Here is a 53,020-nt window from a genome sequence, read left to right as displayed (position 1 = left end):
AATTGACAGATTGTATATGTGATAATAGATTAATCATATAATGAAAGAAAGATGATGAAATAATCATAATGAGAATGTTAATAAAATAACTAAATAATTTTGTTGAAACAACACAAAATTAATGCATATTAACGAAAGAAAATGAAAAAAGAATTGTATATAATAGATGAAAAGCTAAAAAATGACCAAATGTCATTGAAAAAAATTGTGCACTGTGATATAGTAAGCACAGTTGAACAAGGGAGCTGAGATAGGAGAGCGAATACAAGTAATCACACGATTACTTTTAGTCGCGCTCTTTTTTTTGAAAATTATTTCAGAATATAATAGAATAAATATATAGCATAGACGTTCAGCAAATAGGAATGAGGATGGAATAAGATGAATCAGATATTTTACGATGCGGTCGGCAATAATCCGATTATTGCAGCTGTGAAGAACATGAAGGATATAGAAGTAAGTTGCACGATAGAGGAGATACAGGTGATTTTTATATTGTTTGGAGATGTCTGTTCGATAGACCGGATCGTAAAGAGAGTCAAAGATGCAGGAAAGGTTGCGATGGTACATGTAGATCTGATCAGTGGCCTGAGTCCGAAAGAAGTTTCGGTAGAATATCTGAAAGAACATACGGAAGCAGATGGCATTATATCAACAAAGCCATCACTGATCAAGAAAGCAAAAGAACTTGGGATGTATACGATCCTCAGATATTTTCTGTTGGATTCCATGGCATTTGAGAATATCAGACAGCAACAGCATATAGTAAGACCGGATTTCATAGAAGTACTTCCGGGAGTGATGCCAAGAGTGATCAAAAGAATCTGCAGTTCGATAAAGACACCGATCATAGCAGGAGGACTGATCACAGACAAAGAAGATGTGATGGCTGCATTATCAGCCGGAGCAATTGCAGTATCATCGACCAATCATCAGGTATGGAAGATGTAATGGCTGCATATGATGAAACAGAATATTTAATTGCTTATGGGGAGCAATTCAAATAGAACGCATGCGAAAAAAAGTAACCAGTAAAAGTAAGAGAGAAATCAGGAGGAAATGAATATGGCAAAATATGTAATGGCGTTAGATGCAGGAACTACCAGTAACAGATGTATTCTGTTTAACGAAAAAGGTGAGATGTGCAGTGTGGCACAGAGAGAATTCACACAGTATTTCCCAAAACCGGGCTGGGTAGAACATGATGCAGATGAGATCTGGGCAAGTATGCTTGGTGTTGCGGTAGAAGCAATGAATATGATCAATGCAGAAGCAGAAGATATCGCAGCAATCGGTATCACAAACCAGCGTGAGACAACAATCGTCTGGGACAAAGAGACAGGAGAACCGGTACATCATGCGATCGTATGGCAGTGCCGCAGAACATCAGAATATTGTGATTCCTTAAAAGAAAAAGGATTAACAGACAAATTCCGTGAAAAAACAGGACTGGTCATTGATGCATACTTCTCAGGAACAAAGGTAAAATGGATTTTGGATAATGTGCCGGGAGCAAGAGAAAGGGCAGAAAGAGGAGAATTGTTATTCGGTACAGTTGAAACATGGCTGATCTGGAAACTGACCAAGGGTGCAGCACATGTGACAGATTATTCGAATGCTTCTCGTACAATGTTATTTAACATCAATACACTGGAGTGGGATGATGAGATCCTTAAAGAACTGGATATTCCGAAATGTATGTTACCGGAACCAAAACCATCCAGCTGCATCTACGGAGAGGCTGATCCGTCTTATCTTGGAGGACCGATCCCAATTTCAGGAGCAGCAGGAGACCAGCAGTCAGCATTATTCGGCCAGACATGTTTTAACGCAGGAGAAGCAAAGAATACATACGGAACAGGATGTTTCCTTCTGATGAATACAGGAGAAAAACCGGTATTTTCTAAAAATGGCCTGGTTACAACCATTGCATGGGGATTAGATGGCAAAGTTAATTATGCACTGGAAGGTTCCATCTTCGTAGCAGGAGCTGCAATCCAGTGGTTAAGAGATGAACTTCGCATTATTGATTCTGCACCGGATTCTGAATATATGGCAAAGAAAGTAAAAGATACCAATGGATGTTATGTAGTACCTGCATTTACAGGACTTGGAGCACCACACTGGGATCAGTACGCAAGAGGAACTATCGTAGGAATCACACGTGGAGTAAACAAATACCACATTATCCGAGCAACGCTGGAATCACTGGCATATCAGGTAAATGATGTTCTGGTAGCAATGAAAGCGGATTCCGGAATTGATCTTGCGGCACTTAAGGTTGACGGCGGCGCAAGTGCTAATGATTTCCTGATGCAGACACAGGCAAATATCATCAACGCTCCGGTAAACCGTCCGCAGTGCGTAGAGACAACTGCAATGGGAGCTGCTTACCTTGCAGGTCTTGCAGTCGGATACTGGGAAAGCAAAGAAGATGTCATTAAGAACTGGGCAATCGACAAGACATTCGAGCCTAAGATCGATGAAGAGCAGAGAAGTAAGATGATCAAAGGCTGGAATAAAGCTGTAAAATACGCTTACGGATGGGCAAAAGAAGATTAAAAACTGAATAAAGATAGATAGAAAAAAGGGGGAAATTTCTATGTTACCTTATATAGCTGAATTCTTGGGAACGATGATACTGATTATTCTTGGAGACGGAGTGGTTGCGAATGTGAACCTGAATAAATCCGGAATGAAGGGCGGAGGAACGGTTCAAATCACCATTGCCTGGGGTCTTGCGGTTATGCTGCCGGCATGTATATTTGGAGCTGCATCCGGAGCATCCTTTAACCCGGCGCTGACCTTGGCACTGGCGGTCGATGGAAGCTTTGCATGGTCTATGGTTCCTGGATATATTGTGGCACAATTCGCAGGTGCGTTCGTGGGTGCAGCAGTTGTATATCTTCTGTTCAAAGGACAGTTTGACGCAACAGAAGATCAGGCAACAAAACTTGGGGTATTCTGTACCGCACCATCCATTCCGAATCTTGGCCTGAATATTTTCAGTGAGGCAGTCGGAACATTTATACTTGTATTTGCAATCAAAGGAATGGCAAATGTGCCGGAACTTACAGACGGACTTGGCAAATTTATCGTATTCGGAATCATCGTTTCTATCGGTATGTCACTCGGTGGTCTGACAGGATATGCGATCAACCCGGCAAGAGATCTTGGACCACGTCTGGCTCATGCAGTACTTCCAATCAAAGGAAAAGGAAGTTCAAACTGGGGATACGGTGTCGTAACTTTAGTAGGACCGGTAATTGGAGCTGTCGCTGCGGTATTGCTTTATGGTGCCATTCCGTGGTAGAATAATAAAAAAATAGAATAAGAGGCGTGAGAGAAGAGAGCCTGGCAGGATAACCGCATATTCGTGATGCGTTTACTTGTCAGGCTCTTTTTTCAAAAGCCTACGGGTATCAGAAGTGATGCCTGGGATATGGAAGACATATAGAAGGAGAGATGGAACATGTATGATGTGATGATAATCGGAAGTGGAGTATCCGGTTCAGCGGCTGCAAGAGAATTGTCCCGCTATAAAGCAAAAATCTGTGTATTGGAAAAAGAAGAAGATGTCTGCTGTGGAACGTCAAAAGCCAATAGTGGAATTGTGCACGCAGGATATGATGCAAAAGAGGGTTCACTGATGGCTAAGTTAAACGTCCGCGGTAATGCAATGATGGAACAGTTATCTAAAGATCTTGACTTTCCATTCAAAAGAATCGGTTCACTTGTGATCTGTCTGCGTGAAGAGGATATGGACAAATTACAGGCATTATACGACAGAGGTGTGGCAAATGGTGTATCGGGACTTCAGATTCTTAATAGAGAAGAAGTACTTGAGATGGAGCCGAACATTGCAGACAATGTATATGCGGCACTCTATGCGCCGACAGCCGGAATTGTATGTCCATTCGGATTAAATATTGCGATGGCAGAAAATGCCTGTGAAAATGGTGTAGAATTTAAGTTTGATACAGAAGTAAAAGAACTGAAAAAGACGGAAGATATCTGGGAAGTCCACACGAATCAGGGCGTTTTCAAGACAAAATATGTGGTGAATGCAGCTGGTGTGTATGCAGATAAATTCCACAATATGGTCAGTGAAAAGAAAATCCACATAACACCGAGAAGAGGAGACTACTGTCTGCTGGATAAAACTGCAGGCGGACATGTAAAGAGAACAATCTTTGCACTTCCGAACGAATTCGGAAAGGGAATTCTTGTATCGCCGACAGCACATGGCAATCTGCTCCTTGGACCGACAGCAATCGATATTGAAGAAAAAGAAGGAACCAATACAACAAGAGAGGGACTTAATCAGGTACTTACAAAAGCAGGACAGAATGTAAAAAATATTCCGATGCGTCAGGTCATTACATCATTTGCCGGACTTCGCGCACATGAAGACGGACATGAATTTATCATAGAAGAATTAGAAGATGCGAAGGGATTCATTGACTGTGCAGGTATTGAATCTCCAGGACTTACCAGCAGTCCGGCAATCGGAGAGATGGTTGCGGGAATTTTGAAAGAAAAGCTTCATCTGGAAGAAAAAGAAAATTTCATTGCTACAAGAAAAGGAATCCTGGATCCAAACACTCTGAGTAAAGAAGAAAGAGTGAAATTAATCAAAGAGAAACCGGCATACGGTAATATTATCTGTCGTTGTGAGATGATCACGGAAGGTGAAATTATCGATGCGATCCATAGACCACTCGGAGCAAAGTCGTTAGACGGTGTAAAACGCAGAACAAGAGCAGGTATGGGACGGTGCCAGGCCGGTTTCTGTTCCCCTAGAACGATGGAAATCCTTGCAAGAGAACTGGAAATCCCAATGTCAGAGATCACAAAGTCTGGCGGGAAATCAAAGATCATTGTAGGAGTGAATAAGGAGGACATCTGATTATGAAAACATACGATATAGTAATCATTGGCGGCGGTCCGGCCGGACTTGCGGCAGCCGTATCAGCAAGAGAAAATGGAATCCAGGATATCCTGATCCTGGAAAGGGATAAAGAACTTGGGGGAATCCTGAATCAGTGTATTCATAATGGTTTCGGCCTTCATACATTTAAAGAAGAACTTACCGGACCGGAATATGCCGGAAGATTCATCAAACAGGTGAAGGATCTTGGCATCGAATATAAATTGCATACGATGGTAATGGACATCAGTTCGGATAAAATCGTAACCGCAATGAATCGTGAAGAAGGATTATTTGAAATACAGGCAGGGGCAGTGATCCTGGCCATGGGATGCCGTGAGCGTTCCAGAGGAGCACTGAATATTCCGGGTTACCGTCCGGCGGGAATCTATTCTGCAGGAACAGCACAGCGTCTGGTCAATATGGAAGGATATATGCCGGGAAGAGAAGTCGTGATCTTAGGCTCCGGTGACATTGGACTGATCATGGCAAGACGTATGACACTGGAAGGTGCGAAGGTTAAAGTTGTGGCAGAACTGATGCCGTATTCCGGTGGATTAAAACGTAATATCGTGCAGTGCCTGGACGATTATGATATTCCATTGAAATTGAGCCACACGGTTGTGGATATCAAAGGGAAAGAAAGAGTTGAAGGGATCACGCTGGCAGAAGTAGACAGCAAAGGAAAACCGATCCCGGGAACAGAGGAAGAATACACCTGTGATACATTATTACTTTCCTGTGGGCTGATCCCGGAAAATGAGATTTCCAGAGGTATGGGCGTAGATATGAATCCGGTAACTTCAGGACCGAAGGTCAATGAAAGTCTCGAGACGAATATCGAAGGCGTATTCGCCTGTGGAAATGTACTGCATGTACATGATCTGGTGGATTTTGTATCAGAGGAAGCAAAGACTGCGGGACGAAATGCAGCAGAATATGTGAAGAACTTACAGTCAGACACAGACGGTGGGGAAAAGAGCAGTAAGGGAGATGCAGCAGATATTACACTGAATCCGGTAGAAGGCGTACGCTATACAGTTCCAAGTACGATTAATCCGGCTCATATGGATGAAAACCTTACTGTGCGCTTCCGTGTAGGCGGTGTATATAAGAACTGCTATGTAAGCGCATATTTTGACGATGAACGGGTGATGCATAAAAAACGTCCGGTTGTTGCGCCAGGAGAGATGGAACAGATTAAGCTTACAAAAGAACAGCTTATGAAGTATCCGGATCTGAAGACGATTACAGTAAAGATAGAGGAGGCGTAGAGGATGGAAACAGTAACAACAAGAGAACTGACATGTATCGGCTGTCCGATGGGCTGCCCTCTGACCGTGACAATGGAAGCCGGTGAAGTGATCAGTGTAACAGGAAATACCTGTAAACGTGGAGACATCTATGCAAGAAAAGAAGTAACCAATCCGACCAGAATTGTGACTTCGACGGTAAGAGTAACCGGAGGAGATGCAGATATGGTATCGGTGAAGACAAAAGAAGATATTCCGAAAGGGAAAATCTTTGAGTGCGTAAAAGCATTGAAGACAGTAGAAGTACCGGCACCGGTGCATATCGGAGATGTATTACTGAAAGATGTCGCAGGTACGGGTGTGGATATTGTTGCAACGAAGAATGTTGGAACAAAGAGTTAGTTATTAGAAAGCTGGCGCAGAGACATTGCCAGTAGAAAGTTTTATGGTTATAATTCTATCTGTGAGAAAAATGAAATGGATCAGATATATAAAGGAACCGAGGAAGATAGAATGGAACCATACTACTATAGTAAAATGAACAAAGTACAGCAGGCAGCCTATCATGCCATCAGGCAGGGCTTGCTTGAAATCTCAGATTCAATACAGATACCGGGAATGGAGGCGGAGGAACTCTATAACGTGTTCTTCCGCCTGCGCCTGGATCATCCGGAAATCTTCTGGGCAACTGGATATAAGTACAAATATTATTCAGATTCGCCTAATTTCATATTCATCCCGGAATATTTATTTGATAAAAACAAAATAAAAGAACACCAGAAAGCACTGAAATCCAGAGTAGAAAAGCTCATAAGACCGGTGAAAGACAAATCCGAATGGGAAAAGGAAAAGTATGTACATGATTTTATCTGTGAAAATGTGCATTACGATAAATTAAAAAAGCCATATTCCCATGAGATCATCGGACCGCTTGGACAGGGTGTCGGAGTCTGTGAGGGAATTGCAAAATCTGTGAAAGTACTGTGCGATGCGCTCGGAATCTGGTGTATGATCGCAGTGTGCGGGAATAATCCGGAGAAAGGAATCAAATACCGTCATACCTGGAATATCGTAAAAATCGGCGGAAAATATTATCATCTGGATGCGACGTTTGACAATACTCTTGGGAACGGGGAGAAGATGAGTGACAGGCAGGCTTCAAAAGAGATCCGGTACGACTATTTCAACCTGAATGATAAAAGCATATTCAGAGACCATGAGCCGCTTATTGCTCCGGCACCAAAGTGTGAAGATGGCGAGCATTTTTATTATAAAGAAAAGAAACTGTCATTTACAAAGACAGAGGATGTATATAAAAGAGCACTGCAGACAGCGAAAAAGGGAAGAGTGTTTACATTCCACTGGCGCGGCGGTTATCTGACGAAAGCTGTTCTGGATGAACTTCTGGATCTGATCCAGAAAGCAGGAAAAGAGAAACAGAAGAATGCAAGAATCAGTCTGAACTGGCCGCAGGCGGTGATTCGTTTTGATTATGTAGAGGATCATGGTGAGGCAGAACCGGAAGTTGTGGTTGAAGAGGCGAATGAAGGAGAGAAAGAATAGTATTTGATATTAAAAATGGGCATCCACACCGGATGCCCGAAAGGAAAAAAGTTATGAAAAAGAAAAATGATATATATAAACTCGGTTGTTGTTTTTAGTGAATAACCGAAGGATTTTTTAGGCGAAGTCAGATCAGATAAAAGATGATTCATATTTCTGATACCTGAGTGACTTCTTTGTTGTTGATGATTATATCATACATGGTAAATGTTTCTAATTTGTGTTATAGGCCTAAAGAAAATATGAAAAATCTTAAGATAATCTGTAGGAAATCTAAAAATGGAGAAAGACGATGAAGAAAACCAGAAAATACATTTCTGTCTGCCTGTGTGTGGTAATGTTTGCCAGCATGTGTCTGTGTGTAGGCTGTCAGAAAAAGGCGGAAACAATAGAAAAAAAGAAAAAACAGATAGAACTGTGGCACTACTGGGATATTCCGGGTAACCAGCAGCATCTGGAAAAACTGGTAGATCAATTTAATCAGTCACAGGATGAAATAGAGGTTAAAGTGTCTTATATACCGGATGAAGACTTTAAGAAACAGCTGGCACTGTCCATGGCGGAAGAAAAGATGCCGGATATTGCACTGGTAGATTCCTCTGATTTTCAATTCCTTCATCAGATGAAACCATTTGCAGATCTGACGGATGAGATCCCGGAATTACGGGAGTATTCGGAAAAAGCGCTGGCACCATGTTCCGTGAATGGCAGAATCTATGGTCAGCCGTTTGGAGTGAACTGTACGGCAATGTTCTATAATAAGAAGATTCTGGAGAAAGCAGGATGCAAGGTTCCGGAGAATTGGGAAGAATTCAAAGAGGTTGCGGAGATGGTCAGTGATAAAACGATAAAAGGCTTCGCGATCACGGCACTGCAGACAGAGGAAAGTATGTATGAGTTTCTTCCGATTCTGTGGTCTATGGGTGGAGATATCCATAGCATCAATACAGCAACCGGGCAGCAGGCATTTTTATTCTTAAAAGAGATGGAGCAGGAAGGAAGCTTAAGTCTGCAGAGTATTTCCCTTACGATGGGAGATCTGACGAATCAGTTTATAAAGGGAAAGATCGCAATGATGTTCAATTCCTCTATGGCAATCGACAGTATCCGTGAAGGCAATCCGGATCTTGAATTTGGTGTTGCGGCGATTCCATGCGGGAATCCACAGGTTACGGTGGCCGGAGGAGAGATTCTGGCGGTGGCAGATAATGAAAATAAGGAATATGCGATTCAGTTTTTGAAATTTCTTGCGGACAAAAAGCGGATGAAAGAGTACATAGATGAGTTCGGATTTCTTGCACCAAGGCAGGAGATTATGCAGCAACAGTTTGAAAATGATAAGGAAAAAGGGACATTTATAGATCTGTATCAGAATGCCAGGACAAGAGAGATCAGCAGAAACTGGCCGCAGATCTCACTGACACTTTCGGATACCTTAAGAGAAATCCTGGTAAATGAAAACGATTCACAGACTATACTGGACAAAAGTGCAGAAAAGATAGAGAGTATTGGAGCAGAAAACAGATGAAAAAGAGAAAGAAAAATCTCCGGCAGATATTAATACCGGCATTTATCATTACGGCATGTATTCCGCTTGCTATTTTTGCACTGATATCGCAGGAGAGATTAAAGACAAGTACATTAGAGAATATGAACAATCAGGCAGAGGCTGACTTGCAGAAAGCAAATCAGAGCCTGAATATGACGCTGGATAAATACGAAACGTTACTTTATGCTATTACAACAGATGAAGAATTTCTGAGCCTTGTAGTAAATGCAAATGATTCGGAAGAAATTCCGGAAGCGGATGCATATAATATGAGAAGAGATTTTGCCCATATCTGTAATAGAAATGAAGGAGTTGACGGAATCCAGCTTGTGCTTTCAGACAAGAGGCGGATATTTTACGACCGACTGTCGTCATCTTCGGTGAATAGTACATGGATGGAAAAGGTAAAAATTCCGGATGAGACAAAGCTGCTGTCCTATGATGTTGATAAAGATACGGACAATCCTGAGCGTATGTTTCATATCGGGAGAAAGGTCGTTAATTACTTGGATATCAGTGAGGATCTAGGATATGTAATCCTGTCTGTCAATTTGGATGAACTGGAATCGGTATTAAGCGCAGGAAAAGGGTCCAGAGTATATCTTGTGAAAGACGGAGTGATCGTAGGGGCAGAAGATACAAAGATGCTTGGCCGGCAAGAGAAGGCTTTGGATAGTGCAAAGGTTAATCAGAAGGCAATCAAAAATGCCAGAAGCGGCTGGTCAATCCTCTTATGTCAGTCGATTCGTGAATATCAGAAAGCAATTGAAGAACAGGTGATATTCTGGATCATGGTAGCGCTTGCTGTTCTGCTGATCTTTGTCCTTCTGATCTATCGTGTTACCAAACCGGTCATGATATCGGTAAATGACATTGTGGATGCAATGAAAAATCTCGAAAAAGATAATTTCCGGGAAAAGCTTGAAGTCAAAGAAAAAGACAGTACAGAGATTCAGGAAATATCTGAAGGATTTAACGAAATGTCGGAACGTATCCACAATTTGATCGGACAGGTAAAAGAATCGGCAATGGAGCAGAAGAATGCAGAAATCTCTGCATTAGAGGCTCAGATCGATCCACATTTCCTTTATAATATTCTGGATACGATCAACTGGAAAGCAATTGAGAATGAACAATATGAGATCAGCGAGATGTTGGTGGCACTTGCGGACATCCTGCGCTATGCGATCAATGATGCCGGTGAATTTACCACAATTGATGCGGAAAAAGGATGGCTGGAAAAATACATCCTTCTCCAGCAGGAAAAACTGGGAGAAGAGATTGAACTGGAATTTAAAATTCAAGATTCGTACGGGAAATGCAAGATTCACAAGATGCTGCTGCAGCCATTTGTGGAAAATGCGATCAAATATAGTTTCCGTGGTTATGAAGGAGCACATCGTCTGACGATCGAGGTATCCAAAGCGGAAGAACAGATGCATATTATTATCGCAAACAACGGCCGGCATATAGAAGAAGATCAGTTGAAAGACCTGAATATGGGAAAAGAGATCAAGAATCATTTTGGAATCTCGAATGTAAGAAAACGTCTGAAACTTTATTACGGAGAAGATGCAGTGATTTATTTTGAAAATGTATCTCCAAGTGGAGTGAAAGTACATTTGTTTGTGCCATTGCAGGAGGAACAAAAAGATGAAGATAGCAGTTATTGAAGATGAAAAACCGATCAGAGAAGGACTTGTACATATTTTAAATAAGATAAGTCCGGAATATCAGGTCGTAGGCAGTGCGGAGAATGGAGTAGAAGGACTGATACTTCTGGAAGAGGAAATGCCGGATCTGATCATGCTGGATATCCAGATGCCGGATATGGATGGACTGCAGATGCTGAAAGAAGCACGGGCAAGAGGAATCTATACAAAAGTGATTATTCTTACAGCCTACTCGGATTTCAGCTATGCGAAAAAAGCAATCGAACTGGGAATTGAAAATTATCTGCTAAAACCGGTGAATCTGACAGAACTAAAGAAAACGCTGGAAAAAATTAAAGAAGAGTTATTTGTAGAACAGAGGGGAAAGAATTCTCTTTCATTGGAAAAGATTCTGAAGGATATCCTGGATGGTGAATATGAGAAGAATGAAAGGCTGGACGCTGTGCTGGCAGATAATTATGGAATCATTCAGGGACACAGCCTGTATTGTATGTACATTTTCCTTGGAAAATATTATGAAAGTGAGAAGAAAGAAGTCGGATTATTTCTGGAGGAATTGAAAGAACACAATCCGGAACGGAAACTGTGCTGGCTGCCTCGTGAAAAACAACAGGCCGCATTGGTCTGCTTTTATGGTGAGGAAGATGTCAGTAAATTATTGAAATACGTAAAACATTCGGTAGTACCGGCATGTTCCGTAAGACTGCATGACCGTGGCGTATTTACATGGAAGGAATGTAAGGGACTTAACAGACTGACTGAGACAGAGCTGGAATTAGAAAAGGCATGTGGCTGGCATCTGATACTTGGAGACAGAGTATTGATAGAATGCGAGAAAATTCTACAGATGAGAACGTATCAGTTTATTTATCCGGCAGAGCTTGAAAACAGGGCCAGAAGTGCAGTAATACATATGAATGCAGAAGAATTTACCGGTTGTTTTCAGAAATTCATGAAATATGGACGCATAGAAGTACACAGTCCACAGGAACTCAGAGAAGTGTGTATCCGTTTCGCATATGCGATAATCAATACAGCCAAGGAGTGTGGCACATTGCGGGATGAGGAATTGATGGTTCAGAGAGTGTTAAAGACAATCTTAGGTGCAGTTTCCTGGGAGGAGATAGAAGCAGTCATGATGGAATTATTCTCCAGCATCGAGATAAGTCAGATCAACCAGACATCTTCTGAATATCTGGTACAAAAAGCACTGACAATTATGAAAGAATGTTATAGTGACGGGATTACTTTGGAAGAAACAGCCAGAAGACTTCATGTTACAGAGCAATATCTGGGAACACAATTAAAGAAAGAAACGGGGACTTCCTTTACGGAGACGGTACGAAAATTTAAAATCATGCATGTGAAAGAATTACTTCTGGATACAGATCTGAAATTAAATCAGATAGCTGCAATGACTGGATTTTCCAATCCAAAGTATATGAGTAAAGTATTTAAACAGGAAGAAGGGATGCTTCCAAATGAATACAGGCGGATTAATGCATAACAGTTTATAAAATTACTCCTTTCCGAAAAAATTGCTCCTTTTTAAAATTTGGATTCTGATATAGTGGGTTCAGAACAAAAAGAGGAGGAATTAAGATGGAAGCGGTTGATAAAATATCCGTCGGAGTGAGTAAAGAAAAAGCCGGACAGAATACACAGGAAGCCATCACAGAGAATGCGGATGGAATGAAAGTATCTCTGGGAGAGAAAATCTGTTATGGAGTAGGTGATATCGGAGCAAATCTGGTATGGACAACGGTAGCCTCTTTCCTGACGATATATTGTACTGATGTGGCAGGTATTGCTGCAGGAGTAGTAGGAACACTGATGCTGATCGCCAGATTATTCGATGGCGTATCGGATCTTTTTATGGGAATCATTATAGATAAGACGAACACCAGATGGGGAAAAGCCCGTCCGTGGGTACTCTGGAGTGCGCCACCGCTGGTCATCAGCCTGATCATGATCTTTACAGTACCGGACCTTGGTGCAAATGGAAAAGCAATTTACCTGTTACTTGTATACATATTCCTTGCAGCGGTATGCTTTACAGCATCCAACCTTTCTTATAATACAATGCTTTCACTGGTAACCACAGAGCAGCATGACAGAAATGTCATGAACACGATCCGTTTTGAATTTACCATGATCGCACAGCTTGTGATTAACGTGATCACGATTCCACTGGTACATTTCCTTGGAAACGGACAGCGTGGCTGGACATGCATGAGTATCGTGTATGCAATCGTAGCACTTGGAATGTTCATCACAACATTTGCCGGAACAAAAGAAAGATACAAACCAATCAAAAAAGAAACAACAGCGAAGAAGAAGACACATCCGCTGAAAACAATTAAGACCCTTTGCAGAAATAAATACTTTATCCTGATCACACTTGCATTTGCAGTGATCTATACATCGCTTGGATTAACCGGAGGATCCAGAATCTACTATGCAAAATACGTATTAGGGGATGAGATGCTGAACAGTACAATGACCATGTTCAACTATATCCCGACCATCCTTACGATTATGTTGATCCCGGTATTTACAAAAAGATTCGGAAAGATCAAAGCACTGTTTGTAGGATTCTTATTCTACGCAGCAGGACTGGTGCTTGAAATCGCAGGACCTGTTAATCTTCCAATGATTTACACTGGTCTGGTGTTACAGGGAATCGGACATGCGGCATTGTATTCATGCCTGTTCGCAATTGTCGGAGATGTCGTAGATTACAGTGAATGGAAAGACGGAATCCGTGAAGAAGGAATTACTTATAGTGTGACAAGCTTCGGACAGAAGATCGGAACCGGACTTGGAACAGCAGCACTTGGATGGATCCTGGCAGCCGGACATTATGACGGAACAGCAGCCGTTCAGTCAGCAAGTGCAATCTTCGCAATCAAAGGACTGTTCCTGTATCTGCCACTGGTAATTACAGTAATTGTACTTATCATCTGGTACTTATTCATGGGAATTGATAAAATCTATCCGACAGTCAGAAAAGAACTGGATGAGCGTAGAGAAAAGGCTGAGTAAGAAAAAGCTGAGCAAGAGAAAGCCGAGTCAGAAAATATAGAATAGAAAATGTGAACTTGAATGGTAATTAGGAATAAGCCGGAAGATGTAATGTCTTCCGGCTTATTTTAATCGCCATGCGTTCGGAAGAAGCTGCCGGTGGCAGGTTCTGTAGATACAGAAAACTTTGCCACATAAAAAGGCAGGAAATGAAGTCCTGCCTTTAAAAAATAATATGTAAGATTTAAAATTAACCAACAATGCGGTATTTCTTATCTACAGCATTCAGAAGTTCATGTCCGTCTTCTGTTACGAGAACAAGGTCCTCAACACGAACACCGTATTTGCCTTCGATGTAGATACCAGGCTCGATAGAGAAGATCATACCAGGTTCAGCCACATTCTTGTTGATCGGGCTTACATCACCATATTCGTGGTCTTCCTGTCCGATGAAGTGTCCAAGACGGATTCTCCAGTACTCACTGTATCCAGCTTCGTCAATCAGATCTCTTGCCTGAGCGTCGATATCGCAGAAACGCATACCAGGTTTGATAACAGCTTCTGCTTTCTCAACTGCTGTACGAACCAGATCGTGGATAGCAGCCTGCTCATCATCTACGCTCTTGCAGTAGAATGTTCTTGTCATGTCTGAGCAGTAACCTTTCCATACACAACCCATATCGATCAGGACACATTCTCCGGCTTTCAGAGTTCTTGTCTCACTTGGTGTATGGTGCTGGTCAGCAGCGTTAGGTCCGAAGCATACGATTGTATCAAAGCTTACTCCGCTAGCTCCCTCTTTCAGGTACTCAGCGTCGATGAAGTCAGCAACTTCTTTCTCTGTCATACCTTCTTTGATGAAATTAGCAACTCTTTCCATAACTGTATCATTGATCACAGATGCATGTTTCATGATTTCGATCTCCTCAGCGTTTTTAACAGCACGAACACCGTCTACGCAGTCAGATCCCCATACAGTCTTCATCTCAGGGCAGCGCTCCTGAAGTGGAATGAGGAAACGTGCAGGCCATGTCTTGTCAATACCAAGAGTGCTCTTTGTATCGATGTGCTCCATCAGAACACCGATCTGGTCATCCATGTCACTGAACCATACTTCTTCGAATCCTGTATTTGATACATAATACAGATAGTTCAGGAATAATGTATGTTTTCCACTTGTTCTAAGTAACAGGGCATATAATCTTTCCCCAGGATTTACCATGATGCCTGTTAAAAAGCGGATGCTCAGTGGATCAGATACCAGTAACTGATCAATTCCTTTCTCTTTCATTTTTTCCAATACGCGGCTAATTCTTTCGTCCATTGTTAAAATGCTCCTTCCTGTGCGTTTTGTTAAAAATCCTATTTAAGATAATAACATGAATTGGCTAAAATGACTAGAATTTTAGTGAATTTAAAGGATTAATTTTTGAAATGTTCTGACAACAATTTCTAATGTTTATCATATTGACTTTAATAGAACAATGTGATAATATATTAAAGATAATGAATGGGCATTACACAGTATGGTAATGCCCATTTTTTTTATTGCTATGCATTCGTAAGGAGCATGTTGATAGCAAGGTTTATAAATACGAAAGTATACGTATAAGAGTAATTTTTTGAGAATGCTCTTGTAAAAAGAGAGGAAGAGGGTAGGAAATATGAAAGAAAAGAAAAAATTATCACTGGCTGCACAGATATTCATTGCACTGGTTTTGGCGGTCATTGCAGGATTACTGATGCAGAAATACGCAAATTTTGCGGAAACTTATATCAAGCCATTTGGTACGATCTTTCTGAATTTACTGAAATTCATTGTCGTTCCGATCGTACTGTTTTCCATTATGTGTGGAATTATTTCCATGAAGGACATTAAAAAGGTCGGATCGATTGGAGCAAAGACAGTCGTTTACTATATGTGTACGACAGCATTTGCCATTACATTCGGACTTATTGGGGCAAATATGTTCAAAGGAGCATTTCCGAAGATTGCGACAACAGATCTTTCTTATAAAACAGATCAGACGATCTCACTGATGGATACGATTGTAAATATCTTCCCATCAAATTTTGTATCACCGATGGTGGAGGCAAATATGCTCCAGGTGATCGTGACGGCACTGATTCTTGGATTTGGAATTATCCTTCTGGGGGAAGGTGAAAGAAATACAAGACTGGTAACAGCCTGTAATGATCTGAATGATGTATTTATGAAATGTATGGAGATGATCCTGAAGTTATCACCGATTGGTGTGTTCTGTCTGCTGAGTCCGGTCATTGCTTCAAACGGGCCGGCGCTCATCGGTTCACTCGCGATGGTACTTCTGACTGCTTATGTATGCTACATCATCCATGCAGTAGTTGTATATTCGTTTGCAGTAAAGACAATGGGAGGAATGAGCCCGTTAAAATTCTTCAAGGGAATGCTTCCGGCAATCATGTTCGCATTCTCAAGTTCTTCATCTGTCGGAACACTTCCGATTAATATGGAATGCGTAGAAAACATGGGAGCATCCAAAGAAGTATCTTCTTTCGTACTTCCGCTTGGAGCTACGATTAACATGGACGGAACTGCAATCTATCAGGGCGTGTGTGCGATCTTTATTGCATCATGCTATGGCATCCATCTGACGCTTCCGCAGATGCTGACGATGATCCTGACTGCAACGCTGGCTTCCATCGGTACTGCAGGAGTTCCGGGAGCAGGTATGGTTATGCTCGCAATGGTACTTGCCTCAGTCGGACTTCCGGTTGACGGAATCGCACTGGTTGCCGGCGTGGACCGTATCTTTGATATGGGACGTACGGTGGTTAATATTACAGGGGATGCGTCTTGTAGTATTATTGTTTCGAATATGGAACGGAAGAAAGATGCAAAGAGGGAAATTGCAAACGGACTGTAGACTAGTGGAACCAGTTGGAACGGCGTGTTGTGTCGTTTTTAGTGTCCCAGTGGCTCGTTATAAGAATGAAAATAATAGGTGCTTTCCAGTATGTGTGCTGGGAGCACCTATTATTTTGTGATTTTTAAAGATGTTTGGGTGTTGTCCGGTAATTGGGCAAAAAAATAGGACTGCATTATTTGGGAGGAGTGCAGCCCTGAGGAAAAAGTTATGAAAAAGATTTAAAGTGTTTGTTCTCTTGAACAATTCCTAGTATAGAATTGAATTGTGATAAAACTGTGATGGAATTAGGAAGAAATTGTTAACAAATTTAGAACATAAAATAAAATACGATCAGATGCACCATAAACCGGGACAGTGTTGAAATCAAAAAGTCCGGGTGTTAGAATTACAACAGATGCTATAGCAGAAGATATATAACAGAAAGATATCAAAGAACACAAGAAAGAACACGGAATATACGAACATACACCAAGGAGGAATACACCATGCGGATCCTAATCTACGGCGCCGGAGTCATCGGAAGCTTCTACGCATCCAGATTCGCCAAAGCGGGACTGGATGTAACAGTCTTAGCAAGAGGGCAGCGGTTAAAAGAATTACAGGGACACGGTCTATGGTACAGAGGCAAGACAAGAACGCATAAAGTTGAGGTTAAGACGATCAGTGAGTTAAAGCCGAATGACCGTTACCAGTTTATTTTCCTGACTGTACGTGAGAATCAGGTGGAAGAAGCACTGGAAGACATCAGTAGGAATGAAAGTCCGAATGTTGTCACTATGGTCAATACGATCAAACCATATGGCAGATGGGAGAAAATCTGCGGAAAAGGCAGGATTCTTCCGGCATTTCCGGGAGCGGGCGGCTGTATCGAAGGTGGGATTCTGGATGCACAGCTTCTGCCAAGAGCAATCCAGCCGACAACATTCGGTGAGATCGGAGGAAGAAAGAGCAGTAGGGAAGAAGCACTGGCATACATATTTAGAAAAAGCCACATTCCATATCAGATCGTTCCGGAAATGCATCACTGGCAGATCTCACATCTTGGCGTGATCATTCCGCTGGCAGATGCTTATTACCAGAGCAGGCATCCGGAAAAAATCTGTGCAAATGAAAAATTGATGACGCTGACAGCTTATCGGATGAAAAAGAACCTGAAGTGGATCGCCCAAAAGGGAATGTTGTGCCCGGCAAAGCTTTATATGATAAAGGATATGCCAACGGGAATGCTGGCAGGGGTTTTAAGCAGGGTATATCAGAGTGAATTTGGCAACAAATTCCTTTACAGACATGCGATGCATGCACCGGAAGAATTCCAGCGGCTGCATCAGGAATTCTATAATTATATGAAGACACATACGAAAGAGAGTAACAAAGCATGATAAGACCGATTATGAAAGATATATTTTCCCTAAACCAGAGATCCGAGCCGGCGACAGAGGCGGATAAGCAGGTTGCAGTGGATGTGTTAGATACATTGAAAGCGCACGAGGAAGGCTGTGTCGGCATGGCAGCGAATATGATTGGCGTGAAGAAATGTATCATAGCCGTCAATATGGGATTCATGAATGTGGCAATGTTCAATCCGAAGATTGTAAAACGTTCCGGAAAATATGAGACGGAGGAAGGCTGTCTTTCCCTTACTGGTGTGAGAAAATGCACCCGGTATCAGGAGATTGAAGTGGAATATCAGGATATGAATTTCAAAAAACAGAGACAGAAATATACCGGATGGACGGCGCAGATTATTCAACATGAGGTAGATCATTGTCACGGTATTGTGATATAGTCATGCGCTGGTGTTGTATCATTGACACAAAGATATGTATTAGGATTAGTCATAATATTTTGCCGTAATATTTCCCACTACCTTATTGACACAACTGTATCAAAAGCATACAATAAAACTAGATTGTTAATAAAATAACACATGAAACGTGAAGATTACAGGAGGGTAATATCATGGCAAAGATTTTATGTAGTCCAAGTAAATATGTACAGGGTGCAGGAGAGATGAAGAAGCTGGGTGAATATGCTCAGAAGTATGGCAAGAAGGCACTTGTACTGATCACGGAATCCGGATACAAACGTATCGGGGACGTTGTAAATACTGGATTTGAAGGATACGAGATCACACCTGTATATGAGTATTTCAACAGAGAATGCAGTAAGAATGAGATTAACCGTCTGGTAGACATTATGAATGAAAAAGGCTGTGATGTCGTGATCGGTATCGGTGGTGGTAAGATCCTGGATACAGCCAAAGCAGTTGCTTATTACAAAGAAGCTCCGGTTCTGATCTGCCCGACAATCGCATCGACAGACGCACCTTGCAGTGCACTGTCAGTTATTTATACAGATGATGGCGTATTCGAAGAGTACTTATTCCTTCCGGCTAACCCAAATATGGTTCTGATGGATACCGAGATTATTGCAAAATCACCGGTAAGACTTACGGTATCCGGAATGGGTGATGCACTGGCAACATATTTTGAAGCAAGAGCCTGTCAGGCAAGCGGGGCAACAACATGTGCCGGCGGACAGGTTACACAGGCAGCAATCGCACTTGCAAAACTTTGTTTTGACACTCTGATGGCAGAAGGTGTAAAGGCAAAACTTGCCCTGGAAGCAGGAGCATGTACACCAGCTGTGGAAAAAGTCATCGAAGCCAACACATTACTGAGCGGTATTGGATTTGAGAGTGGCGGACTTGCAGGAGCACATGCAATTCATAATGGATTTACCGTACTGGATGAGTGCCACCACATGTATCACGGTGAGAAGGTTGCATTCGGAACGATTACGCAGCTGGTACTGGAGAATATTCCGGCAGAAGAACTGGAAGATATCATTGACTGGTGTATCGAACTGGGACTGCCTGTGACATTAAAAGAACTGGGAATCACAGAAGTGACGGACGAGAAACTGATGGCAGTTGCAACAGCAGCCTGCGCAGAGAACGATACGCTTCATAATATGCCATTCGAGGTAACACCGGAGACTGTATGTGCAGCAATCAAGGCAGCAGATGCATACGGAAAATATTTCCTCGGAGAATAGTCAAGAATCTGTGAAAATAAAAAATACATAATAAATACAGAGAATCTGCCATTGACAGGTTCTCTGTATTATTTTGCAGAATCATTCTGTATATGAATCTGAAAATTTCAGTAGATTTCAAGAATAACTTAACATCTTTTTTACAAAAATATCGAGTAAATTCAATATTTTCATACTATACCTGAAAATGTACAAAAAACAAAATCAGAAAGTGTGAGAAATATCTATGATCAAATCCTATGTTATTGATACCAATATTTTAATCCAGGCACCTTATGCATGTCAGTGTTTTGAAGAAAACAGGGTGATATTGCCATTGGTTGTATTAGAAGAACTGGACGGCCTGAAGAAAGCAGAAGGAGAAAAGGGAGCAAATGCAAGGCGGGCGATCCGTTTTCTGGAAAAGCTCAGACTGAAAGGAGACCTTTTAAAAGGTGTCCAGATGGAAAATGGAGGAATCCTCCGTGTAGAGGCCAATTGTGTAAATGTAGAACTGCCGGAAAGCCTTCCGGAAGATAAGCCGGATAATCGGATCTTAAAAGTATGTAAGGGAATCCGGGAAGAAGAAAAGCCGGTCGTTCTGGTGACAAAAGATCTGGTCCTTAGGTTAAAAGCACAGATTCTCGGAATTGAAGCCCAGGATTTCAGCACAGAGCAGGTCATCGAAGAAGAGGGACAGTACAGCGGCAGACAGATTTGCTATGTGGCGGAAGACAAGTTCAAAGAATTCAAGAAAAAAGGCGTTCATCTGAAGGAACTTTATTTGTCCGATGAAGATGGTAATAAGATCCAGCCGGAACTTACGGAGAATGAATTTATCATATTGAAGGCAGATCAGTCTGTGAAAAAGACACATCTTGGAAGAGTTGAAGGGAAGAAAGTAGTATCGTTAGAATTCCGAAAGAGCCAGCCTTATGGCATCAAACCAAGGAATGCCGGACAGTATTTTTTACAGGAAGCATTGATGAAATCCGCAGAGAAAGCACCGCTTGTAATTGTAAAAGGAATGGCAGGAACGGCGAAGACATTTTACTCACTGGCAGTCGGACTGGAGAAGGTGCTGAACAATCCGACCGGAGAATATAGAAGAATTCTGATCTGCAGACCGAATGCGCAGTTTGACCAGGATATCGGTTTCCTTCCGGGAGACGAGCAGGAAAAGATATCACCTTTGATGCGTCCGATCGTAGATAATCTAGAGCAGCTGATTGATTCGGATGAAGAAGAGCGTTATCAGGATGAACAGGAATTACAGGGTAAGATCGAAGAGATATTTGCAAGAGGACTGATCCAGACAGAAGCAATGAATTTCATCAGAGGCCGTTCATTTGTGAAGACCTATCTGATCATAGACGAGGCGCAGAACATGACTCCGAATCAGGTGAAAGGAATCATAACAAGAGCCGGAAAAGGAACGAAGATCATTCTGCTTGGTGATCCGAATCAGATAGACCGGCCATTTCTGGATGAGAGAACGAATGGACTTAGTTATGCGTCGGAATACATGAAGGGTAGTCCTTTATGTTATCAGATTACAATGTCTGCAGAAGAATGTGAGCGTTCCGAACTTGCGATGGATGCGATTCACAGATTATAGACATAGATTATAGAATTAGAAGGGAACGAAATAAAATTGAGCAAAGTAACATATAAAGCAATCAAAAATATGCCGGAGGTGAATGCCTATATTGAGCAGGGAAATAGGGTACTTGGAGCACTTGGGTTTACCGAACATTCCAGAGGACATGCAGTAAAAGTGGCGGAAACTGCCGGAAATATTCTGGAAAAATTAGGGTATAACCAGCATACGATCGAGCTTTCCAGGATAGCGGGCTATATGCATGACATGGGAAATTGTGTAAACCGTGTGGATCATGCACATAGTTCCGCGATCATGGCATTTCAGATACTGCGGGATCTGAAAGCACCGGATGAAGACATCGCAGTGATCGTCAGTGCAATCGGTCAGCATGATGAGGCAACCGGCATGGCCGTGGATGCGGTATCGGCAGCACTGATACTGGCGGATAAGACGGATGTAAGAAGAAACCGTGTGCGGAACACGATCAAGGAAAGCTTTGACAAACATGACCGGGTGAATTATGCTGCAGTGGCATCCAGTCTGCATGTAAATGTCGAAAAGCAGGTGATTCTGCTGGAGATTGAACTGGATGAAGGAATCTGTTCTATATTAGATTATTTTGAGATTTTCTTACAGCGTATGCTGATGTGCAAGCGTGCGGCAGAGATGCTGGGAATGAAATTCAAGATGAAAGCGAACGGGAATAAGATCTGTTAATCGGATGTGACAAATGAGGAAAAATTGGAAGATGATTTCATAGAACTAGTGATTGACATTCCCTGAAAGACAGTGCTATAATACAACCCTAAAATGAATGTGGATTTTTCTGGAGCAATCTATTTTTCGCCACATGGTTACTGAGTAGAAGTAACCATGTGGTTTTTTGTTGTTACATATTCAGTTGAAACAATCTGTGACAAGATGGGAAAATAGAAAAAAGCATTGCAAAGATCCGCAATAGAATTAGAAGATTAATAGATAGTACATATGAGAGAAAGGGGATATATATGGATCAGACATATATGAAAGAACAACCGGTATTAAAATTGATCGTATCGATGGCACTGCCGATGGTCATTTCTATGATGGTGAGTTCACTTTATAATATTGTAGACAGCTTTTTCATCGCCAGGATCAGCGAAGATGCCATGACGGCGTTATCACTGGTGTATCCAGTACAGAATCTGATCAATGCGGTGATGATCGGATTTGGAATCGGAATCAATGCGGTCATCTCATTTTATCTTGGAGCGCAGGATAAAAAGATGGCAGACAGGGCGGCAACACAGGGAATGCTGCTAGGGACGATTCACGGAGTCGGATTTATGATTCTGGGAATTGCCGTAATGAGACCGTTTTTACAGATGTTTACGGGAAATGCACAGATTGTGGACTATGGTGTGCGTTATTCGAGAATTGCATTTTTATTTGCTACGGCATTATCTTGGCAGCTGGTATTTGAGAAGACGTTTCAGGCGGTCGGACGTATGGTGGAGTCAATGACTTGTATGATGTCAGGTGCGATTATCAACATTATCCTGGATCCAGTCCTGATCTTCGGACTTGGACCATTTCCGAAGATGGGAATCGAAGGAGCCGCACTTGCAACAGGAATCGGACAGGCAGCAGGAGCAGTATTGTACCTGATCTTTTATATCGTGAATCCGCTTCCGGTGAAATACAGAAAGAAATATCTGAAGGCTGATTTGAAGCTGTGGAAAAAATTATATGTAATCGGAATTCCGGCAAGCCTGAACCTGGCACTTCCGTCGCTTTTAATCTCTGTATTGAACGTAATACTTACAGGCTATGGGGAAGTCTACGTATTCGTTCTCGGAGTCTACTATAAGCTGCAGACCTTCCTCTACCTTCCGGCAAATGGAATCGTGCAGGGAATGCGTCCGCTTCTCGGATATAATTACGGAGCGGGAGAGCATAAGCGTGTACATAAGATCTTCCAGGATGGCCTGATCCTGGTACTCGTGATGATGGCAGCCGGAATGGCAATCTGTCTGGCAGTTCCGGGACAGCTGATGGGATTATTTACAGCGAATCCGATAACGATGAAGGCCGGAAGTGTGGCACTCAGAGTCATCAGTCTTGGATTCCTTGCTTCATCGGTATCGGTTATCTGCAGCGGGGCACTGGAAGGTCTTGGAAAAGGTGTGCATTCACTGATCATTTCGTTATGCAGATATGTGGTTGTGATTATTCCGGTGGCATTCATTGTCAGCCGTTTTATGGGAGCGGTCGGAGTATGGCATGCGTTCTGGATCACGGAAGTGGTGACTGCGGTGATTGCGTATGTGGTGTATCGGAAAGGCGTGAAGGGATAGTAGAAGAGATAGCGAAAGAGATCATATAAGAGTAGAGAATATAAAGTAAGAAGTGGGAAGTTAAAAGTCAGAAAGAAAGTTTTTTCAGATCTGAATAATCGGAATGTGATTACTTCTACATCTCAGGAATATGAGACCAGCTTTGGATTTACGAAAGAAGAAGTATTTTATGTCCGATCGCATGGACCATTGCCGAGTCACTGGGAGCGGATCCGAGAGCCGTCGTCATTGCAGTGTTCATTGTATTGCCGATCTTTTATCCATTTTATTAATTCCTCAATTTTTATAAATATGAACAGGGATGTCGTACGAAATGATGTGTGCGGCAGCCCTGTTCTTTTGCGCAAAAAGGGCAGGTAAAGACAGAGAAAATTGTAAAAGAAGAGACTACAGGTTTGCGTTGACTGACTAATTGAATAAAGAGTATAATAAACCTATTGATACAGACGGAGTGATCGATATCTATCCGAATGTAAAGAGAAGAAAATACAGGGAAGAAAATAAAAAAAGAATGACTCTGACTGCAAGGTAAGTCCCGAGCAGGAATAGTTATGAATTCGTTTCATTAAAAAGTAGTTAACAGCAGGTTATGTTACAGCACGGTATACAAAATCAGGCGATTTCTAACATGAAAGAGAGCCATTTGGGTATATCGTGCTTTATTATATCTAAGTATACAAGAAAAACTTTCAAAGGTAAGTTTTCAGCAATAAGAACATGCAGGAGGAACACACATGTTAAAAGTAGCAATCTACGGCAAAGGCGGCATCGGAAAATCTACCGTCACATCCAATCTGGCGGCAGCATTTGCCACGATGGGGAAGAAAGTAATTCAGATCGGCTGTGATCCGAAGGCAGATTCGACGATGAACCTGCTCGGTGGGGAACCGTTAAGACCGGTCATGAATTATATGAGAGAGGAAGATGAAGAACCGGAGAAACTGGAAGACATTGCAAGAGAAGGATTTGGAAATGTCTTATGTATCGAGACGGGCGGACCGACACCGGGACTGGGCTGTGCGGGAAGAGGAATCATTGCCACATTCCAGTTATTAGAAGATTTGAAATTATTCGAGACCTATAAGCCCGATGTGGTTCTGTACGATGTACTTGGCGACGTAGTCTGTGGCGGATTCGCAGCGCCGATCCGGGAAGACTATGCAGAGAAGGTCCTGATCGTGACATCCGGGGAGAAGATGGCACTTTATGCGGCGGACAACATTTCCAAAGCAGTGAAGAACTTCGAAGACAGAAGCTATGCAAGAGTATTCGGAATCGTACTGAACCACAGAAATGTGGAAAATGAGACTGAAAAAGTAGAGACATTTGCAAAAGAGCATGGATTTGACATTGTGGGAGAGATTCCAAGAAGTGATGAAATTAACCGTTGCGAAGACCAGGGGAAGACGGTGATCGAGGGCAATCCGGAGTCGGACATCAGTAAATGCTTCTATGATCTGGCGGAAATATTATGGAAAGATGAGGAACAGGTATGAGAGGGACTGCCTATTATTGTACGGTAGAAGAATTACAGAAGCGGGGAAGGGATGATATTCCGGAGCAGTTCCGGTCGAATACGCATCTGATCTACAGTTCTCCGGCGACGCTTGCGTTCAACTCGCCGGGAGCGGAAGGATTCGGTGTGAAAAGGGCCGGGCTTGCAATTCCGGATTCGATCATGCTGATCGTGGCACCGGGATGCTGTGGGCGGAATACATCCATGATTAGTTCCATGCCACAGTATGAGGACCGTTTCTTCTATTTGACGATGGACGAGACAGACATCGTAACGGGAAGACATTTGAAAAAAGTACCGAAGGCCGTGCAGGAGATCTGTGACAGTCTTGCGAAGAAGCCGTCGGTTGTGATGATCTGCATTACCTGTGTGGATGCACTTCTCGGAACAGATATGGAACGAATCTGCAGAAAGTCCGAAGAAAAGACAGGACTTCCAGTGAGACCATGCTATATGTATGCCCTGACAAGGGAAGGAAGAAAACCGCCGATGGTACATGTGCGTCAGTCGTTATATTCTTTACTGGAACCCAAGAAGAAAAAAGGAAATGTCGTGAATCTGCTGGGATTCTTCTCGCCACTTATGGATGACTGTGAGTTATACGGTATGTTGGAAAAAGCAGGTGTAAAGACGGTGCATGAGATATCCAGATGCAAGAACTATGAAGAATATCAGACGATGGCGGAGGCGAATTTCAATCTGGTATTACATCCAGAAACGAGATTCGCAGCAGAAGATTTTCATGAGAAATTGCAGATTCCGTTTATTGAATTACGAAGATTATACCAGATCGATAAGATAACGAAGCAGTATCAGGCACTGGGGAAGGTTCTGGGTATTCCATTCGAAGATAAAGAGGCAGAAAGAACTGCACTTGATGCGGTAGAACGTTTGAAAGCCGCTAAGCCGGATGCCATATTTGCCATTGGAGAATGTATGAACGGTGATCCGTTTGAACTGGCACTGGCACTTGTGAAATACGGATTTCAAGTGGCAGAGATCTATGGAACACTGACTGCAGAGAACTTTGTGTATCTGAAGCATTTATCCGAATTAAGTCCGCAGACAAAAGTATTTTCCAACATGGAACCGACTATGATCTATTATGATCACAAAGAGAGCGGAGTAACCACTACCATTGGAAAAGATGCCTGCTACTATCATCCGGATGCGGAAAATGTGATGTGGAATGAAGAAGTACAGCCGTATGGATATGCAGGTGTGAAGCATTTGTGCGAAAAACTGTTGGAGGTGTAGGCGATGAAAGGATTAAGAAAATATCTGACACCATTTGCACCGGACCAGTCTGGAGCGGTGTCGGTGTTATACGAACTTGGCGGAATGCTGGTCATCTGTGATGCGGGCGGCTGTACGGGAAATGTATGTGGATTCGATGAGCCAAGATGGTTTGAAACAAGAAGTGCGGTATTCAGTGCGGGGCTTCGTGATATGGATGCGATACTCGGAAGAGATGACAGACTGGTTGCAAAACTTGCAGATGCGGCAGAAAAGCTGGATGTGACATTTGCAGCAGTGATCGGGACTCCGGTACCGGCAGTGATCGGGACTGATTACCGGGCGCTGGAGCGGATGCTGGCGAAGAAGACGGAACTGCCGGTCCTGACGGTGAATACGGATGGCATGGAATTGTATGACAGGGGAGAAGAGAAGGCATATCTTGCATTGTTCGGCAGGTTCGCAGGAGAAAATGTTGATGTGGAGCCAGGAAATATAGAGAAGACACAAACTGCAGAATCCTGTGATGGAAAAAGGAATGGCAAGAACGAAGATGCGTCTGTGGATATTGAAGACAGACCACGTGTCGGTATTATCGGTATGACTCCGCAGGATGTCAGTGACCTGAAGGCAGCAGATAAGATCCGGAAATTATATGCAGATCAGGGACTGCGTGCTGTCTGCTATGGCATGGGCGACGGACTGGAAGAAGTGAAAAAGGCTTCTCTGACAGTGAAAAATGTAGTCGTATCTCCGGCGGCGTTAAAAGCAGCGCAGTATCTGCAAAAGAAGTTCGGAACGCCATATGAGATTGCTTATCCATTGGCACCAGAGCTGGTACCGGAAATGGATTACAGAGGAAAGAAGATTCTGATCGTTCAGCAGCAGGTCATTGCAAATGCAATGCGTAGGGAGATAGAAAAACGAACCGGGGAAAAGGAAGAGATCACAACGGCGACATGGTTCATGCGGAAAGAAGAGATTTTAGCGGATCTGCGTGTCAGTGCTGCGGACGATATCAGCCTGAAAGAAGAGGATGATTTTATTTCATTGGTGGGAAAAGACGGGTATGATGTGATTTTTGCGGATCCATGTATGGAGCGGATGATTCCGGAATTTGAAGGAATCTTTATTCCGCTGACACATTTTGCAGTGTCAGGAAAGCTGAACGTGTGATTGTATTGAAATAAGGGGGAATGCAGGTGATGACAAAGAAAATCCGTGTCTACGGGATTGTGCAGGGGGTAGGCTTTAGACCGACTGTAAGCCGTCACGCATCGGCTGCCGGAATCACCGGAAATGTGTGTAACAAGGGCCCTTATGTGGAAATCTTTGCACAGGGGGAAGAAAAATGTGTAAAAGATTTTCTGGAGAGGCTGGAAAAGCAGCCGCCAAAAAGGGCTGCCATATTGAAAATCAGTGTAGAAGATCTGGAAGAGTGTGGACAGTTTGATGACTTTCAGATCATAGAAAGTGAGAAGACGAAGGGGGAAATCTTCGTCTCGCCGGATATTGCAATCTGTGATGAATGCAAGAAAGAAATGTACGATCCAAAAGACCGGCGCTATCTGCATCCATTTATCAACTGTACCTGCTGCGGTCCCAGACTTACGATCCTGGATGCGCTTCCATATGACCGGGAACGGACCAGCATGAAGGAATTCCCGATGTGTCCGGACTGTGCTTCGGAGTATGAGGATCCGGCGACCAGACGTTATGATGCACAGCCGGTATGCTGCAACGATTGTGGCCCGGAAGTGTATCTGACCGGCAGGGAAGAACGGGGAAGAGCTGCGATCATTGCCACAAGAAAAATGATCCATGATGGCGGGATCGTGGCAATCAAGGGAATCGGCGGATTCCATCTCTGCTGCGATGCGACGAATGAAGAAGCAGTACAGAGGTTACGGACATTAAAGAACCGGCCGGCGAAACCATTTGCTGTGATGGCAAGAGATGTAGAAGCAGTAAAGCGGGAATGTCTGGTAAATGAAGTACAGAAGGAGATTCTGGATGGACATCAGAAGCCGATTCTGTTACTTGAAAAACGGAAAAAAAGTATAGAAAAAATTACAGAGCACGTAGCGGAAAATATGATGGAAACAGACGAAAACAGTGCAAGAATTTGTGAATCTGTCGCTCCGGGGAATCCGAAAGTCGGTGTCATGCTTCCATACGCTCCGGTACAGATGCTGTTATTCCAATATGACGACGGAATCCAGATGCCAGATTTTCTGGTGATGACAAGCGGCAATATATCCGGTGCACCGATCTGCAGGGATGACAAAGAAGCGGTGGAGGAACTGTCGCATCTGTGTGACCTGATCCTTTCTCATGACCGGAAGATCCGGATCCGGGCGGACGATTCGGTGATGGATTTTTATAAGGGAGAGCCTTATATGATCCGGCGCTCCAGAGGCTATGCGCCGCTTCCGACGATGGTGACGATGCCGTGGAAAGGACAGGTGCTGGCCGCAGGCGGAGAACTTAAGAATACATTCTGTATCGGAGTGGATGGACGTTTCTATCTGTCCCCGTATGTAGGAGATCTGGAAGATCTTCGTACTGTAAAAGCGTTGCAAGAGACGATCCACAGATTCGAGACACTTCTGGAGGTAGAACCGGAAGTTGCAGCATGTGATCTGCATCCAAAATACAATTCGACAGTCGTTGCAGAAGAACTGGGACTTCCGGTCGTAAAGATCCAGCATCATTATGCACACATTTTATCCTGTATGGCAGAAAATGACTGGAAAGAGCAGGTGATCGGTGTTGCATTCGACGGAACAGGATATGGTACAGACGGAACCATCTGGGGAGGAGAACTTCTGCTTGCAGATTATCACGGATTTGAACGGATGGGAAGTATCGAACCATTTCTTCAGATCGGAGGCGATATTTCTGCTAAAGAGGGATGGCGAATTGCAGTTTCACTGATCTATCAGCAGACACAGGATAAAGAGCAGACAATGGAGAGTGTAAAGAAGCTTAACCTGTGCAGTGAACCGGAATGCAAAGTGATCCTTGCCATGGCGGACAGGAAAATGAATGCTGTGACATCGACCAGTGCGGGACGTCTGTTCGATGCAGTCAGTGCAATTCTCGGAATCCGGACGAAGTCTACGTTCGAAGGGGAGGCTTCGATGGCACTTGAATTTGCCGCAGAAGCTTATGAGGAAGAGCTGTGGGAAATTGATGAGCTGGCAGATGGTGAAAGCGATCCGGATGAAGAAAAGAAAGAGTCGGAAGACAGGCTGATTATGAAGACAGGAAGCCTTATAAAATATCTGACGGAGAAGAAAACAGAAGGCATTCAGGCAGAAAAATTAGCTTATATCTTTCATCAAAAGTTGGCAGACCTCATAACTGACGGCTGCAGGAAGATCAGAAAGAAAACAAAATGTAATTGTGTGGCATTAAGCGGCGGTGTATTCCAGAACCGGTTATTGTTAAGAATGGTGGAAGAAGGTCTGGAAAAAGAACATTTTACCGTACTCAGGCATCACCTGATCCCGGCAAATGACGGCGGGATCGCACTGGGGCAGGCAGCATATGCCATGCAGTATATTCAGGAGGGAAAATAACATGTGTGTAGGATTATCAGCAAAAGTAGTCCGTATCAGTGACGGTACGGCGGTTGTAGATGCGGGGGGCGCAAAAAGAGAGGTCTCTTCAGAATTACTGGAAGATCTGGAACCGGGAGACTATGTAATGGTGCATGCAGGAATCGCCATTGCAAAAATTACCGATGAAGATGACAGTGAGACAGATCAGTTGATGGAGGAACTTCTGTAATGAGTGAAGAAAAGAAAACGGCAAGAGAGATCATAGAAGGATATGACGGCCCTGCAGTCCGGATCATGGAAGTATGCGGGACACATACACATGAAATCTTCCGTCTGGGTATCCGCAAACTTCTTCCAAAGCAGGTAGAATTGATCTCTGGTCCCGGGTGTCCGGTCTGTGTCACACCGGTAAGTTATATCGATGAGGCAGTTTATCTGGCTCTGGAAAAGAGTGTGACAATCTGTACATTCGGAGATCTGGTGCGTGTGCCGGGAAGTAAGAAGAGTCTGGCAGATGCAAGAAGCGAAGGCGGGAAGATCCATATCGTCTATTCACCTGCCGATGCGGAAAAATATGCAAAAGAACATCCGGAAGAAGAGGTTGTATTCTTATCTGTAGGATTCGAGACGACGACTCCGGCGGGATGTCTGTCTGTCAAAAAAGCAAAAGAAGAAGGAATCACGAACTATTCCATGCTGATCGCAAATAAAACGATGCCGCAGGCATACGAAGCATTAAAAGGAAGCGCAGACATTTTCTTATATCCGGGACATGTCAATGCGATCACAGGAACAAAGCTCTGTGAAGAACTGGTGCAGGAAGGTGTAAGCGGTGTGGTGGCAGGCTTTACGGCAAAAGAACTTCTGACTGCACTGGCAGTTGCACTGACACATTTTCAGAAAGGGAAACCTTTCTTTGTAAATTGTTATCCGCGTGTAGTGACAGAAGAAGGCAGTAAGGAAGCACAGAGACTGGTGGATACGCTGATGGAAGCATGTGACAGTGAATGGAGAGGACTCGGAATCATACCGGGATCCGGACTTAGGTTACGTGATGAATGGGACATGTATGATGCCAGAAAGAAATATCAGGTTCCGAAGATGGAAGGAAGGGCGAATCCGGCCTGCAGATGCGGGGATGTATTACAGGGAAAATGTAAACCATCCGACTGTAAAGTATTTGGAAAGGTCTGTACACCGCAGCATCCGGTAGGTGCATGTATGGTATCCGGTGAGGGAGCCTGTTCAGCATATTATATGTATGGAAGAGAATAAGAAAAACAGACGGAAAATAGCAAGGAAGTGGACAAAATGAACGAGTATGTGGATAACGAAGCAAGAAAAGCGAAATTAGTGGGGAAAACTGTGACGATGGCACATGGTGCAGGAGGACGCCAGACGTCAGAACTGATCGATATGATCTTCAAAGCACATTTTGATAATCCGGATCTGACTGCGGATGATGCGGCAGTCCTGACGCCGCCGATTGGAAAGATGGCAGTGTCTACCGATGGATTTATCGTATCACCGGCATTCTATCCGGGAGGAAATATCGGAAAGCTTTCCATCTGCGGTACGGTCAATGATCTTTCCTGTATGGGAGCAAAACCATTATACCTGACCTGCGCATTTGTGATCGAAGAAGGATTTCCTATGGAAAAACTGGAAGAGATCGCAGAGGCAATGGAAAAGACGGCGAAAGAAGCCGGAGTCCGGATCGTATCGGGGGATACCAAGGTTGCCGGAAAGGGCCAGGTGGACGGAGTCTTTATCACGACAACAGGTATCGGTGAGATCACGGATGGAGTTGAAGTTGCGGGAAATCTTGCAAAACCGGGCGATGCGATCATTGTGACAGGAGATATCGGAAGACACGGATGCACGATCCTTCTTGCGAGAGAAGATTTTGGAATTGAAGCAGATGTGACCAGTGACTGTGCACCTCTCTGGGGCAATGTAAAAGCAGTGATGGATGCAACACATGAACTGCATGTGATCCGTGATGCAACCAGAGGTGGAGTCGGAACTGTGCTGTATGAGATTGCAGGACAGAGTCAGGTAGGAATCCGTCTGGATGCTTCGAAGATTCCGGTTGCACCGGAGGTACGCGGCGTATGTGGAATGCTTGGACTGGAGCCGCTTTATCTTGCATGTGAAGGACGGCTTGTGATCATGGCGCCGAAAGAACAGGCACAGACGATCGTGGATGCATTGAAAGTATGTCCGTATTCTAAAAATGCGGCAATTATCGGTGAAGTGACCGAAGAACAGCCTGGAAAAGTTGTGATGTTGACGGAGATTGGAACGCAGGCATTACTTCCGCAGCCGGGAGGGGAGTTACTGCCGCGTATCTGTTAAGCATGGAAGAAAAAGCGGACATAAAGCATGAAAAAGTGAGGAAATCTATGGATACAAGAGTGGCAGTTATTTCGATTATTGTGGAGAATCCGGAAGCGATCGAGACGTTGAATCATCTGCTTCACGAGGCAGGGCAATTTATTATCGGAAGAATGGGAATTCCGTACCGGGAGAAAGGGATTAACATCATCAGCATTGCGATCGATGCACCGCAGGATATGATCAGTACATTATCCGGTAAGATCGGGCGCCTGAGCGGGGTATCCACGAAGACGGCATATTCGAATATTATTACGAAAGCAGGAGAATAGAACATTCGGATATTATTTATGAGAGCAGGAGAGCAAGAATAATATGATTAAGATTGCAGTATATGGAAAAGGCGGGATCGGTAAATCAACGACGGTATCGAACGTTGCCGTGGCGTTGGCAGAAAAAGGCCTGAAAGTGATGCAGATCGGCTGCGATCCGAAAGCCGATTCTACGATCGCATTAAGACACGGGGAAGCAGTACCGACGGTACTGGATCTTTTCCGGGAGAAAAAGCAGGATCTGAAATTGGAAGATATGGTGCGGACCGGATATCAGGGTGTGATCTGTGTAGAGGCAGGTGGTCCGACACCGGGACTCGGATGTGCAGGAAGAGGAATTATCACGGCATTGGAAAAATTAAAAGAGACGGGAGCATATGAAGTATATCAGCCGGATGTTGTACTTTATGATGTACTCGGAGATGTTGTATGCGGTGGATTTTCTATGCCGATGCGGAAAGGATATGCGGATAAAGTTTTTATTATTACTTCAGGAGAAAATATGGCGATCCATGCAGGAGCCAATATTGCGATGGCGGTAGAGAACTTTAAGAATCGTGGATATGCTTCCCTTGGCGGGATTATTCTGAACCGCAGGAATGTAGCGAGAGAAGAAGAAAAGGTAAATGAGCTGGCAGATGATTTTCAGACACAGGTAGTCGGAACATTGTCCCACAGCGGACTTGTGACAGAAGCAGAAGAAAAGAAAGAGACGGTTATGGAATGCTTTCCGGACAGTGAGATGGCTGAGGAATACAGAAAACTTGCGGAAGCAATCTATGAGTTGTCAAAACGACCAGAAGGATCAGCCTGTGAAAAAGCCAATGAAAAGTATACTGCCGATAAAAGACCTGGGGAGGGATTGAAATGTTAAAGAAAGCCGGAGAATCAACCGGACTGGAATTCAATTCCCCGGCACATGGAAACTGGAATATTGTCCATACAGGAATGCTTCTTCCGGAATCCATACAGATCTATGTCTGTGCAGATAACTGTATGCGGGGAGTCGTTCTGACAGCAGCCGAGATGAATGCGGCAGACAGATTTTCCTTTGTGATCGTGGAAGAAGAGGATCTTCTGAACGGCAATCTGGAAGATGTGACGATCGAAGGCGTTACAGATGTATTAAGAAAACGAAAAGATCATCCGAAAGCAGTATTGTTATTTACCGTGTGTCTGCATCATTTTCTGGGATGTGATCTGGAACGGGTGTATGAAGAACTGGAAGCCAGATTCCCGGATATTTTCTTCGTCCGCTGTTATATGGATCCAATCATGCAAAAGCACGGGCTGACGCCGGATCAGAAACTTCGAAAGGCAATATATGACGGACTTAAGGTGAGAGAAGAAAATCCGAAAGCAGTGACGATTCTTGGCAGTGATTTTGCGCTGGATGAGACCAGTGATATCAGGCGTTTGTTAAAATGGAAGCATATAGAAGTAAAAGAATTGCCAGAGTGTAATTCATGGAAGTCCTATCAAGAGCTTGCAGACAGTAAAATATTCATAGCGTGCTATCCGCCTGGAAAATATGGTCTGGAATGTCAGGCAGAACGACTTAGGAAGAAAGCGTTATATCTTCCGGGAAGCTTTGATTATGATGAGATTATCAGGCAGTGGAAGACGTTGGAGCAGGCGGTTGGAGAAAATGTGGAAGAGGTTGAGGGTATAGAAGATACAGATATGCACATGGAGAAATCACTGGAAAGAATTACAAAAAGAGAGATTGCGCTGTGTGAATTTGCTTTAGAACAAGCCAGAAAAGTGGTCGGAGATGTACCCATTATGATCGATCACACCTTTCATCCAAGACCGCTGGAACTGGCAAAGCTGTTACTGACACATGGTTTTTCTGTGACCAGAATCTATCTGGACGCGGTTAATCCGGAAGAAAAAGACACATTTGAGTGGCTAAAGGAACAATATCCTGAACTGGAATATGAACCAACGATTCGTCCGGAGATGCGTATGAAGCCAAGAAACGAATCAGATGTACTGGCAATCGGGCAGAAAGCAGCGTGGTTTACAGGAACCAGGCATTTTGTCAATCTAGTGGAAGGTGCAGGACTGTATGGATTTGACGGAATCCGCAGAACGGCAGAATTGATGACAGAAGCCTGGCAGGAAGAAAAAGATCCAGAAGATCTGATCATTCGGAAAGGATGGGGGTGCGAAAGCTGCATATGAGACAGAGTTACAGAATTATACCGATTTACACAGCTGACGTATCCGGTGTCTGCTCTGCCCTGTATGAATTGGGCGGGATGACAGTGATGCATGATCCGTCCGGTTGTAATTCCACTTATAATACACATGATGAGATAAGATGGTATGAGCAGGACAGTATGATCTACATCTCAGGGCTGACGGAGATCGATGCTGTCATGGGGAATGATGAGAAGATGATCTGTGATATTGAACTGGCTGCAGAAGAATTAAAGCCGAAATTCATCGCACTTGCAGGATCACCGATCCCATATATGAATGGAACGGATTTTCCGGCAATCGCCAGGATGTTGGAACAAGATCTTGGAATCCCGGCATTTTCGATTCCGACAAATGGAATGCATGATTATGTATATGGTGCCGGTCTGGCTCTTGCAGAGATTGCAAAACGTATCAAAGGAAAGAAAGAAGTGACGTCAAAAAGTGTGAATTTTCTGGGAGTAACACCTTTAGATTTCGGGCCGCAGGAGCATGTAGATGCTTTAAAAAGAAATGTAGAAGAGACGGGATGGAAGGTATTGTCGACCTGGGCTATGGGAGATACACTGGAAGATCTCGGACGTGCACCGGAAGCGGAGGTTAATCTGGTGGTATCTTCTGTGGGACTTTGGGCGGCCAAAGTATTACAGGAGAGGTTCGGGACACCTTATGTGATCGGGACACCGATCCGGGGATTTATGAAGAGTCTTTTGAATGCAATAGAAGAAAAAAAGCAGGTAGCATATCTCGAAAAGGGAAGGCGCATCAGCCTGACAGGAAACAAATCGGAAAAAAGTTCAGAAAACCAGATTATATTAATCGGAGAACCGGTGATCATGGAATCTCTGGCAGTAGCGATCGAGACGGAATATCAGATATCTGTAAGAGTAATCTGTCCGATAAGGGAGAAGAAAGGATTACTTGCGGATGGAGATATTGCAGTCCGTGGAGAAGAAGAACTGGAACAGGTACTTCAGAGATCAAAGAATGTAAAAGGCATTGTAGCGGATCCATTGTATCGCCCGGTCTGTCCGGAGAATGTGGCATTTTATGAGCTGCCGCATATTGCCTTTTCGGGAAGAATTTATAAAAAGAAACTGCCGGTCCTGGCAGAACTTATATAGGTGACAGATAAGTAAAACATATGTTCGGATAAATACTTGAAGGATTTATCTGTTCATGATAGAATGTGAAATATAAATTGCCGGATATTTCTGAGTAAATGTCCGGTGCAGAGAAAGCGAGTAGAAAGGGAACAGAATGGGACATTTTTATTTTGCAAGACACGGACAGACAGTCTGGAATGTAGAGAATAAGATTTGCGGAGCAACGGATATTGAATTGACAGAACTTGGCCATCAGCAGGCAGAAGAACTGGGGCAGGCAATTCTGGAGCAGGGAATTCAGATTGATGAGATATTGTATTCACCATTGATCAGGGCAAAGGAGACCGCCAGACATGTATCCGAGGTAACCGGGATCCCGATGCGTGAAGAAATGCGCCTAAAAGAACAAAACTTTGGAAAATACGAAGGTACGCCGAGAAATGGAGAGGAATTCCAGAAGGCTAAGGCTAATTTTATTAATTCTTATGAAGGCGGCGAATCGATGCTGAAGCTTTGCCACCGAATCTATGATCTGCTCGATGATATTAAGAAAGAATCAGATCAGAAGACATATCTTCTGGTTGCACATAACGGGATCTCAAGAGCGATACAGTCTTATTTTTGTGATATGACGAATGATGAATTTGCAAGGTTCGGTATCAAGAATTGTGAGATTCGTAAGTTTGAATACGAGGAGTAAGAATGAAGAAGGATGAAAAGATGTCAATCGAAGATATGACGGCATATATGCGCATTGTGCCGGAAAGGAAAGCTTCCTATGCAGAATTTCCGGATACTATGAATGATGAAATAAAGGAATATCTCAGAAAACAGGGGATTAATGCTCTTTATACGCATCAGACGGAAATGTTTGAAAAGGCCGGACGGGGAGAGAATACAGTGATCACGACATCGACTGCCAGCGGAAAAACGCTGGCATTTCTTATTCCTGTCCTGCAGAAGATATTGGAAGATCCACTCACAAGAGCGATTTTCGTCTATCCGACGAAAGCGCTGGCGAGTGATCAGTACCGTTCATTGCAGCCGGTACTGGAATATTTCGGAGAAGGGAAGATTCAGGCAGGAGTCTATGACGGAGATACGATGCCCGCAGAGCGCAGCCGCATCAGAAAGAGTGCGAATATTATATTAACGAATCCGGAAATGTTGAACTCTGCATTTCTTCCGAATCACAGTAAGTATGGGTTTGACTTTATCTTTGCAAATCTGAGATATATTGTGATCGATGAATTACACAGTTACAGGGGCGCATTTGGTGCCCATCTTGCGAATATTTTCAGGCGGATGTACAGAATATGCCAGTATTATCATTCAAGCCCTCAGTTTTTATGCAGTTCCGCGACAATCGCCAATCCGGTAGAACTTGCAAAAAAAGTATGTGGCACTGCATTTTCTCTGATTGAGAAGGATGGATCTCCATCACCGGTCAGGGAATATAGAATTATCCAGCCGCCGGAGATCAAAGGGCATAACGACAAGGTTTATGGAAGGTATGCGGCGTCTACGGTCGCGGCAGATATGCTTCCGGATCTGGTAAAAGAGCAGAGGCATTTTATTGCATTTGGAAAATCCAGACGAACGGTAGAAGTTATTTTGAAAGAGGCAAGAGACAAGTTGGATGCGGCAGGTTTCTTAAGTCAGGCAGATAGCAGAAAAATTGCCGGATACAGAGGCGGGTACACACCTCTGGAACGAAAAGAAATTGAGCGGAAGATGATGTCCGGGGAACTGAACGGACTGGTGTCGACTAATGCACTGGAACTTGGAATTGATATCGGAAGCCTGGATACGACGGTGATCGTCGGATATCCTGGGACGCGGGCATCATTCTGGCAGCAGAGTGGCCGTGCAGGGAGAAACGGACAGACCTGTGTGAATTACCTGATTCTTGAAAATCAGCCATTTGACCAGTACATTGCAGTGGAACCGGGGTGGCTTTTTGAAGGAAAAAGTGAAAATGCGATCGTAGACCCGGATAATCTGCTGATTGAATTGGCACATATCCGTGCGGCAGCGGCAGAACTTCCACTGAGTCTGGATGATGCAGCATTGTTTCCGAGTCTTGGTGAGATCATTCCTGTTCTGATGAAAGCAGAAGAAGTAAAAAGTATGGCCGGGAGATTTGCCTGGTCGGGTCCTGCATTTCCCGCAGGGGATTACAGTCTGAGAAATATGGATAAGACGAGATTCAAATTAATTCTGGATAATGAGAATCGTGAGATTACAGAGATGGATGAGTCGCAGGCCTATCATGAATTACATCCGGGAGCAGTCTATATGCATGACGGTGCATTGTATGAGGTTCTGAAACTGGATCTGGTAAGCAGGACAGCAACGGCGAAACCATTTGAAGGAAATTATTATACAGTCCCGGCAGGAACCGAAGACATCCGGATCCTTCAGACTTTTCAGGAAAAAACAGTGGAAAGAACGAAGATACATTTCGGAGATATTAATGTAGACGAAGTGATTTCAATGTTCAAGAAATTACAATTTCATAATCATCAGAATCTTGGGTATGTATCACTGACACAATCGCTTCAGAAGGATTATGATACAGAAAGTGCATGGATTGATATTCCGGAGGATGTGGTGCGCGTATACAGAAGTCTGCTGTTGCCGAATGGGGCAGGAGAACTTGTATTGAATAATCACTTCGAAGGCTTGCAAAATGCGATAAAGAACGCTGCGATGATGGTGACGATGACGGAACGTGATGATATCAATACAGGAATGTCTAATAATGCGACCGTGCAGGGATATGTGGATTCTGGCAGCGGAGAATCAGAAGGACACGAAGTGGTGTCATTATTCATTTATGATAAGTATGAAGGTGGTCTTGGATATTCAGAGAAAATTTATGAATTGATCCCAGAGGTGATCGACCATGCGATTCAGATGGTGAAGGGATGTTCCTGTGAGGATGGCTGTCCGGCCTGTGTGGGAGACTATACATTAAGTAAGAAGATGGTGTTATGGGGACTTAGAAGCCTGAAGGAAAGGCTGGAAGCTCCGGAATATGTAAAAAAGCAGGTAGAAGAAGAGCGTCCGGGTGTTCACAAACAGTATTCATTCTTTAAACTTCCGGAGAAATGGAACGAATTCTGTGAGACAGTGATTAAGAATGGAGAGAGTGGCGGCGCATTTCTGAAGACCGCAAAACGAGTAGAAATAGAGAAGCATAATCTGATATTGATCGTGGACAGTTACTTTTATGAGGACTGGCTGAAGATACCGGAGAATGCGAAAAGTATCAAAAACATATTAAAATTTCACGCAGTATGTCCACAGGATATGGAGATTGTTGTCCGTACAGAAGAGGACATGGAGCGAAAGAAAAAGACAGAAGGCAAGTTAAAACGACGATACGAAGATAAATTTTAGGTGACAGGAATGGATTTTAAGGAAGAATGGAATTGGTTGAATTCCTATCAGATGGAAGCAGTGACAGATGAAAATGATGCATGTATTGTAAATGCCAATGTAGGAAGTGGGAAGACGACCGTACTGATCGCGAAAATTTTATATTTGCATTATGAAAAGAAGATTCCGCTTGAGAAGATGGTGGTGCTGACATTTACGAATAAGGCAGCAGGAGAGATTATTGAACGTCTGAAGAAAAAAGAACCGGGACTTACGGAAGAACAGGTGCAGTTTTTTGGAACATTCCACAGTGTTGCCATGCGGATGCTGAAAAATACACTGTTACAGGCAAAAGCAGAGAATGGAGAAATAGCTCATACAGTGGAAAATAGCAGCATGGCACCGGAAGAATGGACTTCGGAGTTTGAAATTATAGATCCGGACGAGGAACAGGAACTGGCGCTTTGTCTGATTGCAGAATATAGTCTGAAAGTAAAGTATAAAAACCGTTTGAAAAAAAGACTGGAGCAGGAATATCCAAATTATAAGGCCGGAAAAGTAACCAGCCGCTATAAGGATGAACTGTTTCGGTTATATCCTCTTTTGCAAAAGGAAAAGAAGAAAGAGAATAAAATGAGCTTTTCCGATCTGCTGGAAGAGGGGACAAGACTTCTGAAAATGGGGAAAAATTCTCGGCCAGAATGGATTATTGTGGATGAAGTACAGGACAGTGACCGGTCACAGCTGGAATTTCTGGAAGCATTAAAAGGACCGGAGACGAAAATCTTTGCAGTAGGAGATCCAAATCAGGTGATCTATAGTTTCCGCGGGACAACTCAGAATATGTTTTTCCTGTTAAAGAACAGGTTTCAGGCAAAAGAACTTTCACTTCCGGTTAATTACCGATCGAATGCATCCATTCTGGAGGCGGCAAACCGTTTCCTTCAATTTGGCGGAAAGATTCAAGGCAGTAATGAATGCGGGGAGAAGATTCAGATAAGGAATCATTATGATCCGTTTCAGGAAGCAATGTATCTGGCAGACAAGATCTGGACACTTCATCAGGAAGGGAAGGAATACAGGGATATTGCAGTATTTTACAGGCTGCAAAAACAGGCAGAAATCCTGGAAAAGATGTTTGCAGAACAGAATATTCCATATGAAGTATCGGTGAAAAAGTCGTGGAAAGATATTCCTGTATTGAACTGGCTTATGTATGTCTTAAGATTTGCGACGCATCCGGACGATATACAGGCGGGAATGCAGGTATTGATGGATAAAAGGTTCGGAGAAAAATGCACAAAAAAGAAAGCAGAAGACATTATAAAGAATCACAAGACAGAGAAATCTGATATATATAAGAATATGATGCTGTTTTATACAGAGAAAGAAGTATTGTCAGGAGAAGATATATTTGATTCGCTTGGATTGAAAGAAGCACTGCACCCTACCTCTGCAGATTATCAGCAAGATGCAAAGCAGGTATTGGATTTTCTGAATCAGATCTGTACATATAGCAGGGAAAAGAAGCTGAATATGTCAGACGGAATCCGGGAATTCCTGAATGGGGTGGCACTCGGAACAATAGAAAGTCCAGAGGATACGCAAGAGTCTGCTGAGAAGGAAGAAGCAGGCGGCAGAGTAAAACTCATGACATTACATGCATCGAAGGGGCTGGAATTTGATACGGTATTCATTATCGGAGTAAATCCGGGACTGCTGCCGATCAGATGCAGTAGTTTTGATCAGGAAGAGGAAGAACGGAGATTATTCTTTGTAGGGATCACGCGTGCAAGAAATCACCTGGAACTTTCTTATTACACGAATCCGGGAGAACCGGGGGTATTGGGCAGTTACAGTAATTATCTGAAAATGATCCCGGAGGAATTACTTGAGTGGAAAGAAATACGCAGTGATGAAGAAAAGCGGACAAATCTTAAAGAACTAACGAGAAGGGCAAAAGAAGAAATCCGAAAAGCAGAAGCACAGAAAGCAGAAAATGTTCAGGAACAAAAAACGGAATCCGAGAAAACAGAAAATGTTCAGGAACAAAAAGCGATACATCCCAAATATGGAACCGGTATTGTGACATCGGAAGACGATATGATGGTAGAAGTAGAATTTCCAAATTACGGAAAGAAACAATTTATCAAGGCATTTCAGGAGGTCGAGATGATCAGGTAACCGAGTACATTAGTTAGAAATAAAAATAAACAGAAGCATAAAAAATCCACCGTACTTAATAATTTTTTTAAATACGATGGATTTTTATGATATTTCATCCAATGGATTATACCTCTTTCTTTCTTCGATTTGTTTTTTTATCATTTTTTAAATGATGTTAAATTACGTTCCTGGTGGTTTGTCCTCCTTTTTCTTTATTAGACTCTTTTCAGTTTAGATTGTCCTCTGCATTGGACTGTACCTCTTTCTTTAGATTTTAAATAAAGATTTAACTGATTGGTGGTCCGTCCTCCTTTTCTTTTGTTGATATTATAATATCGCACGAAAGTGAAAATGTCAATAGGTAATCTGAAAAAAATGTGAAAAATAATAAAAAGACAAAATATTCTGAAAATAATATCTGCATGACCTGCCACTTCCTTACGAACGCATAGCGATAAAAAAGAGAAGTTACCAGTTGTAAAATCAGGTGGTAACTTCTCTGTATTTTATAAATGAATCTAAGGTTATATAAGATAAATGCCGTCGATAAATTCTTTGATAAATGGCAGAGCAGCTCCGATCGCTACTGTATCACCAGGACATTTGCCGGGAATGATGTAACTGGTGTCATCATCAAAGGTAGAACGCTCAGCCACGTAATGACGGATTTTAGGACAATAAGCGGGAATCCTCGGCAATTCAATTACCGAGATGAAAGCGCAAGATTGTGCATGTCTGCACCTTAAAAATCATATAATAATCTTCCTGTCCTTGATATTAATGCCGTAATCGGCATATAAGAAACCGAAAATATGTTCGATTTTTCATTGCGCGTTTTTACTCTTCATGTTATACTATGTGTATGAAAGAAAAACTTATACATTATAGGACTTGCGTGTGTAATATCAATTACCATATGGTATGGTCGGTGAAATACCGGCGAAAGATATTAAAACCAGAAATCGAGGAATATCTTCAGGAACTGGTGCAGCAGATTGCTGCGGATAAGGGATTTACCGTCCATCTATTCGAATGTGGTGAATGTGATCATGTCCACTGCTTTGTATCTGCTCCACCGAAGTTGTCCATAACAGCAATCGTTAAGTATCTGAAGGGAATCACTGGAAGAAAACTGTTCGAACGTTTTCCGGAAATAAGAAACCAGTTATGGAAAGGAGAGCTGTGGAATCATTCCTATTATGTGGAAACAATCGGATCTGTATCTGAAGAAAATATCCGCCGTTATATTGAACATCAGAGCAAGTCGTATTAATTCAAGATGGAATGTAAATCTCCATCCACAAGAATGTCTAGGGGGGAAGAAGAATGCTACTGTCGCACAGAACATCTATAAAAATTCGGCCGGAATATTCCAATATCATAGGACATATGTGTTATGCAGCTTCCAAACTCTGGAATATCTGCAACTATGAACGTCATCATTATAAAGAATTGGGACTGGAAAAGTATCCTGACTGGTACTATCAGAAAAAAGCACATAAAGGAAATCTGTGGTACAGACAACTTCCGTCACAGACAGCGCAGGAAACCTGTAAACAGCTGGACAAAGCATGGAAATCTTTTTATGTCCTGAAAAAGACCGGAGGAATCAAAGAACCAAATCCGCCCCGTTTTAAACAGGACAATATACCTGTTACATACATGCAGATGGGAATCCGGCATGAGAAAGGTTCAGACCAGCTGCGGCTGTCTCTGCCAAAGGATCTGAAAAGCTATATGGAAGAAACATATGGGATCCATGAAAAATTTCTATATCTTGAAAATAAGATTTTCAGGGACATGGATCGTATAAAACAGTTGCGGATTTATCCACCGAAAAATGAAAAATGTGACCTTATCGTTATCTATGAGATTGAAGAACCAGAGCAGCTTTCCCAGAAGGGACATTATTTATCTATTGATCTTGGTCTTCACAATTTGATGACCTGTTATGATTCTGGAAATGGAAGGACTTTTATTCTAGGAAGAAAATATCTTTCTCTGGAAAGATACTTTCATAAAGAGATAGCCAGAGTACAGTCTGTATGGTATGCGCAGCAATCGAAAAAAGGAATAAAATATCCAAAATCATCAAAACATATCCAGAGACTATATAGGAAAAAGCAGAATGCAGTAAAAGACTACTTTCACAAAGTGACCAGATGGATTGCAGAATATTGCAGAAAAGAAGATATCCACTGTGTGGTTGTGGGTGATATCCGAAATATTCGTAAAGAAAAAGATATGGGGCATAAGACCAACCAAAAGTTTCACGGACTGCCATATGACAGACTGTACATCATGCTGGACTATAAACTGAAACTATATGGAATACAATTGATAAAACAGGAAGAAAGCTATACAAGTCAGTGCAGCCCATTATCATCAGAGGTATCAAAAAGATATGCAGAAGCATCAAATCGAAAAGAGCGGGGCATGTATATAACCAATGGAGTAAGATTTAATGCAGATGCAATAGGCGCCTTCAATATCCTGCGGAAATATCTTTCCGTATCCGGAAAGCAGAAGAAACTGTCCATAACTGGACTAAAAAATCCAGAAATAATAAAAGTAGCTGCATAGCCGAAAGGTAAGCAGTATTGGTGTCATGGACGCACCCTGAAAAAAGGCGGTATCCCGCCAGAATTCAGATGCTCTGGTAACTTAGTTGCCGAGTAGTTCACAGAGATCTTCATCTGTAAAGTAAGGAGCAACATGTCCGCCTAATATAACGGTATGCTCCAGAACCATATGCAGGTTGTTGATCAGAATGGACAGATGTCTTAAATAATCCTCCCATCTTTCTATACAGCCGGTATCGCCGGCTGATTTTTTTTCAAAAAATTCTTCCAGGTTATCGGAATCTCCGAGAAGAAAGTGCACGGCAACGGCATTTGCAGAGGCAGGAGCTGATGTGGCAATCGTTGACCTTGACATTGAAGAAGCAAAGAAGACGGCGAAAGAGCTCGCAGAAAAGTCATTGCAATCCAGACAGACTGCACAGACAAAGAGCAGGTAGATGTAGAAGAAGTTGTAAAAGAACTGGGAGGCCTGGATTTCTGCCATAATAATGCGGGAATCTGCATCAATGCACCGGCAGAAGAGATGACATATGAACAGTGGTTGAAAGTAATCAATATTAATCAATATTAATCTGAATGGAATCTTCTTAACGGATATTGCAGCAGGAAAATATATGCTGGAAAATGGCGGAGGTTCCATCATCAATACAGCTTCTCATGTCAGCACATATTGTAAATGTACCGCAGCCACAGTGTGCATATAATGCATCAAAGGTAGGAGTGATCCAGCTGACAAAATCACTTGCAATCGAATGGGCAAAACGCGGCGTGCGTGTAAACTGTATCAGCCCTGGATACATCGGAACAGAGTTAACACTGAACTCACCAACACTGATTCCACTGATTGAAAAATGGAATGAGATGGCACCAATGGGAAGAATGGGAAAACCAGAAGAACTTGAAGCAATCTGCGTATACCTTGCAGGAGATACAAGTTCATTTACAATAGGTTCAGACATCGTAGTTGACGGAGCATTTACCTGCTTCTAATATGAAAAAATGGGCAAAAAGAATCGGTTATGGAATCGGTGATCTGGGATGTAACCTGGTGTTCAGTACGATGGCTTCGTATCTGATGGTATTTTACACCGATGTATTTGGAATTACGGCGGCTGCGGCAGGTACGAAGATGCTGGTAACAAAATTTATCGATGCACTGACTGACACAGGAATGGGACTGATTGCTGCATTCCAGGGATTTTTCGTAAAAGGCGGAATGGGACTGACAAGTTTCATTATCGGAATCTTCCTGAAAAAAGGCGGCTATGTAGCTAATGCGGTACAGACCTCTCGTGCACTGACGCATATTGAAATCTGCTTTATCTGGATCCCGATCGTGCTGTGTGTGCTGATCGCAGTTCTGACATATTTTTATAAATTGGACAGTATCCGTGGTGAGATGACGGAGGAACTGGAAAAACGTAGATAAATTATGCATAAAAACCTGGACAAAAAAATCAACTTTTTGGTGAATCTTTATCTGCTGTAGGTGTTATAATACGACTGTAACAAAGGAAACCTACTTAACAAAACCTCTTTGTAGCGTTGAAACCGCAAAGCGAAGGCTGCTAAGCATCAGATTTTTGGAGGAAAAGATAAATGAATACTTTAAAAGCTGAAAAAAGAAGCATGGACATCAAAGCAAAGAAATTAAGAAGAGAAGGTTACGTTACTGGTAATGTCTTCGGAAGAGAGATGAAAGAGTCTGTTCCGGTTAAGATGGAAAAAGCAGCTGTTGACCGTTTACTTAAGGCTTGCCACAAAGGTAGTCAGGTAATGCTGGACATCGAAGGTGAGAAGATGAATGTTCTGATTAAAGATGTCGAGTTTAACCCATTAAAAGGTCAGGTAGATGAGATAGACTTCCAGGCACTTGTAAGTAATGAAAAAGTACATTCTGTAGCAGAGATCGTTCTGGTCGGACATGAGAAAGATGCAGGTGGTGTACTGGAGCAGTTACTGGAAGAAGTACAGTTCAAGGCATATCCGTCAGCATTGGTTGACAAGGTAGAAGTTGATGTAAGTAACATGAAAGTCGGAGATTCTATCAAGGTAAAAGATCTTACACTTTCAAGTGACAAAGATGTAGATGTCATGACTGATCCTGAGACTACAGTTGTTACATTGCAGTATGTACACAACAGTGAGGCGGATGATGATGCCGATGAGGAAGCCGCAGAAGCAACAGAATAAACAAAAGATAAAATTTATAAAAATACGGAAAAACCCGGATATCGAAGTATAGATGTCCGGGTTTTTTTGCTATACTACATCATATATAGAACCGCGGACAGAGTAGAATTGCGGATTGTGTATAGAAATAAGAGTAAGAAAACATGATGAAAATGAGGTGATCTTATGGCAAAAGAGCAGCTTGCAGTAATAGAGATGGTAACCAATATGATTCTGGGAAAGACAGAAGGAATCAGCAAGGTGGATTTTGTACCTCAGAAAACAAGGTGTCCGGAACCGGAAAATGGAATGCATATGCATGATAAAGTACCGGTAATACAGGATCAGGATATAGAAAAAACGAAAAATCAGCAACAGATATTTCCAAGAAAGACTCCGGAAAGCCAGGGGATAGTCTCAGATCATCTGAGATACCTGATACAGGAACTGGCAGATTCACCGAATACAGATATGCATCATTTTATGGTGCTGCGTCATGGAAATGTGATCTGTGAGGCAGACTTTGCGCCGTACAGAAAAGGAATCTGGCATATCACACATTCGATGTGCAAAAGTATCACCGGAATGGCAGTCGGTTTTCTGGTAGAAGAGGGAAAACTGGAATTGTCAGAAAACATTTATAAAATATTTTCTGATAAAGGAAGTACCTGGGTGAAAATGTTCCGGCCGGAGGTTACAGTAGAGAATCTGCTGACAATGACAAGCGGTGTGACATTTAATGAATCAGGAATTGTGTCCGGAAATGACTGGCTGGAAAGTTATCTGAATGCTTCGGTGGCGGAAAAGCCAGGGACAAAATTCCAGTATAACAGTCTGAATTCATATGTGCTTTCTGCGATCATAACAGAACGGACCGGAATGCCGATGGATGAATATCTGAAGCCGAGACTGTTCGAGCTATTGGGAATCACGGATTATCTGTGGGAGAAATGTCCGAGAGGAATTACGAAAGGCGGCTGGGGACTTTTCATGCATACAGAGAATATGGCGAAGCTTGGACAGCTATATCTGAATAAGGGGAAATGGAATGGAAAACAGATCATTCCGGAAAGCTGGGCAGAGGCGTCTGTCACGAAAAAAGTAGATAGTATAGAAGGTACTTACGGATACGGATATCAGCTCTGGATGGAAGAACGTCCGGGAAGTTTTGAATATAATGGAATGCTTGGGCAGAATGTGCTGATCTATCCGGACGTTGATATGGTGATCGTAACGAATGCGGGAAATGAAGAACTATTCCAGGACAATGTGATGCTGAATATTATAAGAAAATATTTCCCGGTAGATTGGATGCCAAAAGAGAACCTTCCGGAGAATCCAATTGCGTATGCAAAGCTGCAGGAACTGACCGAAAGGCTGGCTGGAAAAAGACTAAAGAATGATCAATATTATAACAGTCCCCTTATAATCGGAAAAGGCGGTTGGAAGAAGAATTCCTCAAAATATAGAGTCCGCGAAAGACAGACCGAAATAGAAAAAGTACAAAATCAACAGATTCATTTACTGACAGATCTGTTGGATGGTACATGTTATGAGATGGAACAGGCAAGTGTCGGACTTTTTCCGCTGGTTATGCAGGTCATGCACAACAATATGACGGATGGTATATCGAAGATCAATTTCTATAAAAAGAGAACGAAAGAATTGAAGCAGACTCTGATCCTCTGCTTTCAGGAGGGCGAAGAGTCTATAGAACTGGAAATGGGTTGGAATCAATATATAGAAAATAAACTGAGCATTCATGGAGAAACATATCTGGTTGCGGTGAAGGGAGAACTCTCTTCTGATGTGGATGATAATCCGGTTCTGAAAGTGGAAATAGTGTATCTGGAAGAAGCGATGAGGCGGAAGTTATATGTGACATTTGTTAAGGATACATCAGCATCAAAATTAATAACACCGGAATATATAGAAATAAAATGGTACGAATCACCCGGTAAGGCTCTGATCATGGAAGGAATGGAATCCATCACGACAGAAGTTACTAAGCATCCGATCTATTCCCGTATCAGGGAGAATGGAGGTATTGATCTGCTCCATCGCCTGATGGAACAGACGATAGAGCCGGTGATTAAAGGTAGAATCATAGATTCGTCCGAAGAAGCACAGCAAGATACAGAAGTACAGCATCCTGAAATTTCCGGGGATTAAGGCCGGTTATTTTATGAATACGGTTTAACTTATATTGAAGTGTATTTTTATGAAGATACAGTTTGTCACAAGTTCTGATAAGTGACATATCTTCAGAAAAATACACTTTTATTATGTCCAGATTCTGCGTAGAAAGACCACTGATCGTCTTCTGAAGAAAATGATTCCGGGTGTCGTCGGTTACAGAAGACAGAATTAACTGCAATGTCAGATCATCAAAAAGTGCAAAATTTTTAGATGCATTTGTCAGAGTATTTATAGCGGTAAGTGCAGATTCATAAGAATGATGAACTTGAAAAACAGGAGTGGATTTTCCCACGGCAACCTGCAGAATGGAAGCATAATTTAAAAAAATATGTTATAAAGGACATATAAATGACTGGAAAAGTTTGTTATAGTATGAATAAATCCAAAAGACCTAGATGTAGGAAACAGTCAGTGAATAACACAAAACAAATAACGAAAATTTGTGAAAATGAGGAGGAAGCAAACTATGAAAATTGTAACAGCAATCGATTCATTTAAAGGAAGTATGACTTCGATGGAAGCAGGACTTGCAGTAACAGAAGGAGTACACAGAGTAGATTCAGATGTGGATGTGCAGATCAGACCGCTGGCAGACGGAGGCGAAGGAACGGTAGAAGCGCTTGTTGCCGGAATGAATGGCATGAAACAGGAGATTCAGGTGACGGGACCACTTGGAACCCCGGTAGTCTGTGAATATGGAATCATTGAAAGCAGCAAGACGGCAGTAATTGAGATGGCAGGAGCAGCGGGAATTACACTGGTGCCGGATGAAAAGAAGAATCCACTTTACACAACGACTTACGGTGTCGGGGAAGTAATCAAAGATGCGATTGGAAAAGGCTGTAGAAGATTTATCATCGGAATCGGAGGCAGTGCAACGAATGACGGAGGTATCGGGATGCTGCAGGCACTTGGATTCGGATTCATGAACAAGAATGGACAGCCGGTACCATTTGGTGCAAGAGGTCTGGAAGAACTGGAGACGATCACGGATACCTATGTGATACCAGAACTGAAAGAATGTGAGTTCCGGATTGCGTGTGATGTAACAAATACGCTGTGTGGAGAGCAGGGAGCAAGTGCTGTTTACGGACCGCAGAAAGGAGCAACGCCATCTATGATCATGCAGATGGACAAATGGCTGGCATATTATGCGGCACTGGCAAAAGAAAAATTTCCGAAAGCAAATGCAAAACAGGCCGGAACCGGAGCTGCCGGAGGACTGGGATTCGCATTTTTAACATTTACCAATGCAGTGCTGGAATCCGGGATCAAGATCGTACTGGAGGAGACACAGCTGGAAGAATATATCAAAGATGCGGATCTGGTAGTTACGGGAGAAGGAAGACTGGACAGACAGACGGCGATGGGAAAAGCACCGATCGGAGTAGCAAAGCTGGCTAAAAAATACGGAAAGACAGTGATTGCATTTGCAGGATCGGTAGAACGGGATGCAAGAGAATGCAACGAGCATGGAATTGACGCATTCTTCCCGGTTTTACGAGGCATTACCACGCTGGAAGAAGCCATGAAGAATGAAAATGCGAAGAGAAACCTGGCGGATACTGCGGAACAAGTATACCGTTTATGGAGATAAGGCAGAACAGGTAAAAAATGAAAAGAAATAAAGTCTGAAATAGATTTTTATATTTTATAAAAGATAACATACAGGAGAAAAAAGAGCACTTGCGATTGGAAAGAAGTCCGGATATCACAAAGAGGCGCTGTTTCTTGCGATGATCGGAGGAGGAAAGGCCGGAAATATCATATCACCGAATCCAAATACGATTGCGGTATCCGAGGCATTTAAAGTAGACCTTACATCACTTATGATGAAGAACTTTATTCCGGCAATCTGTGCAGTAGTTGTGACAATCTTATTATCTACGATGCTTTCTAAGAAACAGGGAGTTCAGGTTACGGAAAATGATCTGGAACAGAAAGAAGATAAGAATTTACCATCAATGGATAATTTGAAAATGTGATTTTATTAGGGAAAATGACAAATTATAGATCCCTGTATCTTGCACGCCTTTATGATATAGACTTATAATAAAAGAAAAAGACCGAAAGGACTGATTCTATGAAACGTATTTTCTGGATTGTATTGGACAGTGCCGGCATCGGGGAAGCTCCGGATGCAGATAAGTTTGGTGATGTCGGAAGTAATACATGGAAGAGCTGCTATGACAGCGGGAAACTTCATATTCCGAATATGGAAAAGATAGGAATCTACCAGATTGATGGTATGGAATATGCAAAAAGTACAGAGAATCCGACCGGAAGTTTTGCAAAAATGCAGGAATTATCATGTGGAAAGGATACGACGACCGGACACTGGGAAATGGCGGGTATCGTAACACCGGATCCGCTTCCGAAATTCCCGGACGGATTTCCGAAAGTATTCATAGAGGAATTTTCAAAAAGGACGGGAAGAAAGATTCTGTGTAATCTGCCGTATTCGGGGACACAGGTCATTCATGATTATGGCCGGGAGCAGGAAGAGACAGGAGCACTGATCGTGTATACATCTGCGGACAGTGTATGCCAGATTGCAGCGCACGAGGAGATAATTCCGGTAGAGCAGTTATATGAATACTGTAAGATTGCCAGAGAGATGCTGACTGGAGATATCGGAGTCGGAAGAGTGATCGCAAGACCATTCATCGGAACATGGCCAAATTACGAACGGACAATCAGACGGCATGACTTTTCACTTGCACCGCCGAGACAGACGGTGTTGGATGCATTAAAAGCAGAAGGAAAAGATGTGATCGGTGTCGGAAAGATCTATGATATCTTTGAAGGGCAGGGAGTGACGGAGACCTACCCGAATCAGGGAAATGAAAAGAATATGGAAAAGACGATCGAGATACAGAAGAAAGAGTTCGACGGACTTTGCTATGTGAACTTAGTAGATGGGGATATGATCTATGGACACCGGCGTGATATTGCAGGATATGCAGGAGCACTGACGAGATTTGATAAACAGTTAGGAGAATTCCTCGCAAATATGCGGGACGACGATATGCTGATGATTACGGCAGACCATGGCTGTGATCCGGGATATACCGGAACGGATCATACAAGAGAATATGTGCCTTGTCTTATATACGGAAAAGAGATCAAAGAAGGGGTGAATCTGCATACCAGAAAAGGTTTTGCAGATATGGCGGCGACGATTGCGGAAGCTCTTGGAAGTAAATACCGGGGAGATGGGGAGTCATTCTGGGATGAAATAAGAAATTGACATATTCATTAGATGATGTTAGTCTAGTTATAGAAAAAGGGTGTTGCCGATAGACGGTCAGTCCTGATAATTAATTTATGTATTAAAAATAGTCGCCTAGTTTACCAGACATGGGGCGGCTATTTTTGCGCGTTTTTTATATCAATTTGAAATAATATACAATAAGAGGTGACATTATGAGTCTTCCACCATATAGAAAAATCGACCAGTCAACCTGGTCACGTCAGGATCACTATAAGTATTATACCGAAAAATTAAAAGTAAACTACAGTATGACAGCGCGCCTGGATGTAACAAGATTAAGAGCAGAATGCGACCGGTTCGGAGTGCATTTCTATGCGGCATTCATCTGGTGTACGTCAAATGTTGTGAACCGCCTGCCATTTATGAAGATGATGACGGACGAAGAAGGCAATCTGGGAGTGTGGGATGTTGTGCATCCAAATTATACAATCTTTCACAAAGAAGATCACACATTTTCTGACTGTTGGAGCGAATATGATGCAGACTTTGCGACTTTTTATAAGAGAATCGAAACGGATATAGAAGCTGCAAAGAAAGTCCGGGGAGTCAAAGCAAAAGCCGGACAGCCGGTGAATTTCTACTGCATCTCTTGTGTGCCGTGGCTGGATTATACCGGATATGCGACATCGATAGTGTCGGATCATGTAGCGCTGTTTCCGATTATTACATTTGGTAAATATACAGAAGATAACGGGAAACTGACACTTCCACTGACGCTTACGATTGCTCATGCGGCAATGGATGGGTGGCATACGTCGGAATTCTTCCGGGAGATGCAGGAGGAGTTAGAGGCATTTTCTATTTAGTTCATCATCGTGGCTTACCCCGGTCCATGAGAAAGACTTGGTATTATGTTTGTTGCTGGATGTCACGATGCAGAAGTTCTAAGGCAGTCCGCCTTCCCTAAGAACGAAAGGGTCTCCGCTCAAAACTCACCCCTAGGGGGTTCAAACAGTTCGCTCCGTCCCTTTAACGGGAAGTCAAACTGCCTAAGAACTTCTACACATCGCGCCAAAATACGCATCAAACACAATACCAAGTCTTTCTCATGTCGTGATTGGCCAATGAT

Annotated in this window: 46 protein-coding genes; 43 read left to right on the top strand and 3 right to left on the bottom strand. The window is 42.9% G+C overall.

The genetic code is table 11. The annotated features are described in order from the left end of the window. Positions 1–381: 381 nt before the first annotated feature. From NCY30_RS06540 to NCY30_RS06490, 11 genes are all read left to right on the top strand, one after another. Positions 382–951 carry a glycerol-3-phosphate responsive antiterminator gene (locus NCY30_RS06540; RefSeq protein WP_006426131.1) on the top strand — a complete coding sequence of 190 codons (570 nt, stop codon included), beginning with the start codon at positions 382–384 and terminating at the stop codon, positions 949–951. Positions 952–1,065: 114 nt separating this feature from the next. Beyond that, on the top strand, positions 1,066–2,562 hold the full coding sequence (gene glpK / locus NCY30_RS06535; protein ID WP_130096825.1) for a glycerol kinase GlpK: 1,497 nt from the start codon (positions 1,066–1,068) through the stop codon (positions 2,560–2,562). Between the two features lie 40 nt (positions 2,563–2,602). Then, positions 2,603–3,313, top strand: coding sequence for an MIP/aquaporin family protein (locus tag NCY30_RS06530; RefSeq protein WP_006426129.1), 711 nt, complete (start codon positions 2,603–2,605; stop codon positions 3,311–3,313). 159 nt (positions 3,314–3,472) lie between these two features. Beyond that, entirely contained in the window at positions 3,473–4,909 is a 1,437-nt protein-coding gene (locus NCY30_RS06525; RefSeq protein WP_173788205.1) for an NAD(P)/FAD-dependent oxidoreductase, read from the top strand. Positions 4,910–4,911: 2 nt separating this feature from the next. Continuing rightward, complete coding sequence (locus NCY30_RS06520) at positions 4,912–6,204, top strand: NAD(P)/FAD-dependent oxidoreductase (protein WP_022415170.1); 1,293 nt, start codon at positions 4,912–4,914, stop codon at positions 6,202–6,204. Positions 6,205–6,207: 3 nt separating this feature from the next. Further along, positions 6,208–6,585 carry a DUF1667 domain-containing protein gene (locus tag NCY30_RS06515; RefSeq protein WP_173784880.1) on the top strand — a complete coding sequence of 126 codons (378 nt, stop codon included), beginning with the start codon at positions 6,208–6,210 and terminating at the stop codon, positions 6,583–6,585. 111 nt (positions 6,586–6,696) lie between these two features. After that, complete coding sequence (locus NCY30_RS06510; RefSeq protein WP_044919335.1) at positions 6,697–7,746, top strand: transglutaminase domain-containing protein; 1,050 nt, start codon at positions 6,697–6,699, stop codon at positions 7,744–7,746. Between the two features lie 292 nt (positions 7,747–8,038). Then, complete coding sequence (locus NCY30_RS06505; protein ID WP_243857045.1) at positions 8,039–9,274, top strand: ABC transporter substrate-binding protein; 1,236 nt, start codon at positions 8,039–8,041, stop codon at positions 9,272–9,274. Then, positions 9,271–10,968, top strand: coding sequence for a sensor histidine kinase (locus NCY30_RS06500; protein ID WP_173784879.1), 1,698 nt, complete (start codon positions 9,271–9,273; stop codon positions 10,966–10,968). The genes NCY30_RS06505 and NCY30_RS06500 overlap by 4 nt, the downstream gene beginning before the upstream one ends. Further along, a complete protein-coding gene (locus NCY30_RS06495) occupies positions 10,949–12,475 on the top strand; it encodes a response regulator (protein WP_173784878.1) in 1,527 nt (508 codons plus the stop codon). Before NCY30_RS06500 ends, NCY30_RS06495 begins: the two co-directional genes overlap by 20 nt. Before the next feature lie 95 nt (positions 12,476–12,570). After that, positions 12,571–14,013: an MFS transporter gene (locus tag NCY30_RS06490; RefSeq protein ID WP_055181535.1), complete on the top strand. Its 1,443-nt coding sequence runs from the start codon at positions 12,571–12,573 to the stop codon at positions 14,011–14,013. Between the two features lie 229 nt (positions 14,014–14,242). Here the strand turns inward: NCY30_RS06490 and NCY30_RS06485 are convergent, their stop codons facing one another. Continuing rightward, entirely contained in the window at positions 14,243–15,316 is a 1,074-nt protein-coding gene (locus tag NCY30_RS06485) for a M24 family metallopeptidase (protein ID WP_006426120.1), read from the bottom strand. Positions 15,317–15,656: 340 nt separating this feature from the next. Here NCY30_RS06485 and NCY30_RS06480 point away from each other — a divergent pair, with 340 nt between their 5' ends. From NCY30_RS06480 to NCY30_RS06370, 23 genes are all read left to right on the top strand, one after another. After that, a complete protein-coding gene (locus NCY30_RS06480; protein WP_250818576.1) occupies positions 15,657–16,898 on the top strand; it encodes a dicarboxylate/amino acid:cation symporter in 1,242 nt (413 codons plus the stop codon). A gap of 416 nt (positions 16,899–17,314) precedes the next feature. Further along, positions 17,315–18,280 (top strand): ketopantoate reductase family protein, encoded by a 966-nt coding sequence (locus NCY30_RS06475; protein WP_331476484.1) that lies wholly within the window; start codon positions 17,315–17,317, stop codon positions 18,278–18,280. Beyond that, a complete protein-coding gene (locus tag NCY30_RS06470; protein WP_250818574.1) occupies positions 18,277–18,687 on the top strand; it encodes a peptide deformylase in 411 nt (136 codons plus the stop codon). Before NCY30_RS06475 ends, NCY30_RS06470 begins: the two co-directional genes overlap by 4 nt. Before the next feature lie 173 nt (positions 18,688–18,860). Then, a complete protein-coding gene (locus NCY30_RS06465) occupies positions 18,861–19,958 on the top strand; it encodes a glycerol dehydrogenase (RefSeq protein ID WP_022415743.1) in 1,098 nt (365 codons plus the stop codon). 226 nt (positions 19,959–20,184) lie between these two features. Beyond that, a complete protein-coding gene (locus NCY30_RS06460; protein WP_006426107.1) occupies positions 20,185–21,555 on the top strand; it encodes a PhoH family protein in 1,371 nt (456 codons plus the stop codon). A 69-nt stretch (positions 21,556–21,624) separates the two neighbouring features. Then, complete coding sequence (locus NCY30_RS06455) at positions 21,625–22,257, top strand: HD domain-containing protein (RefSeq protein WP_006426106.1); 633 nt, start codon at positions 21,625–21,627, stop codon at positions 22,255–22,257. A gap of 290 nt (positions 22,258–22,547) precedes the next feature. Beyond that, positions 22,548–23,876: an MATE family efflux transporter gene (locus NCY30_RS06450; protein WP_006426105.1), complete on the top strand. Its 1,329-nt coding sequence runs from the start codon at positions 22,548–22,550 to the stop codon at positions 23,874–23,876. Between the two features lie 734 nt (positions 23,877–24,610). After that, complete coding sequence (locus NCY30_RS06445) at positions 24,611–25,372, top strand: nucleotide-binding protein (protein ID WP_006426102.1); 762 nt, start codon at positions 24,611–24,613, stop codon at positions 25,370–25,372. After that, on the top strand, positions 25,369–26,649 hold the full coding sequence (locus NCY30_RS06440; RefSeq protein ID WP_055181543.1) for a nitrogenase component 1: 1,281 nt from the start codon (positions 25,369–25,371) through the stop codon (positions 26,647–26,649). Before NCY30_RS06445 ends, NCY30_RS06440 begins: the two co-directional genes overlap by 4 nt. A 3-nt stretch (positions 26,650–26,652) precedes the next feature. Beyond that, the gene (locus NCY30_RS06435) at positions 26,653–27,804 is read left to right on the top strand and encodes a nitrogenase component 1 (protein WP_195369362.1); all 1,152 of its coding nucleotides are present in this window, start codon (positions 26,653–26,655) and stop codon (positions 27,802–27,804) included. Between the two features lie 29 nt (positions 27,805–27,833). Continuing rightward, a complete protein-coding gene (hypF, locus tag NCY30_RS06430) occupies positions 27,834–30,212 on the top strand; it encodes a carbamoyltransferase HypF (RefSeq protein ID WP_330608865.1) in 2,379 nt (792 codons plus the stop codon). A gap of 1 nt (position 30,213) precedes the next feature. Beyond that, positions 30,214–30,423 carry a HypC/HybG/HupF family hydrogenase formation chaperone gene (locus NCY30_RS06425; RefSeq protein ID WP_022415751.1) on the top strand — a complete coding sequence of 70 codons (210 nt, stop codon included), beginning with the start codon at positions 30,214–30,216 and terminating at the stop codon, positions 30,421–30,423. After that, positions 30,423–31,469: a hydrogenase formation protein HypD gene (gene hypD / locus NCY30_RS06420; protein WP_055195307.1), complete on the top strand. Its 1,047-nt coding sequence runs from the start codon at positions 30,423–30,425 to the stop codon at positions 31,467–31,469. The genes NCY30_RS06425 and hypD overlap by 1 nt, the downstream gene beginning before the upstream one ends. Positions 31,470–31,505: 36 nt before the next feature. Further along, positions 31,506–32,552, top strand: a complete 1,047-nt coding sequence (gene hypE, locus NCY30_RS06415; protein ID WP_250818573.1) for a hydrogenase expression/formation protein HypE — start codon at positions 31,506–31,508, stop codon at positions 32,550–32,552. 47 nt (positions 32,553–32,599) lie between these two features. After that, positions 32,600–32,863: a TM1266 family iron-only hydrogenase system putative regulator gene (locus NCY30_RS06410; RefSeq protein WP_161170518.1), complete on the top strand. Its 264-nt coding sequence runs from the start codon at positions 32,600–32,602 to the stop codon at positions 32,861–32,863. A 43-nt stretch (positions 32,864–32,906) separates the two neighbouring features. Beyond that, complete coding sequence (locus NCY30_RS06405) at positions 32,907–33,737, top strand: nitrogenase iron protein NifH (RefSeq protein ID WP_161170519.1); 831 nt, start codon at positions 32,907–32,909, stop codon at positions 33,735–33,737. Further along, positions 33,731–35,050, top strand: a complete 1,320-nt coding sequence (locus NCY30_RS06400; RefSeq protein ID WP_161170520.1) for a nitrogenase component 1 — start codon at positions 33,731–33,733, stop codon at positions 35,048–35,050. Before NCY30_RS06405 ends, NCY30_RS06400 begins: the two co-directional genes overlap by 7 nt. Further along, entirely contained in the window at positions 35,047–36,192 is a 1,146-nt protein-coding gene (locus tag NCY30_RS06395) for a nitrogenase component 1 (protein WP_250818572.1), read from the top strand. The genes NCY30_RS06400 and NCY30_RS06395 overlap by 4 nt, the downstream gene beginning before the upstream one ends. A 136-nt stretch (positions 36,193–36,328) precedes the next feature. Beyond that, positions 36,329–36,874, top strand: coding sequence for a histidine phosphatase family protein (locus NCY30_RS06390; protein WP_022415758.1), 546 nt, complete (start codon positions 36,329–36,331; stop codon positions 36,872–36,874). Positions 36,875–36,876: 2 nt separating this feature from the next. Continuing rightward, the gene (locus tag NCY30_RS06385; RefSeq protein ID WP_250818571.1) at positions 36,877–39,579 is read left to right on the top strand and encodes a DEAD/DEAH box helicase; all 2,703 of its coding nucleotides are present in this window, start codon (positions 36,877–36,879) and stop codon (positions 39,577–39,579) included. 9 nt (positions 39,580–39,588) lie between these two features. Continuing rightward, positions 39,589–41,742 (top strand): ATP-dependent helicase, encoded by a 2,154-nt coding sequence (locus tag NCY30_RS06380; RefSeq protein WP_195369369.1) that lies wholly within the window; start codon positions 39,589–39,591, stop codon positions 41,740–41,742. An 844-nt stretch (positions 41,743–42,586) separates the two neighbouring features. Beyond that, entirely contained in the window at positions 42,587–42,997 is a 411-nt protein-coding gene (gene tnpA / locus NCY30_RS06375) for an IS200/IS605 family transposase (RefSeq protein WP_416387791.1), read from the top strand. Between the two features lie 53 nt (positions 42,998–43,050). Beyond that, positions 43,051–44,307 (top strand): RNA-guided endonuclease InsQ/TnpB family protein, encoded by a 1,257-nt coding sequence (locus NCY30_RS06370; RefSeq protein WP_171054404.1) that lies wholly within the window; start codon positions 43,051–43,053, stop codon positions 44,305–44,307. Positions 44,308–44,388: 81 nt separating this feature from the next. Here NCY30_RS06370 and NCY30_RS06365 read toward each other — a convergent pair whose 3' ends face one another. Beyond that, positions 44,389–44,790 carry a hypothetical protein gene (locus NCY30_RS06365; protein ID WP_237999045.1) on the bottom strand — a complete coding sequence of 134 codons (402 nt, stop codon included), beginning with the start codon at positions 44,788–44,790 and terminating at the stop codon, positions 44,389–44,391. Between NCY30_RS06365 and NCY30_RS15345 the strand changes: the two genes are divergently transcribed. From NCY30_RS15345 to NCY30_RS06340, 5 genes are all read left to right on the top strand, one after another. Then, positions 44,710–44,877 (top strand): SDR family NAD(P)-dependent oxidoreductase, encoded by a 168-nt coding sequence (locus NCY30_RS15345; protein ID WP_250818577.1) that lies wholly within the window; start codon positions 44,710–44,712, stop codon positions 44,875–44,877. The genes NCY30_RS06365 and NCY30_RS15345 overlap by 81 nt on opposite strands. Before the next feature lie 53 nt (positions 44,878–44,930). After that, positions 44,931–45,296, top strand: coding sequence for an SDR family oxidoreductase (locus tag NCY30_RS06355; RefSeq protein WP_250818570.1), 366 nt, complete (start codon positions 44,931–44,933; stop codon positions 45,294–45,296). 1 nt (position 45,297) lies between these two features. Continuing rightward, on the top strand, positions 45,298–45,735 hold the full coding sequence (locus NCY30_RS06350; RefSeq protein ID WP_195369370.1) for an MFS transporter: 438 nt from the start codon (positions 45,298–45,300) through the stop codon (positions 45,733–45,735). A gap of 170 nt (positions 45,736–45,905) precedes the next feature. After that, complete coding sequence (locus tag NCY30_RS06345; protein ID WP_006426084.1) at positions 45,906–46,499, top strand: 50S ribosomal protein L25; 594 nt, start codon at positions 45,906–45,908, stop codon at positions 46,497–46,499. Positions 46,500–46,664: 165 nt separating this feature from the next. After that, the gene (locus tag NCY30_RS06340; RefSeq protein WP_250818569.1) at positions 46,665–48,650 is read left to right on the top strand and encodes a serine hydrolase domain-containing protein; all 1,986 of its coding nucleotides are present in this window, start codon (positions 46,665–46,667) and stop codon (positions 48,648–48,650) included. On the opposite strand, the gene NCY30_RS15340 is transcribed toward NCY30_RS06340, so the two are convergent. Further along, positions 48,583–48,738, bottom strand: coding sequence for a helix-turn-helix domain-containing protein (locus NCY30_RS15340; protein ID WP_201831027.1), 156 nt, complete (start codon positions 48,736–48,738; stop codon positions 48,583–48,585). The two genes, NCY30_RS06340 and NCY30_RS15340, sit on opposite strands and share 68 nt — an antisense overlap. 405 nt (positions 48,739–49,143) lie before the next feature. On the opposite strand from NCY30_RS15340, the gene NCY30_RS06330 reads away from it, so the two are divergent. The 4 genes from NCY30_RS06330 (at position 49,144) to NCY30_RS06315 (ending at position 52,757) form a co-directional block, all read left to right on the top strand. Then, positions 49,144–50,274: a glycerate kinase family protein gene (locus NCY30_RS06330; RefSeq protein WP_118378314.1), complete on the top strand. Its 1,131-nt coding sequence runs from the start codon at positions 49,144–49,146 to the stop codon at positions 50,272–50,274. Positions 50,275–50,413: 139 nt separating this feature from the next. Further along, positions 50,414–50,662, top strand: a complete 249-nt coding sequence (locus tag NCY30_RS06325; RefSeq protein ID WP_055303676.1) for a hypothetical protein — start codon at positions 50,414–50,416, stop codon at positions 50,660–50,662. A 98-nt stretch (positions 50,663–50,760) separates the two neighbouring features. Next, the gene (locus NCY30_RS06320) at positions 50,761–51,927 is read left to right on the top strand and encodes a phosphopentomutase (RefSeq protein WP_250818568.1); all 1,167 of its coding nucleotides are present in this window, start codon (positions 50,761–50,763) and stop codon (positions 51,925–51,927) included. 176 nt (positions 51,928–52,103) lie between these two features. Continuing rightward, positions 52,104–52,757, top strand: coding sequence for a chloramphenicol acetyltransferase (locus NCY30_RS06315; RefSeq protein ID WP_250818567.1), 654 nt, complete (start codon positions 52,104–52,106; stop codon positions 52,755–52,757). Positions 52,758–53,020 lie beyond the last annotated feature (263 nt).

The organism is Dorea sp. MB18-49 (assembly GCF_023669465.1).
GTDB lineage: Bacteria > Bacillota > Clostridia > Lachnospirales > Lachnospiraceae > Dorea_A > Dorea_A longicatena.
Note: the sequence above shows the minus strand (reverse complement) of the source record. Positions and strands in the feature narration are given on the sequence as shown.

Excerpts from the sequence above, each read along its gene's own strand:
- NCY30_RS06540 (WP_006426131.1), top strand. The coding sequence starts at position 382 with ATGAATCAGATATTTTACGATGCGGTCGGCAATAATCCGATTATTGCA.
- glpK (WP_130096825.1), top strand. The coding sequence starts at position 1,066 with ATGGCAAAATATGTAATGGCGTTAGATGCAGGAACTACCAGTAACAGA.
- NCY30_RS06530 (WP_006426129.1), top strand. The coding sequence starts at position 2,603 with ATGTTACCTTATATAGCTGAATTCTTGGGAACGATGATACTGATTATT.
- NCY30_RS06525 (WP_173788205.1), top strand. The coding sequence starts at position 3,473 with ATGTATGATGTGATGATAATCGGAAGTGGAGTATCCGGTTCAGCGGCT.
- NCY30_RS06520 (WP_022415170.1), top strand. The coding sequence starts at position 4,912 with ATGAAAACATACGATATAGTAATCATTGGCGGCGGTCCGGCCGGACTT.
- NCY30_RS06515 (WP_173784880.1), top strand. The coding sequence starts at position 6,208 with ATGGAAACAGTAACAACAAGAGAACTGACATGTATCGGCTGTCCGATG.
- NCY30_RS06510 (WP_044919335.1), top strand. The coding sequence starts at position 6,697 with ATGGAACCATACTACTATAGTAAAATGAACAAAGTACAGCAGGCAGCC.
- NCY30_RS06505 (WP_243857045.1), top strand. The coding sequence starts at position 8,039 with ATGAAGAAAACCAGAAAATACATTTCTGTCTGCCTGTGTGTGGTAATG.
- NCY30_RS06500 (WP_173784879.1), top strand. The coding sequence starts at position 9,271 with ATGAAAAAGAGAAAGAAAAATCTCCGGCAGATATTAATACCGGCATTT.
- NCY30_RS06495 (WP_173784878.1), top strand. The coding sequence starts at position 10,949 with ATGAAGATAGCAGTTATTGAAGATGAAAAACCGATCAGAGAAGGACTT.
- NCY30_RS06490 (WP_055181535.1), top strand. The coding sequence starts at position 12,571 with ATGGAAGCGGTTGATAAAATATCCGTCGGAGTGAGTAAAGAAAAAGCC.
- NCY30_RS06485 (WP_006426120.1), bottom strand. The coding sequence starts at position 15,316 with ATGGACGAAAGAATTAGCCGCGTATTGGAAAAAATGAAAGAGAAAGGA.
- NCY30_RS06480 (WP_250818576.1), top strand. The coding sequence starts at position 15,657 with ATGAAAGAAAAGAAAAAATTATCACTGGCTGCACAGATATTCATTGCA.
- NCY30_RS06470 (WP_250818574.1), top strand. The coding sequence starts at position 18,277 with ATGATAAGACCGATTATGAAAGATATATTTTCCCTAAACCAGAGATCC.
- NCY30_RS06465 (WP_022415743.1), top strand. The coding sequence starts at position 18,861 with ATGGCAAAGATTTTATGTAGTCCAAGTAAATATGTACAGGGTGCAGGA.
- NCY30_RS06460 (WP_006426107.1), top strand. The coding sequence starts at position 20,185 with ATGATCAAATCCTATGTTATTGATACCAATATTTTAATCCAGGCACCT.
- NCY30_RS06455 (WP_006426106.1), top strand. The coding sequence starts at position 21,625 with ATGCCGGAGGTGAATGCCTATATTGAGCAGGGAAATAGGGTACTTGGA.
- NCY30_RS06450 (WP_006426105.1), top strand. The coding sequence starts at position 22,548 with ATGGATCAGACATATATGAAAGAACAACCGGTATTAAAATTGATCGTA.
- NCY30_RS06445 (WP_006426102.1), top strand. The coding sequence starts at position 24,611 with ATGTTAAAAGTAGCAATCTACGGCAAAGGCGGCATCGGAAAATCTACC.
- NCY30_RS06440 (WP_055181543.1), top strand. The coding sequence starts at position 25,369 with ATGAGAGGGACTGCCTATTATTGTACGGTAGAAGAATTACAGAAGCGG.
- NCY30_RS06435 (WP_195369362.1), top strand. The coding sequence starts at position 26,653 with ATGAAAGGATTAAGAAAATATCTGACACCATTTGCACCGGACCAGTCT.
- hypF (WP_330608865.1), top strand. The coding sequence starts at position 27,834 with ATGACAAAGAAAATCCGTGTCTACGGGATTGTGCAGGGGGTAGGCTTT.
- NCY30_RS06425 (WP_022415751.1), top strand. The coding sequence starts at position 30,214 with ATGTGTGTAGGATTATCAGCAAAAGTAGTCCGTATCAGTGACGGTACG.
- hypD (WP_055195307.1), top strand. The coding sequence starts at position 30,423 with ATGAGTGAAGAAAAGAAAACGGCAAGAGAGATCATAGAAGGATATGAC.
- hypE (WP_250818573.1), top strand. The coding sequence starts at position 31,506 with ATGAACGAGTATGTGGATAACGAAGCAAGAAAAGCGAAATTAGTGGGG.
- NCY30_RS06410 (WP_161170518.1), top strand. The coding sequence starts at position 32,600 with ATGGATACAAGAGTGGCAGTTATTTCGATTATTGTGGAGAATCCGGAA.
- NCY30_RS06405 (WP_161170519.1), top strand. The coding sequence starts at position 32,907 with ATGATTAAGATTGCAGTATATGGAAAAGGCGGGATCGGTAAATCAACG.
- NCY30_RS06400 (WP_161170520.1), top strand. The coding sequence starts at position 33,731 with ATGTTAAAGAAAGCCGGAGAATCAACCGGACTGGAATTCAATTCCCCG.
- NCY30_RS06395 (WP_250818572.1), top strand. The coding sequence starts at position 35,047 with ATGAGACAGAGTTACAGAATTATACCGATTTACACAGCTGACGTATCC.
- NCY30_RS06390 (WP_022415758.1), top strand. The coding sequence starts at position 36,329 with ATGGGACATTTTTATTTTGCAAGACACGGACAGACAGTCTGGAATGTA.
- NCY30_RS06385 (WP_250818571.1), top strand. The coding sequence starts at position 36,877 with ATGAAGAAGGATGAAAAGATGTCAATCGAAGATATGACGGCATATATG.
- NCY30_RS06380 (WP_195369369.1), top strand. The coding sequence starts at position 39,589 with ATGGATTTTAAGGAAGAATGGAATTGGTTGAATTCCTATCAGATGGAA.
- tnpA (WP_416387791.1), top strand. The coding sequence starts at position 42,587 with ATGAAAGAAAAACTTATACATTATAGGACTTGCGTGTGTAATATCAAT.
- NCY30_RS06370 (WP_171054404.1), top strand. The coding sequence starts at position 43,051 with ATGCTACTGTCGCACAGAACATCTATAAAAATTCGGCCGGAATATTCC.
- NCY30_RS06365 (WP_237999045.1), bottom strand. The coding sequence starts at position 44,790 with ATGGCAGAAATCCAGGCCTCCCAGTTCTTTTACAACTTCTTCTACATC.
- NCY30_RS06355 (WP_250818570.1), top strand. The coding sequence starts at position 44,931 with ATGGCGGAGGTTCCATCATCAATACAGCTTCTCATGTCAGCACATATT.
- NCY30_RS06350 (WP_195369370.1), top strand. The coding sequence starts at position 45,298 with ATGAAAAAATGGGCAAAAAGAATCGGTTATGGAATCGGTGATCTGGGA.
- NCY30_RS06345 (WP_006426084.1), top strand. The coding sequence starts at position 45,906 with ATGAATACTTTAAAAGCTGAAAAAAGAAGCATGGACATCAAAGCAAAG.
- NCY30_RS06340 (WP_250818569.1), top strand. The coding sequence starts at position 46,665 with ATGGCAAAAGAGCAGCTTGCAGTAATAGAGATGGTAACCAATATGATT.
- NCY30_RS15340 (WP_201831027.1), bottom strand. The coding sequence starts at position 48,738 with ATGTCACTTATCAGAACTTGTGACAAACTGTATCTTCATAAAAATACA.
- NCY30_RS06330 (WP_118378314.1), top strand. The coding sequence starts at position 49,144 with ATGAAAATTGTAACAGCAATCGATTCATTTAAAGGAAGTATGACTTCG.
- NCY30_RS06325 (WP_055303676.1), top strand. The coding sequence starts at position 50,414 with ATGATCGGAGGAGGAAAGGCCGGAAATATCATATCACCGAATCCAAAT.
- NCY30_RS06320 (WP_250818568.1), top strand. The coding sequence starts at position 50,761 with ATGAAACGTATTTTCTGGATTGTATTGGACAGTGCCGGCATCGGGGAA.
- NCY30_RS06315 (WP_250818567.1), top strand. The coding sequence starts at position 52,104 with ATGAGTCTTCCACCATATAGAAAAATCGACCAGTCAACCTGGTCACGT.